Source organism: Allomuricauda sp. NFXS6 (assembly GCF_040148835.1).
Classification (GTDB): Bacteria; Bacteroidota; Bacteroidia; order Flavobacteriales; family Flavobacteriaceae; genus Flagellimonas.
The window spans coordinates 1-57,671 of record NZ_JAGEMG010000007.1 but is presented as its reverse complement, the minus strand read 5'-3'; the positions used below and the strand labels follow the sequence as shown (position 1 = coordinate 57,671).

The 57,671-nt window shown below is 41.0% G+C and carries 53 protein-coding genes (1 of these 53 running past the window's edge); 35 read left to right on the top strand and 18 right to left on the bottom strand.

Features of this window, described 5'->3' with window-relative positions; translation table 11 throughout:
- The 5 genes from J4E06_RS11460 to J4E06_RS11440 form a co-directional block, all read right to left on the bottom strand.
- Positions 1-1,409: the 5' portion of a DNA topoisomerase IV subunit B gene (locus tag J4E06_RS11460; protein ID WP_349524056.1), read on the bottom strand. The gene continues 460 nt to the left of window position 1, outside the view; 1,409 of the gene's 1,869 nt are visible here — the first part of the coding sequence; the start codon lies at positions 1,407-1,409; the stop codon falls past the left edge of the window.
- A gap of 102 nt (positions 1,410-1,511) precedes the next feature.
- Positions 1,512-2,414, bottom strand: a complete 903-nt coding sequence (locus tag J4E06_RS11455) for a DMT family transporter (protein ID WP_349524054.1) — start codon at positions 2,412-2,414, stop codon at positions 1,512-1,514.
- 67 nt (positions 2,415-2,481) lie between these two features.
- Positions 2,482-3,576 carry a redox-regulated ATPase YchF gene (ychF, locus tag J4E06_RS11450; protein WP_349524052.1) on the bottom strand — a complete coding sequence of 365 codons (1,095 nt, stop codon included), beginning with the start codon at positions 3,574-3,576 and terminating at the stop codon, positions 2,482-2,484.
- A gap of 168 nt (positions 3,577-3,744) precedes the next feature.
- Positions 3,745-3,873, bottom strand: a complete 129-nt coding sequence (locus J4E06_RS11445) for a hypothetical protein (protein WP_349524051.1) — start codon at positions 3,871-3,873, stop codon at positions 3,745-3,747.
- Between the two features lie 52 nt (positions 3,874-3,925).
- Entirely contained in the window at positions 3,926-4,279 is a 354-nt protein-coding gene (locus tag J4E06_RS11440; protein WP_349524050.1) for a 4Fe-4S dicluster domain-containing protein, read from the bottom strand.
- 85 nt (positions 4,280-4,364) lie between these two features.
- Here J4E06_RS11440 and J4E06_RS11435 point away from each other — a divergent pair, with 85 nt between their 5' ends.
- The 10 genes from J4E06_RS11435 to J4E06_RS11390 all read left to right on the top strand — a co-directional run bounded on the left by J4E06_RS11435 (position 4,365) and on the right by J4E06_RS11390 (position 13,041).
- A complete protein-coding gene (locus J4E06_RS11435; protein ID WP_349524049.1) occupies positions 4,365-5,411 on the top strand; it encodes an acyl-CoA reductase in 1,047 nt (348 codons plus the stop codon).
- Positions 5,412-5,482: 71 nt separating this feature from the next.
- Positions 5,483-6,547, top strand: coding sequence for a 3-phosphoserine/phosphohydroxythreonine transaminase (serC, locus tag J4E06_RS11430; protein ID WP_349524048.1), 1,065 nt, complete (start codon positions 5,483-5,485; stop codon positions 6,545-6,547).
- Positions 6,544-6,843 (top strand): hypothetical protein, encoded by a 300-nt coding sequence (locus J4E06_RS11425; RefSeq protein ID WP_349524047.1) that lies wholly within the window; start codon positions 6,544-6,546, stop codon positions 6,841-6,843. The genes serC and J4E06_RS11425 overlap by 4 nt, the downstream gene beginning before the upstream one ends.
- Before the next feature lie 23 nt (positions 6,844-6,866).
- On the top strand, positions 6,867-7,439 hold the full coding sequence (locus tag J4E06_RS11420) for an outer membrane beta-barrel protein (RefSeq protein ID WP_349524046.1): 573 nt from the start codon (positions 6,867-6,869) through the stop codon (positions 7,437-7,439).
- 135 nt (positions 7,440-7,574) lie between these two features.
- Entirely contained in the window at positions 7,575-8,531 is a 957-nt protein-coding gene (locus J4E06_RS11415) for a D-2-hydroxyacid dehydrogenase (protein ID WP_349524045.1), read from the top strand.
- 75 nt (positions 8,532-8,606) lie between these two features.
- Positions 8,607-9,245, top strand: coding sequence for a DUF937 domain-containing protein (locus J4E06_RS11410; protein WP_349524044.1), 639 nt, complete (start codon positions 8,607-8,609; stop codon positions 9,243-9,245).
- 69 nt (positions 9,246-9,314) lie between these two features.
- Positions 9,315-9,773 carry a DUF6146 family protein gene (locus tag J4E06_RS11405; RefSeq protein WP_349524042.1) on the top strand — a complete coding sequence of 153 codons (459 nt, stop codon included), beginning with the start codon at positions 9,315-9,317 and terminating at the stop codon, positions 9,771-9,773.
- Positions 9,774-9,805: 32 nt separating this feature from the next.
- On the top strand, positions 9,806-10,321 hold the full coding sequence (locus tag J4E06_RS11400) for a DUF6787 family protein (protein WP_349524041.1): 516 nt from the start codon (positions 9,806-9,808) through the stop codon (positions 10,319-10,321).
- 35 nt (positions 10,322-10,356) lie between these two features.
- Positions 10,357-10,713 carry a hypothetical protein gene (locus tag J4E06_RS11395; RefSeq protein ID WP_349524040.1) on the top strand — a complete coding sequence of 119 codons (357 nt, stop codon included), beginning with the start codon at positions 10,357-10,359 and terminating at the stop codon, positions 10,711-10,713.
- Between the two features lie 45 nt (positions 10,714-10,758).
- Positions 10,759-13,041, top strand: a complete 2,283-nt coding sequence (locus J4E06_RS11390; RefSeq protein WP_349524039.1) for a TonB-dependent receptor — start codon at positions 10,759-10,761, stop codon at positions 13,039-13,041.
- A gap of 33 nt (positions 13,042-13,074) precedes the next feature.
- Here J4E06_RS11390 and J4E06_RS11385 read toward each other — a convergent pair whose 3' ends face one another.
- The 3 genes from J4E06_RS11385 to msrA are packed head-to-tail and all read right to left on the bottom strand — an operon-like array spanning position 13,075 to position 14,561.
- On the bottom strand, positions 13,075-13,371 hold the full coding sequence (locus J4E06_RS11385) for a hypothetical protein (protein ID WP_349524038.1): 297 nt from the start codon (positions 13,369-13,371) through the stop codon (positions 13,075-13,077).
- A 40-nt stretch (positions 13,372-13,411) separates the two neighbouring features.
- Positions 13,412-14,011 carry a GTP cyclohydrolase I FolE gene (gene folE, locus J4E06_RS11380; RefSeq protein ID WP_349524037.1) on the bottom strand — a complete coding sequence of 200 codons (600 nt, stop codon included), beginning with the start codon at positions 14,009-14,011 and terminating at the stop codon, positions 13,412-13,414.
- The gene (msrA, locus tag J4E06_RS11375; protein WP_349524036.1) at positions 13,998-14,561 is read right to left on the bottom strand and encodes a peptide-methionine (S)-S-oxide reductase MsrA; all 564 of its coding nucleotides are present in this window, start codon (positions 14,559-14,561) and stop codon (positions 13,998-14,000) included. The genes folE and msrA overlap by 14 nt, the downstream gene beginning before the upstream one ends.
- A 301-nt stretch (positions 14,562-14,862) precedes the next feature.
- On the opposite strand from msrA, the gene J4E06_RS11370 reads away from it, so the two are divergent.
- The 5 genes from J4E06_RS11370 (at position 14,863) to J4E06_RS11350 (ending at position 18,332) form a co-directional block, all read left to right on the top strand.
- Positions 14,863-15,531, top strand: coding sequence for an ABC transporter ATP-binding protein (locus J4E06_RS11370; protein ID WP_349524034.1), 669 nt, complete (start codon positions 14,863-14,865; stop codon positions 15,529-15,531).
- 1 nt (position 15,532) lies between these two features.
- Entirely contained in the window at positions 15,533-16,297 is a 765-nt protein-coding gene (locus tag J4E06_RS11365; RefSeq protein WP_349524033.1) for a TIGR02757 family protein, read from the top strand.
- 80 nt (positions 16,298-16,377) lie between these two features.
- Positions 16,378-17,712 (top strand): ADP-ribosylglycohydrolase family protein, encoded by a 1,335-nt coding sequence (locus J4E06_RS11360; protein ID WP_349524032.1) that lies wholly within the window; start codon positions 16,378-16,380, stop codon positions 17,710-17,712.
- Positions 17,713-17,812: 100 nt separating this feature from the next.
- A complete protein-coding gene (locus J4E06_RS11355; RefSeq protein WP_349524031.1) occupies positions 17,813-18,052 on the top strand; it encodes a ribbon-helix-helix domain-containing protein in 240 nt (79 codons plus the stop codon).
- Positions 18,045-18,332, top strand: a complete 288-nt coding sequence (locus J4E06_RS11350) for a type II toxin-antitoxin system RelE/ParE family toxin (protein ID WP_349524030.1) — start codon at positions 18,045-18,047, stop codon at positions 18,330-18,332. The genes J4E06_RS11355 and J4E06_RS11350 overlap by 8 nt, the downstream gene beginning before the upstream one ends.
- A 1-nt stretch (position 18,333) precedes the next feature.
- Here J4E06_RS11350 and J4E06_RS11345 read toward each other — a convergent pair whose 3' ends face one another.
- Complete coding sequence (locus tag J4E06_RS11345; RefSeq protein WP_349524029.1) at positions 18,334-19,473, bottom strand: Gfo/Idh/MocA family protein; 1,140 nt, start codon at positions 19,471-19,473, stop codon at positions 18,334-18,336.
- A gap of 131 nt (positions 19,474-19,604) precedes the next feature.
- Here J4E06_RS11345 and J4E06_RS11340 point away from each other — a divergent pair, with 131 nt between their 5' ends.
- The 8 genes from J4E06_RS11340 to J4E06_RS11305 all read left to right on the top strand — a co-directional run bounded on the left by J4E06_RS11340 (position 19,605) and on the right by J4E06_RS11305 (position 28,312).
- Positions 19,605-21,089 carry a S10 family peptidase gene (locus J4E06_RS11340; RefSeq protein ID WP_349524028.1) on the top strand — a complete coding sequence of 495 codons (1,485 nt, stop codon included), beginning with the start codon at positions 19,605-19,607 and terminating at the stop codon, positions 21,087-21,089.
- A 387-nt stretch (positions 21,090-21,476) separates the two neighbouring features.
- Positions 21,477-22,145, top strand: coding sequence for an SGNH/GDSL hydrolase family protein (locus J4E06_RS11335; RefSeq protein WP_349524027.1), 669 nt, complete (start codon positions 21,477-21,479; stop codon positions 22,143-22,145).
- A gap of 1 nt (position 22,146) precedes the next feature.
- A complete protein-coding gene (locus J4E06_RS11330) occupies positions 22,147-22,542 on the top strand; it encodes a hypothetical protein (RefSeq protein ID WP_349524026.1) in 396 nt (131 codons plus the stop codon).
- A 32-nt stretch (positions 22,543-22,574) separates the two neighbouring features.
- Positions 22,575-23,582 carry a glycosyltransferase gene (locus J4E06_RS11325; protein WP_349524025.1) on the top strand — a complete coding sequence of 336 codons (1,008 nt, stop codon included), beginning with the start codon at positions 22,575-22,577 and terminating at the stop codon, positions 23,580-23,582.
- Between the two features lie 535 nt (positions 23,583-24,117).
- Complete coding sequence (locus tag J4E06_RS11320; protein ID WP_349524024.1) at positions 24,118-26,070, top strand: BatA domain-containing protein; 1,953 nt, start codon at positions 24,118-24,120, stop codon at positions 26,068-26,070.
- Positions 26,067-27,320: a dihydroorotase gene (locus tag J4E06_RS11315; RefSeq protein ID WP_349524023.1), complete on the top strand. Its 1,254-nt coding sequence runs from the start codon at positions 26,067-26,069 to the stop codon at positions 27,318-27,320. Before J4E06_RS11320 ends, J4E06_RS11315 begins: the two co-directional genes overlap by 4 nt.
- Entirely contained in the window at positions 27,320-27,643 is a 324-nt protein-coding gene (locus tag J4E06_RS11310) for a DUF4870 domain-containing protein (RefSeq protein ID WP_349524022.1), read from the top strand. Before J4E06_RS11315 ends, J4E06_RS11310 begins: the two co-directional genes overlap by 1 nt.
- Before the next feature lie 9 nt (positions 27,644-27,652).
- On the top strand, positions 27,653-28,312 hold the full coding sequence (locus J4E06_RS11305) for an alpha/beta hydrolase (protein WP_349524021.1): 660 nt from the start codon (positions 27,653-27,655) through the stop codon (positions 28,310-28,312).
- A 428-nt stretch (positions 28,313-28,740) separates the two neighbouring features.
- Here the strand turns inward: J4E06_RS11305 and J4E06_RS11300 are convergent, their stop codons facing one another.
- Positions 28,741-29,100 (bottom strand): hypothetical protein, encoded by a 360-nt coding sequence (locus tag J4E06_RS11300; protein WP_349524020.1) that lies wholly within the window; start codon positions 29,098-29,100, stop codon positions 28,741-28,743.
- A 39-nt stretch (positions 29,101-29,139) separates the two neighbouring features.
- Here J4E06_RS11300 and J4E06_RS11295 point away from each other — a divergent pair, with 39 nt between their 5' ends.
- Positions 29,140-30,972, top strand: a complete 1,833-nt coding sequence (locus J4E06_RS11295; protein ID WP_349524019.1) for a BspA family leucine-rich repeat surface protein — start codon at positions 29,140-29,142, stop codon at positions 30,970-30,972.
- A 593-nt stretch (positions 30,973-31,565) separates the two neighbouring features.
- Here J4E06_RS11295 and J4E06_RS11290 read toward each other — a convergent pair.
- The gene (locus J4E06_RS11290) at positions 31,566-32,063 is read right to left on the bottom strand and encodes a hydrolase (RefSeq protein ID WP_349524018.1); all 498 of its coding nucleotides are present in this window, start codon (positions 32,061-32,063) and stop codon (positions 31,566-31,568) included.
- Positions 32,064-32,203: 140 nt separating this feature from the next.
- Complete coding sequence (locus J4E06_RS11285; RefSeq protein ID WP_349524236.1) at positions 32,204-32,980, bottom strand: MBL fold metallo-hydrolase; 777 nt, start codon at positions 32,978-32,980, stop codon at positions 32,204-32,206.
- Between the two features lie 77 nt (positions 32,981-33,057).
- Between J4E06_RS11285 and J4E06_RS11280 the strand changes: the two genes are divergently transcribed.
- A complete protein-coding gene (locus J4E06_RS11280; protein ID WP_349524017.1) occupies positions 33,058-34,509 on the top strand; it encodes a TonB-dependent receptor in 1,452 nt (483 codons plus the stop codon).
- Between the two features lie 325 nt (positions 34,510-34,834).
- Here J4E06_RS11280 and bcp read toward each other — a convergent pair whose 3' ends face one another.
- Positions 34,835-35,287 (bottom strand): thioredoxin-dependent thiol peroxidase, encoded by a 453-nt coding sequence (bcp, locus tag J4E06_RS11275; protein ID WP_349524016.1) that lies wholly within the window; start codon positions 35,285-35,287, stop codon positions 34,835-34,837.
- A 55-nt stretch (positions 35,288-35,342) separates the two neighbouring features.
- Between bcp and J4E06_RS11270 the strand changes: the two genes are divergently transcribed.
- On the top strand, positions 35,343-36,005 hold the full coding sequence (locus tag J4E06_RS11270; protein ID WP_349524015.1) for an endonuclease III domain-containing protein: 663 nt from the start codon (positions 35,343-35,345) through the stop codon (positions 36,003-36,005).
- Positions 36,006-36,258: 253 nt separating this feature from the next.
- On the opposite strand, the gene J4E06_RS11265 is transcribed toward J4E06_RS11270, so the two are convergent.
- On the bottom strand, positions 36,259-36,843 hold the full coding sequence (locus J4E06_RS11265) for an RNA polymerase sigma factor (protein ID WP_349524014.1): 585 nt from the start codon (positions 36,841-36,843) through the stop codon (positions 36,259-36,261).
- A gap of 252 nt (positions 36,844-37,095) precedes the next feature.
- Between J4E06_RS11265 and uvrA the strand changes: the two genes are divergently transcribed.
- The 5 genes from uvrA (at position 37,096) to J4E06_RS11240 (ending at position 47,781) form a co-directional block, all read left to right on the top strand.
- The gene (gene uvrA / locus J4E06_RS11260) at positions 37,096-39,873 is read left to right on the top strand and encodes an excinuclease ABC subunit UvrA (protein ID WP_349524013.1); all 2,778 of its coding nucleotides are present in this window, start codon (positions 37,096-37,098) and stop codon (positions 39,871-39,873) included.
- A 316-nt stretch (positions 39,874-40,189) separates the two neighbouring features.
- On the top strand, positions 40,190-43,501 hold the full coding sequence (locus tag J4E06_RS11255) for a T9SS type B sorting domain-containing protein (RefSeq protein ID WP_502877349.1): 3,312 nt from the start codon (positions 40,190-40,192) through the stop codon (positions 43,499-43,501).
- Between the two features lie 47 nt (positions 43,502-43,548).
- On the top strand, positions 43,549-44,505 hold the full coding sequence (locus tag J4E06_RS11250) for a PorP/SprF family type IX secretion system membrane protein (RefSeq protein ID WP_349524235.1): 957 nt from the start codon (positions 43,549-43,551) through the stop codon (positions 44,503-44,505).
- A gap of 10 nt (positions 44,506-44,515) precedes the next feature.
- On the top strand, positions 44,516-46,450 hold the full coding sequence (locus J4E06_RS11245) for an OmpA family protein (protein WP_349524011.1): 1,935 nt from the start codon (positions 44,516-44,518) through the stop codon (positions 46,448-46,450).
- A gap of 116 nt (positions 46,451-46,566) precedes the next feature.
- A complete protein-coding gene (locus J4E06_RS11240) occupies positions 46,567-47,781 on the top strand; it encodes a hypothetical protein (protein WP_349524010.1) in 1,215 nt (404 codons plus the stop codon).
- 50 nt (positions 47,782-47,831) lie between these two features.
- On the opposite strand, the gene J4E06_RS11235 is transcribed toward J4E06_RS11240, so the two are convergent.
- The 4 genes from J4E06_RS11235 to J4E06_RS11220 are packed head-to-tail and all read right to left on the bottom strand — an operon-like array spanning position 47,832 to position 53,276.
- A complete protein-coding gene (locus tag J4E06_RS11235) occupies positions 47,832-49,292 on the bottom strand; it encodes a lipopolysaccharide biosynthesis protein (RefSeq protein WP_349524009.1) in 1,461 nt (486 codons plus the stop codon).
- Entirely contained in the window at positions 49,292-50,560 is a 1,269-nt protein-coding gene (locus tag J4E06_RS11230; RefSeq protein ID WP_349524234.1) for a glycosyltransferase, read from the bottom strand. The genes J4E06_RS11235 and J4E06_RS11230 overlap by 1 nt, the downstream gene beginning before the upstream one ends.
- The gene (locus tag J4E06_RS11225) at positions 50,553-52,991 is read right to left on the bottom strand and encodes a YfhO family protein (protein WP_349524008.1); all 2,439 of its coding nucleotides are present in this window, start codon (positions 52,989-52,991) and stop codon (positions 50,553-50,555) included. The genes J4E06_RS11230 and J4E06_RS11225 overlap by 8 nt, the downstream gene beginning before the upstream one ends.
- A gap of 24 nt (positions 52,992-53,015) precedes the next feature.
- Complete coding sequence (locus J4E06_RS11220; RefSeq protein WP_349524007.1) at positions 53,016-53,276, bottom strand: DUF4834 family protein; 261 nt, start codon at positions 53,274-53,276, stop codon at positions 53,016-53,018.
- Between the two features lie 87 nt (positions 53,277-53,363).
- On the opposite strand from J4E06_RS11220, the gene J4E06_RS11215 reads away from it, so the two are divergent.
- The 4 genes from J4E06_RS11215 (at position 53,364) to J4E06_RS11200 (ending at position 57,530) form a co-directional block, all read left to right on the top strand.
- Positions 53,364-54,326 (top strand): transporter, encoded by a 963-nt coding sequence (locus tag J4E06_RS11215; protein ID WP_349524006.1) that lies wholly within the window; start codon positions 53,364-53,366, stop codon positions 54,324-54,326.
- A gap of 84 nt (positions 54,327-54,410) precedes the next feature.
- Entirely contained in the window at positions 54,411-55,529 is a 1,119-nt protein-coding gene (locus J4E06_RS11210; RefSeq protein WP_349524005.1) for a GTP cyclohydrolase, read from the top strand.
- A 152-nt stretch (positions 55,530-55,681) separates the two neighbouring features.
- Positions 55,682-56,797, top strand: coding sequence for a tyrosine-type recombinase/integrase (locus J4E06_RS11205; protein WP_349524004.1), 1,116 nt, complete (start codon positions 55,682-55,684; stop codon positions 56,795-56,797).
- Positions 56,798-56,960: 163 nt separating this feature from the next.
- Positions 56,961-57,530, top strand: coding sequence for a hypothetical protein (locus J4E06_RS11200; protein WP_349524003.1), 570 nt, complete (start codon positions 56,961-56,963; stop codon positions 57,528-57,530).
- Positions 57,531-57,671: the final 141 nt, after the last annotated feature.

Below are 57,671 nucleotides of genomic sequence, written 5' to 3'. Positions count from 1 at the left end.
TCCATAGAGTCCTCGATATTGAGCGCTGCCTGCAACAAATTGAACTCTTCGTTTTCGTACACGATTTTTTTGGACATTCCGTAGGAGTTCAGCGGCTTCCCTCGAAGACTAAATACGGCTTGCGTATTCACATCCCTGGATTTGGTAATGGAACCTGATGCGGAATCTCCCTCGGTAATGAACAGGGTAGTCTCCAAACGGCGGTCTTTTTTCATATCCTGCAAGTGCACACGGCAATCCCTGAGCTTCTTGTTGTGGAGACTGGCCTTTTTGGCACGGTCCCTGGCCAATTTTCGAATTCCCGAGAGTTCTTTGCGCTCTTTCTCGGCCTGAACTATTTTCTTTTGAAGCGCTTCAGCAGTCTGCGGGTTCTTGTGCAAGTAGTTGTCCAGCTGCGTGCCGATAAAATCGTTGATGTAAGTACGTACCGTGGGTAAATCACCGCCCATATCAGTGGAACCTAACTTGGTCTTGGTCTGGCTCTCAAAAACAGGCTCCATCACTTTAATGGAAACTGCGGAAATGATGGATTTCCGAACATCCGAAGCATCATAGTTTTTTCCGTAGAAATCACGGACAGTTTTTACGATGGCTTCCCGAAAAGCAGATTGGTGTGTTCCCCCTTGTGTGGTATGCTGCCCATTTACAAAAGAATGATATTCCTCGCTGTACTGGGTTTTGCTGTGGGTCATCGCGACTTCAATATCGTCGCCTTTGAGATGGATTACCGGATATAGAAAGTCTTCTTCGTTGTTGTTGTCCTCCAACAAATCCTTTAGTCCATTATCCGAATGGAATTTTTCTCCATTGAAAACAATGGTCAGACCAGGATTTAGGTAAACGTAGTATTTGAGCATCCGCTCTACATACTCGTTCCTGTATTTGTATTTTTTAAAGATGGTTTCATCAGGTGTGAAACTCACCTTGGTCCCCTTTCTTCGGGAAGATTCTTCCAAAAGTTCTTCGTTGACCAGATTTCCTGTTTCAAACTCAGCGGATTTGGATTGGCCATCCCGGTTGGATTCAACCCTAAAATACGCGGAAAGGGCATTTACCGCTTTGGTACCCACTCCGTTCAATCCTACGGATTTTTTAAAGGCGCGGGTATCGTACTTACCTCCCGTGTTCATTTTGGAAACCACGTCCACGACTTTACCCAGTGGAATGCCACGACCGTAATCGCGCACGTGCACGGTATTTTCCTTTATTGTGATTTCGATGGTCTTCCCCGACCCCATCACAAATTCGTCAATGGAATTGTCGAGTACCTCTTTTAAAAGAATATAAATACCATCATCTGCGGAGGAACCGTCGCCCAATTTTCCAATGTACATCCCGGGACGCATACGAATATGCTCCTTCCAATCCAGCGAACGGATATTATCCTCAGTATATTGAGTGTCTGCCATTAGTTAAGGGTTAATCATTGCAATATAAAATTTAGGAGCAAAAATAAAAGGGTGTACGGTAGAAAGTAATCAACAATAGAAAACAATAATTGTTAATATATATCAGCCTTTAGCCCGCTTTTTGCCTTGGATTGACAGATATGTCACTCCAAAAATAACCACCAACATTCCAACGAGCTGCCAATACGTGAGTTTTTCGTCCAAAAACACAAAGGCGAGCAAAATAGTGGAAATGGGTCCCAAACTTCCCAAAATTGAAAAATTGGATGCGCCCAATCGTTCAATAGCTGCTGAAACCAAAAAGGAAGGAATCAATGTGGCAAAAATGGCCATGGCCAAACCGTAGGCGTATACAGGCCAAGGATAATTCGTAAAGTCCCAGTTGCCCGATACCAAATAATGTATCACAATACAGATGGTGGATACGATCATAGCGTAGCAGGTAAATCGAAGCACCCCGAATTTGGGAATCAACCAACCACTACCCACCAAATAGGAGGCATAGGTGATGGCGCTCAACAATACCAAGAATCCTCCCAATACAACCTCATTGCCCGACATGTCCAACTCATCCCAAAAGGTGATGAGCACCCCAACGTAGGTGACGAGAATGGCTATGAATTGCACTTGGGTAATCTTTTTCCTGAAAATCAACCAGGTCAGAAATACGACAATGGTAGGATACACAAAGAGTATGATTCGTTCTAATCCTGCTTTGATGTAATTCAATCCCAAAAAATCGAAATAACTGGCCAAATAGTAGCCAACGAAACCAAAAAGAAAGAGCCACGCATAATCTGTTGGGACAATTTTTGCTTTAGCGGTCTTTTTTCGAATCAAAAAGAGAATGAAGATATAGAACGGAAGGGAGAACAGCATCCGAAACAATAATAAATCGAGGGTGTCCACATCGTAACGATAAGCCAATTTCACCATAACGGCCTTGGAAGAGAATAGCACCACTCCCAAAACTCCGTATAAAATCCCTAAACCTTTACTGGACATATAGCAAAGCTATTTTATACTCGTAAACTAAAATGTAGTAAGTGGTGTTGATTACAATGCCCAGCAGCTACACGTTAAACCTAAAGTGCATCACATCACCGTCCTTAACAATGTATTCTTTGCCTTCTACACGCATTCGACCAGCCTCTTTTACCTTGGCTTCACTACCGTATTTTACGTAATCGTCGTAAGCAATGACCTCGGCACGAATAAAGCCTTTTTCAAAATCGGTATGGATAACACCTGCGGCCTGCGGAGCAGTTGCTCCAACTGGAATGGTCCAAGCGCGGACTTCTTTTTCTCCTGCGGTGAAATAAGTGTCCAATTCGAGTAATCTGTAGGCACCACGAATCAGTTTGGCGGAACCTGGTTCTGAAAGTCCGATATCTTCCAAGAACATTTGGCGCTCTTCATAAGATTCCAATTCGGTAATATCTGCCTCGGTACCTACAGCCAAAAAGATAACTTCCGCATTTTCATCGGACACAGCTTCTTTTACTTTTTCAACATATGCATTGCCATCAACGGCTGCGTCTTCGTCCACGTTGCAAACGTACATCACGGGCTTGTCCGTGATCAACTGTAGTGGTTTTACAAATTCTTCTCGGTCATCTTCACCAATTTCAATGGCTCTCACCGATTTTCCGGCTTCCAAACCTTCTTTGAGGGCGGATAGTACCGCTTCTTCTTTCTGAGCTTCTTTATTTCCAGTTTTGGCGGCGCGCTTTACTTTGTCGAGTTTTTTCTCTACGCTCTCCAAATCTTTCAGCTGTAGTTCCATATCAATGGTTTCCTTGTCCCTGATTGGGTCTACCGAACCATCGACATGAACCACATTGTCATTATCAAAACAGCGAAGTACGTGCAGAATAGCATCGGTTTCGCGGATGTTTCCCAAAAACTGGTTTCCAAGTCCCTCACCTTTGCTGGCACCTTTCACCAAACCAGCAATGTCAACAATCTCTACGGTTGCGGGGATTACACGCTCAGGATTTACCAATTCTTCCAATTTCTCCAGACGTTGGTCGGGTACATTCACCACACCAATATTGGGTTCAATGGTACAAAAAGGGAAATTGGCACTTTGTGCCTTTGCGTTGGACAAACAGTTGAAAAGTGTTGATTTTCCTACGTTTGGTAATCCTACAATGCCTGCTTTCATTGAGTAGCAATTAGATTTTAAAGTTCAGATTTTAGAAATCAGAATTCAAGTATTTAGTACTCATTCAATTTTAACAATTTTGGTTTCACCCCTCATTGTTTATTGGACATTGATAATTGAAAACTGATTTAAGGCTGCAAATATAAGTTGAAGTTTTGGTACTGGAGCTTAATAACCTTGAATCAATAGGTAAAGCCCAATAATTACCAAGGCGATGATCCCAAAAATGGCGATCAAGGACAATATACATCCTGCTTGTTTCCAAATACCGTTGTATGCTTTCTCTTTTTCTTGCATAAAAAAACCCGAACCATTTAAGATTCGGGCTAAATTAAATGTTTTTTATTGCTTAACCATCGGGGTGCATAAACTTTTGCTTGCCCAATAGTTCTTCTTCACTTTCTACGTGGTCTTCATCGGGAACACAGCAATCCACCGGACATACGGCCGCGCATTGTGGTTCTTCGTGAAACCCTTGACATTCCGTGCATTTATCGGGAACTATATAATAAAGCTCATCGCTAACAGGCTCTTGAACTTCATCGGCATTTACTTCTTTGCCATTGGGCAGTACAACGTCTCCCTTTAACGAGGTTCCATCACTATACCTCCATTCATCTGCACCTTCATAAATTGCTGTGTTAGGGCATTCTGGCTCGCAAGCACCACAATTTATGCATTCATCTGTTATAATAATTGCCATAATTTTCTTTTCCTTTTGGGCTGATTCTTATCAGCATGCTTACTTTTGACAAAAATAAACCCTAGTAATTTAGTGTACAAATTTAATGGCATCAGATACAAATACCATAGCTGCTTTTGTTAAACTTGGAAAATACCTAACGGATTTTTGTGATAATTGTTATTCCAAGACCGATGAAGTCGATTCGGAATTGAAGAAAATCGTTGCGCAAGCGCGACACCACAACGGATGGTTTACCGAGGATAACATATTGTTTGCTCTAAAGCAATGGGGGTATTTGCTTACAGAAGAAAATCTTAAGGCATGGTTGTCCAATTATACCTTTAAAAAGTATAGCGAGCCAAAAACAGTGGGCATAGTGATGGCTGGGAACATCCCGTTAGTGGGGTTTCACGACTTCTTATGCGTATTGCTGTCAGGCAACAAGGTGCTGGCCAAACTATCATCCAATGATAAGATACTGCTTCCCTATCTATCCAAATATTTGATTCAACAAGAAGCCTCACTAGCTGATAAAATTGAGTTCGTTGACGGAAAACTCGAAAATTTCGATGCCGTTATCGCCACGGGAAGTAACAACACAGGCCGCTATTTTGAATATTATTTCGGAAATAAACCCAATATCATCCGAAAAAATAGAAATTCGGTGGCCGTACTCACTGGCACTGAGACAGAAAATGAATTAAGAGCACTGGGCGAGGATATTTTTAGGTACTATGGATTGGGTTGTCGCAACGTGTCCAAAGTCTATGTGCCCAAAGATTATGATTTTGATACCTTGTTCAAAGCGCTTTATGATTACAAAGACATCATTCATCAACATAAATATGCCAATAACTACGACTACAACAAAGCCGTTTATTTGATGAGTCAATTTAAGATTATGGACAATGGATTTATGGTTTTAAAGGAAGACGAAGCGCTCACCTCCCCCATTTCCGTGTTGTATTATTCCCACTATGATGATGAATCAAGATTAAGAAAAGAATTGGAAGAACTCGGGGAACACATACAATGCGTGGTTTCCAGTGAATCACTAGCGAACGGCGTTAATTTTGGTGATACTCAAAAGCCAAGCTTGAACGACTACGCCGATGGAATCGACACTATGGAATTTCTCCTTCAACTTTAAGAAAAACCTAACCTTCGCAATCGTTTATAGATCCAACATTTTTTAAGACCTTTACCCCCTAAACCAAGGAAATGAAAAAGCACAATTTTAGCGCAGGTCCCTGTATTCTGCCCGCAGAGGTCATGCAAAAGGCATCCGAAGCCGTTATCGAACTGGATGGCATTGGACTTTCACTTATAGAAATATCCCACCGTAGCAAAGAGTTTGTGGCCATTATGGAAAAGGCCCGTACCTTGGCTCTGGAACTCTTGGGACTCGAGGGCAAGGGCTATCAAGCATTGTTCCTGCAAGGAGGAGCAAGCATGCAGTTTTTAATGACAGTTTTTAACCTCTTGGACAAAAAAGCAGGCTATGTCAATACAGGTACTTGGAGTCAAAAGGCCATAAAAGAAGCCCGTTTGTTCGGTGAAATCGTAGAAGTAGCGTCTTCCCAAAAGGATAATTTCAACCATATTCCGAAGGGGTTCGATATTCCATCCGATTTGGATTACCTGCACCTAACTTCCAACAATACCATTTACGGAACACAATTCAAGGAATTTCCTAAAACCGATGTACCGTTGGTATGCGATATGAGTTCCGATATCTTTTCCAGACAGCTCGATTTTTCTCAGTTTGACTTGATCTACGCAGGAGCACAAAAAAATATGGGACCCGCAGGAACGACTCTTGTTGTGGTAAAAGAAGATATTTTAGGAAAGGTGTCTCGTAAAATTCCATCCATGATGGATTATTCCGTTCACATTGCCAAGGACAGTATGTTCAATACCCCTCCCGTTTTTGCCGTCTACGTTTCCATGCTCACCATGCAATGGTTGAAAGATTTGGGTGGGATTGCTGCCATAGAAGAAATCAATGAGCGCAAGGCAAATTTGATCTATTCGGAAATTGAGCTCAATCCTGTATTTTCAGGAATTGCCGCCAAAGAAGACCGTTCCCATATGAACGCTACCTTCAACATCACCGATGATGAATTAAAAGATGTTTTTGATGAAATGTGCAAAGAAGCGGGAATAAACGGAATAAACGGTCACCGTTCCGTTGGGGGTTACCGGGCTTCGATGTACAATGCCCTTCCTTTGGAAAGTGTAGGTGTGTTAGTGGATATAATGAGTGAACTTGAAAAGAAAGGATGAGTAAATACCACCTGGTTTTCGTAGCATCAATTTTGACTTTGTTTTCTTGTGAAAAACAAGAAGAGAATCTCACCCATTATTATATTTATATAGCAGAAGAATGTTTGGACCGGGAACGAATTGCTATTTGTGTTGCTAAGGAAGAATTTGAACGCATTAGGCAGATTTCCATTGCAAATGAAGAAGGGGAAGATGAAAGTTGTTTGATTGTTAACATAACTGACCTGACAGGTAATACGCAGGAAGCAATTTTTAAAGGTTATGGCTTTAGCAAGGATGATTGGCAATGTGACTAATAAAACTAAAATGTGTACATAGAATGAAAAAAATTCAAATTCTAACGGTTGTTACTTTTTTAACGATTTCGGTTTCAGCTCAAGATTCAAAATTAAGTGCCACTTTGGGCTATCCATTTTCTTTAGGCGATAATTTCTTGGCAGATTTTACTGGTGTGGCCGATTTGGGAGTCCAATACCGTATAATACAAGCAGGGGTGTTGGACATAGGACTATCAGCAAATGGGAGTTATTATGTGCAAAGTACACCATTGAGTTCAGTCAACGTTAAGGAAAATGTGATCTTGGTCCAGCCTCGTGTCTTTATGGAAATCAATATGGAAACTCTCAAAGGGTTTCGGCCTTCATTTGGTCTAGGATATTCCTTTTTAAATTCCAAGGTCAAATATGAAAATGCCCAAAATCAGCCTGGAGAATTAAAGGACTATACGGAAGGACTTAATGCTAGCTTAGGGTTGGCTTATGATATAACCTCAAGGATATTTGCTTTTTTATCTTATGATTATATCAAGGTAAATCGTGACAATCCAAATCAAGACAATGACTTTTTTAGAAATGGGAGTATTCTAAAACTGGGTGCAGGATTTCGATTTTAGGCAACTAGGCCGCAGTTGTCCAAAAGGCTAGGGCTAGGTATTGAAGATGACTATGTACAACATGATAAAAAACTAAACTGTGCTAATAAAACTTATAGTTAATAACAGTTAAAAGTTCAAATAAACGATAGTTTAATGGCGAAGATTTTAGCTAACGACGGAATTGCCCAATCAGGAATAGACCTGCTTGAAAAGGAAGGTTTCGAAGTAAAAAACACCAAAGTTGCCGAAGAACAATTGGCAAACTATATCAACAAAAACAAAATTGAAGCACTTTTGGTGCGCAGCGCTACAAAGGTTGACAAAAAGCTAATTGACGACTGCCCAAGCTTAAAGTTGATTGGCCGTGGTGGTGTTGGTTTGGACAATATCGATGTAAAATATGCTGAATCCAAAGGGATTCATGTGTTCAATACGCCGGAAGCATCTTCAGAATCGGTTGCGGAACTGGTTTTTGCACACCTACTTAACGGAGTTCGGTTTCTGCACGACTCGAATCGAAATATGCCATTGGAAGGTGATAGTCAGTTTAAACAATTAAAAAAAAGCTATGCCGGAGGTGTGGAACTTCGCGGAAAAACCTTGGGGATCATTGGTTTCGGAAGAATAGGGCAAGCCACGGCGAAAATGGCCCTTGCATTGGGTATGGATGTGCTGTTTACGGACCATAGCACCAAGGAGGTTACCATTTCGGTTCCTTTTTTTGATGGACAATCCGTTGATTTCGTTTTAAAAAGCAGCGATTTAAAAGAAGTGCTGGCCAATTCGGATTTTGTGAGTCTTCACGTGCCATCTCAAGAAAAATACTTGATCGGCAAAAAAGAACTCGGGCTTATGAAGCCGGGTTCTGGAATCATAAACACCTCTAGGGGCGGTGTTTTGGATGAAGTAGCTTTGGTAGAGGCTTTGGATACCGACCATCTTGCCTTTGCAGGACTCGATGTGTTTGAGTCAGAACCCAATCCAGAAATCAAAATATTGATGAATCCCAAGATTTCCCTCAGTCCCCATGTTGGTGGCTCAACAATCGAAGCGCAACAACGTATCGGGGTGGAATTGGCCCAAAAAGTTATCAAATTGCTAAAGCAGTAGGTTTTCTAAATCTTAACAATGATTCAAAACCTACTTTTTCGTACATTGTAATTTTAACCTTAACACTAACACATAATGTCAGGATTATTAGATTTGATCAACAGCCCTATGGGCAAACAGTTGGTCAGTGGTGTCGCTGGACAAACAGGACAACCCGAAAATAAAACAGCAGAAGTTTTAAGCATGGCCATGCCTTTATTAATGGGCGCCATGAAAAAAAATGCAACAACCCCAGGGGGTGCGCAAGGGCTAATGGATGCCTTATCCTCGAAGCACGATGGTGGTATACTGGATGACTTAGGAGGCCTTTTTGGCGGTGGTGTAGACCAAAATGTAATGGACGATGGAGCAGGAATACTTAGTCATGTGCTAGGATCTAAACAGCCTCAAGTTGAAAATGCGTTAAGTTCCAAATCGGGAATCGATGCAGGTTCAATTGCTCAAATATTAAAAATTGCAGCCCCAATCCTTTTGGGCTATTTGGGAAAACAAACAAGACAACAAAACGTGAGCAGCCCAGATGGACTTAACGGTTTGTTAGGTGGGTTAATGGGCGGCAATAAAGCTGCGGCTAAACAACAATCCCTAGTTGAAAGCTTTTTGGATAGTGATGGCGATGGCAGCATTATTGATGATCTGGCCGGAATTGCATTAAATAGTGGCGGTCAGAAGAGTGGTCTTGGTGGAATGTTAGGTGGCCTTTTTGGAAAATAAAGAGTCAGCTTAACGATATTTAACAGAGCCATTTGAAAATTCAAATGGCTTTTTTTGTATTTTAAGACTATGAAAAAGAAACCGATATACCTTTCTTGGTTATGTTTGATACTTTGTATTGGCCTGATTTCTTGCAATTCACAAAAATCAACCTTGGATGTTTCCAACGAAGAAAAAGCACTATTTAATTCTGAGGATGAAGAACCTGTAGAAATTGCAAATGCCGAAACCGAATATGAAATCATCATCATAGAGCCGGGTTTTTACACTTGGTTAAATTCCATTGCAAAACCAGAGGGCTACTATTCACAGTCTTTTCTGGAAAATAGAAATGCAATCATGGTAATCAATTGGAACCAAAGGGTTTTGCAGCCACAACAATGGAATCCCAACCTTTATGAAATGCAGATTAACTATGAACCCAACATAGATTATGGTTACGAGGTCAACTATAAGCTCTATAACTACTTCATTTATTTTCAAAGAAAATATAACCAGCGGCTAGGACCTTTTCTGCCAAGAATTTAAATTGTTATTTTTGCCCTCAATTAATTGAGATAATGCAAAAAATAAAGCAGCGTTGGGAAATCCAGAAAAACTGGCAAATGCTTTTTCCCATTTTGGGCGCACTATTGGTTTTACTTACTTCTTACACCATTTCTCGGAGCCTGTTACACGCTTTTGGACTAAACAACACAATTTTTGAATGGTTTTTTACCATTGGGATTACATTGCTTTTGCATGTTATTTTGATAAAATTTTTCCTATGGTGCTTTAAAAAAGTGGAAAACAAATGGAAAGTGGATTATAAGTGGGAAATGATTTCAATTTTCATTGTTTTTGCAATTACGGGAAGTCTTTCTGGAAAATTGGCCGGTCCACTGGTCCATTGGATCGGGCTGGATAGTGAAAATGTCCACTCAGTGGTATATTGGACACTCCGGATTCTCTTGATTTTCCCCATCTATCAAATACTCCTTGTTGGCATTGGTTGGTTGTTCGGGCAATATCAATTTTTCTGGAATTTTGAAAAAAAGATGCTAAAACGTATGGGATTGGGTACTTTCCTCCCATAGTTTATGTTTTTTTTAACACCATAAGACAAGATACCTTGATTACTTTTGCATCTATGGTGATCAACCTCCAAAAAAGATTGCTCATTTTTGTTTCCCTTGTAATGGCGGTGGCTATTTTGGCTCCGTCCATCATAAAATTGGGACATACTTTATATGAGCATAATCAGGAGGTCGAATGTATCGCCTATGGCACCAATCATATACACGATGCCCACCTGGATTGTGATTTTCATGATTTCACCCTTGCCAATAAAGTACTTTTCAATTCTTCTTTTGAATATATTCCGGTCGATATACCTGAAATAAGGTATACGACTTCCATTTACACCTTCATTTATAAGCCGAAGGAAGTTTCTTTCCGGGCTTTACGGGGTCCTCCATCTGTTTCATAGCAATTGCCGATTGATTTAAGTTTTTTAAACCATTTATTATTTACAATGAAACAATTTTATATTTCAATGCTTTTGGCATTGATTCCCTTTTTAACATATTCGCAGAATACACTATCAGGTAAGATTATAGACGCTGAAAGCAGTGAACCCTTAGAGCAAGTCTCCGTATATATACCACAATTGGAAAATGGTACGGTAACCGACCAAAATGGAAACTATACACTGAAAAATCTGCCGGAAGGAAACTATAAACTAGTCATCTCCTATATTGGATTTGAAACCTACTCCACATCCATAGAAATTAGTTTAGGCGGCAATCAATTTGATTATCAAATGATTCCTTCGGCCATAGAGATGGATGAAGTGGTTCTTTCTACCCCCTTCCACAAATTACAGCGAGAGAACGTAATGAAGGTGGAACAGAAATCCATGGAAGAACTAAAACAACAAGGAGGTATTACACTTTCCGAAGGAATTACAAATATTCCAGGAGTTTCCTCGGTTTCTACAGGTGTTGGGATTGGAAAACCTGTTATCCGTGGTTTGAGCTTTAACCGCGTTTTGGTTTATACGCAAGGGGTGCGTTTGGAAAATCAGCAATATGGCGGCGAACATGGATTGGGCCTTAGCGACGCTGGTATTTCAAGTGTTGAAGTTATAAAGGGACCTGCTTCGTTATTATACGGTTCCGATGCATTGGGAGGTGTTTTGTATTTAAATCCGGAAAAATTTGAATCATCGGGCGAAACATCTGGAGATGTAAACATGAGATACTTTACCAATACCCTAGGTTATAATGCCAATGCTGGTTTTAAGACTTCTGGGGAAAAATTGAAATTCTTGGTACGTGGTGCCTATGCTTCCAATGCAGACTACGAAACCGGGGATGGTACAAGTGTCACCAATTCCAGATTCAACGAAGCCGACCTAAAAACAGGGCTAGCCTACCAAGCGTCTAAATTTAAAACGGAACTTAGATATAACTATAATGCTTCCGAGCTCGGTATTCCTGAAGAAATCGGGGTTCAAAACAACGACCGTGACCCTTTGGAGCCCTACCAAGAACTTTCTACCCATATTTTGAGTTCTAAAAACAACCTCTTTTTTAAAAAATCCAGTTTGGAGGCTACCTTTGGTTACACAATAAACAATAGAAAAGAGTTCGAAGAACATCACCACGAGGAGCATGAAGGCGAAGAGCACGCCGAAGAAGAGGAGCATGCAGAGGAAGAGCATATGGAAGAGGAAGAAGGAGCTGCCTTGGACATGCGTTTGAAAACGTTCAACTATAATATTCAGTTCAACCCACAATGGGGTAAAATGACGACCATCTTTGGAATACAGGGAATGCACCAGACCAATGAAAACTTTGGAGAAGAAGTATTGGTGCCCGATGCCATTACCAATGATTTTGGAGTTTTGGCCACCTCCCATATCCATTTTGACAAGAGTGACCTTCAAATAGGTTTGCGTTATGATTTAAGGTCTATCAATGGTGAAGAAAGTGGAATTGAAGGGGATGAAGAGTACATACCTGCTTTGAGTAAAGATTTTAACAGTTTTAATGCTGCTGTAGGGTATCGTATGGACCTTACTCCGAATATTATAGGGCGTTTAAATCTTGCTACAGGCTTCAGGGCTCCCAACTTATCCGAATTATCATCCAATGGATTGCACAGTGGTGCCAACCGAGTGGAAATTGGAAACCCTGATTTGGATAGCGAGCAAAACTTCCAGATAGATTTGGCTTTAGAGTATGGAAACAAACATATTGAAGCTTATGTCAATACCTTCTACAATATCGTAAACGACTATATTTATTTAGAGCCTACGGGAGAATTCAGGGAATTGGATCCAATTTATGACTTCCAACAGCAAAATGCGATTTTGTACGGAGGTGAATTTGGATTCCACTTACATCCCCATCCTATAGATTGGCTACATTTGGAGAGTAGTTACGACATTGTTTTTGGTGAGCTAGAGAATAATTCTAACCTACCATTGATTCCGGCAAATCGTTGGACAAATACTTTTCGTGTAGAATGGAATAAAAGAAACCAAGACTACAAATGCTATGCATTTGTAACGCTTCAAACCTTTTTTGATCAAAACAAAGTAGCCGATTTTGAAACAAAGACCCCTAGATACAACCTGTTTAACGTAGGTGTAGGTGGTGATATGAAAATTTTTAATCAAAAAGTTGGGTACTCCATTACTGGAAATAACCTTTTTGACAAGAATTATATCTCCCACTTATCCAGATTAAAAGCGGATGGCATAGCCAACATAGGAAGAAATATTTCTTTCAATTTGAGTGTGCCTTTATAAAGAAGCGAAGTTCCTTTGAGAATAAATTAAAGGTCAATCTTTTTTAGGTTGACCTTTTTTCTTACTCCAAAGATAGGTATAGATCCAAGTCAACGTAAAAGTAGGAATCACGTCCATACCGGGAACCAACTCCTCGGCAAAAGTGACCAATCCCGCAGCCTGCCCTACCCTTCCCTTGTACAAACGGGTCATGAGCCAACCGGCTACAGGAGCCCAAATCACATCGGAGAACTCGCCAATTCCAGGAATAACGAAGGAAAGCATTCCAATGGCATCAAACAACAACCCTAAAAAAAGGTTGCGATATTTATTGTCCTTTTCTACTGCCATAGGGGGAAATTAGCAATTCCCGCTTAATTGAGAAAGTGGTTTAGGACAAATCGGAGCTTACCAACTTCAAAAACTCGTTTCGAGTCTCAATTTTTTCAAATTGTCCTCGAAACCCAGAGGTTGTGGTTACAGAGTTTTGTTTTTGTACACCGCGCATCATCATGCACATATGCGAAGCTTCTATAACAACAGCAACGCCTTTGGGTTTTAAGGTGGTATTGATGCATTCCAAAATATCGTGTGTCAAGCGTTCTTGAACTTGTAATCTACGGGCAAAAACATCGACGACCCGTGGGATTTTACTCAAACCAACTATATGACCGTTGGGAATATAGGCCACATGCGCCTTGCCAAAAAAGGGAAGCATGTGGTGTTCGCAAAGCGAGTACAATTCAATGTCCTTGATAATGACCATATCGTCATAGTCTTCTTCGAACATGGCTCCTCTAAGGATTTCCTTAGCATCTTGCTTGTAGCCTTGGGTTAAAAAAAGCATGGCTTTTGCAGCACGCTCCGGGGTTTTTATTAATCCCTCTCGGTTAACATCTTCTCCAATATCACCTACAATTTTGGAGAAATGTTCCTTAACCTCATTGGTAATTTCAATATTATACTCTTCGAGGTTTCTATACGGTGCCATGCTTTAACTTTTTTGAGAAATAGTTGTTCAGTTTTTTGATCTTTGGATCAATTATGATTTGGCAATACGGTTGTTGCCTGTGATCGTTATAGTAATTGTGATGTTCCTCCTCCGCAACATAAAAGGGCTTTGATTCAGAAACGGCGGTAACAATTGGTGATTCAAAAATATTTTCTTTTTCCAAGAGTTCAATAAAATCTTTCGCCAATTGTTTTTGTTCTGGGGTAGTGTAGAAAATCTCACTACGGTATTGCGTGCCTACATCGTTGCCTTGTCGGTTCAATGTTGTAGGGTCGTGTGTAGCAAAAAAAACCTCCAATAATTCGGCATATGATATTATTGATGCATCAAAAGTGATTTTAACCCCCTCGGCATGTCCTGTTCTTCCTGTAGTAATCTCTCTATATGCCGGATTCTTAATGGTACCGCCCGTATAGCCAGAAACGACTTTTTCTACTCCATCCAATCGCTGAAAAACAGCCTCCGTACACCAAAAACAACCTCCGGCAAATATTGCGGTTTCCAATATAGAATTATTTTGTTTATTCATTTGAGTTCAAAGTTAAACATTATTTAAATGAAAATATCAATTCTAACAAATATTTATAGGTTGCTTGGTCGAATTTACTGCATCAAACTTATTTACCTTTATATATGTTGTTTTATGTCGGTTCGAGTTTTTCCTTTCGAAAAGTATCGAGAACTGGCAACCTACGCTTTAACCTTACAATTCTCGATACAATTTTGTTCGCTTAGCTCAAAAATCAATCGAATTGACCAATTTATATTCAGAAAATACAATCTTTGCGATACAACTGTAATGATTATCTTCGACCAGTGAAGTTGTTTATATGATAAAGGCCACAAACATTCAAAAAAGTTACGGAGACCTCAAGGTTTTACAAGGAGTTGATTTAGAAATAAAAAAAGGGGAAGTTGTTTCCATTGTGGGCGCCTCGGGTGCAGGCAAAACCACTTTATTGCAGATATTGGGCACTTTGGACACCCCGACCAACAAAGGTGAAAGTACCTTGGTGATCAACGATACCAACGTAAACCAACTCAATGACAAGAATTTGGCCCAGTTCCGAAACGAGCATATTGGTTTTATATTCCAGTTTCACCAGTTGCTGCCCGAGTTTACTGCGCTGGAAAACGTCTGTATTCCTGCCTTTATCAAAAAAACACCCCGTGCCCAAGCAGAAAAGCGCGCTAAGGAATTGTTGGACTTTCTAGGGTTAAAAGATCGGTACCACCATAAACCCAATACCCTGTCTGGTGGTGAACAGCAGCGTGTGGCCGTTGCCCGCTCCTTAATGAACAACCCCTCGGTAGTTTTGGCGGACGAGCCCAGCGGAAACTTGGATTCCGAAAGTGCGGACAATCTGCATAAACTGTTTTTTCAGCTACGTGATGAATTTGGGCAGACCTTCGTTTTAGTGACCCATAACCTCGAATTGGCAGATATGGCCGACCGAAAACTCACCATGGTGGATGGTTTGATCGTTTCCAAGGATTGATATGACCAAAGCGGAACTCAAAGAATTTTTGGATGCCAAAGTATTGGAGTACAACCATCCCAAATTTTTGGAAGATGACCCCTTGCAGGTTCCACACCGATTTAACCGGAAAGAAGATATTGAAATCAGTGCTTTTTTAACGGCCACTATTGCCTGGGGCAACCGAAAGAGCATTATCAACAATGCTACAAAGCTTATGGAGTTGATGGGCGACTTACCCTTTGATTTTGTAATGAATCACAAGGAGGAAAATCTCGAACAACTCTCCCCTTTTGTGCATCGAACCTTTAATGCAACTGACCTTGCTTACTTTGTACGCAGTTTGCAAAACATCTACAAAAATCACGGTGGTTTGGAAGCTGTTTTTACCCAACACCAGACCAAAGATTCCATGCAGCCTGCCATTTCCAAGTTTAAGGAACTATTTTTTGAGTTGCCCCACCCAAGCCGAACCCAAAAACACGTTTCTGACCCCAATAAAGGTTCCGCGGCCAAGCGGATTAATATGTTTTTACGTTGGATGGTCCGTGACAATACTGCTGGAGTGGATTTTGGGTTGTGGAAGGACATTGATGCTGCCAAACTCTCCTGTCCTTTGGATGTACACTCAGGAAACGTAGCTCGTAAACTAAAACTGCTCAAACGCAAACAGAACGACGCCAAGGCCTTACTTGAACTGGACAAGAATCTCCGAAAACTGGACCCCACCGACCCCGTAAAATATGATTTTGCACTATTTGGGTTGGGGGTTTTTGAGCGGTTTTAGGGCAAACCATTATCCTTTTTCATTTTTAAGGAGGAAAAAATCTGCTATCTTGTTCAACCAATAAAATTGGTGCATTACTGATGAAGATTTATCTAACACTATTTTGTCTAGTTGCCCTAACCGGTTGTAGAACCGATGCCAATAAAAAAGAAGCAAAGGAAACCTCCGACCAAGACGAAGTAACCTATATGACCCTATCTCGGGATGATTACTACAACCAATTATATGGTTTTTGGTTGGGCGAATGTATTGCCAATTGGACTGGATTGGTGACGGAAATGGATAAAATTGGGAATATCGGGGAAATTAAAACTGGAGATTTCTATACCCGCGAAGATTGGGGCCAACCCGATCAGCCCAGTATTTGGGGAGAAGGAGTGCCAAGTGATCTTTCCCCTACCATCGATTTTGTATTTAGAGATTCCACAGAGATTTGGGGTTCGGACGATGATACGGATATTGAATATATGTACCAGCACCTTCTTTTTACCAACAAGACCAGTATACTATCGTCAAAACAAATACGTGATGGATGGTTAAAATATATTAAATCTGAAGAGGAAAACTATTTGTGGGTATCCAACCAAAAAGCATTTGATTTGATGCAAGAGGGGGTTTTGCCCCCAGAAACAGGGAATCCCGAAAACAATGAGCATTTTGAAATGATCGATGCGCAACTAACCACGGAAATATTTGGCTTGTTTGCTCCTGCCAGACCGGACATAGCTTTAAAAATAGCTAGTTTACCCATCAAAACAACAGCAAGGCAGGAGTCTGAAGATATATCAAAGTTTTATGTTGCTATGCACTCTTTGGCTTCTTTGGTGGATAAGGGGAAAACTATGGACGAGAAAATCCATTGGATGGCCAACCAAGCAAGAAAGGTGCTTCCGAACGATTCCTACCCGGCCAAAATGTTTGATTATACCAAAAAATTGTACAATTCCGGTATTCCTTGGGAGCAAACACGGGATTCTATTTATGTAAGATATCAGGTGAACCAAGAGGATGGTTATGATATTACTTCGCAAGATTTATACTGCAACGGTTGTTTTGCGGCAGGTATCAATTATGCAGCAAGCTTGGTAAGCTTATTTTATGGTAAGGGAGACATCAAACAAACCATAAAAATTGGAGCGTTAACAGGCTGGGATGCTGATAACCCTGCGGCCACCTGGGGTGGTTTACTGGGTTTTATGATAGGGAAAACTGGTGTAGAGGAAGCTTTTGGAAGGAAATTTTCCAATACATACAACATCTACAGAACCAGACAAAATTTCCCAGAAGGCGGCATCGACACTTTTGAAAATATGGCCCAAAAAGGACTGACTATTATTGACCGTGTTGTTACCGAAGAAATGGGAGGAACTATTGATTTGAATAAAAATACCTGGAGAATTCCACTGAAACGTTGAATCCTGAGGTTACCCCAAAAAACCAAGTTCAAAATCCAATAAAAATTGGACTTGATTCAATTTTGGTGTATTTTTACACCACATCAAACAATCATAACTTATGGCTCGTCAAAGCATTTCCTTTACCAAACCGAATGATGAATGGCTTAAATCGCAGGTGGATAGCGAAGAATATTCCAGTAAAAGTGAGCTAGTCAATGATTTAATACGGCAAGCTAGAAAACAACAAGCTCAAATTGATTGGGTAAGAGCTAAGTTGGAAAAAGCTGAAAACAGTGGATTTACCAGTGATAGCAAAGAAGAAATTCTGGCTCAATCGAAGTCAATGCTAAATGACTAAATATAGACTGAGTAAAACAGCAAAGGAAGATTTAATTAGAATCCATCAGTATGGAGTTCAAAAATTTGGGATGGCTCAAGCTGACAAATATTTTGAAATATTTTTTGAATACTTTGACATTATTGCTCAACAGCCTTATTCTTTCGAATCCGTTGACCACATTAAAAAGGGATACAAACGTTGCGTTTGTGGTTCGGACAGTATTTATTATAAATTCAGTGATGGTTTAGTTGAAATAATGACCATCATTGGAAGTCAGGATTTAAATACTATCATTTAAGTTATCCCCCAAAACCAAAACCAGGTTCAAAATCCAAGGCAATCGTCTCTCCCCCATTCGCAATGGATTTGTAGATGGCTTCCACAATCATCATATCACGTTTGCCCATTTCACCAGGAGCTAAATTGGGCTCATTAAATAATACATGCTTTGCAAAATCGTCCATTTGTAGTTTCTGCTGGCTCTCGTGCGGGAATTTTATGGTATCCCCTCTTGAAGTTTCCCCACTCAACGGACCATAATTATTAGCGGGTTGCAATCGAAACCAGCCTGAAGACCCCGAAACATACATGGCATTTGCATTAAAATTGTGGGAGGTGGAAATGTTGCCCACGGCCCCGCTCGGGAATTCAAATTGGGCAGCAATGGTTTCGTCTGTGTCCTTAAAATAATCTGGTCGAGTGCTAAATTCCTGCGCTGCAACCGAAATTGGATTTTCGCCTGTACCATAAATCGCACTTTGGATGGCATAAACACCCATATTCATTAAAGCACCTCCACCGGAAAGCGACCTGTCCAAACGCCATTGGTCTGGGTTGCCCGTAGAGCGATAGGCTGCATCTGCGGAAACAAACAAAATATCCCCAAAGGTTTTTTCTTTTACGTATTCCTTTACTTGTTGGGTATAAGGCTCAGAATGTAATCTGTAGCCCATTCCAAGCTTAACGCCAGCTTTATCACAAGCATTGATGATAGCCGTACACTCAGCTACGCTAATGCCCATAGGTTTTTCACAAATTACATGCTTGCCCGCTTCCGTAGCGCGAATACTGAATTCGGCATGCATACTGTTGGGCAACACTACGTACACTACATCAATATCCTCGTTGTTGGCTATATCATCAAAATTTTGGTAATTGTAGATATTCTTTTCTGGGATTCCGTATTTTTCGGCCCAAATTTGTTCCTTTTCGGGTGTCCCCGTAACGATTCCAGCCAAATAGCAATGTTGGGTATCCTGCAAAGCAGGTGCCAGTTGATAGGTACTGTAGCTGCCGAGTCCAACAAGGGCTATGCCCAACTTCTTTTTATCTTTATTAGCGCCCATGACACAGGCAAATGGAACTGATGAAAACAATGCGGCTCCTCCAATTCCTTTTGCAGTGAGGTTGTTAAAATTTCTTCGGGAAATATGCTTCATGGAAACTAAATTTAATGCGTGCACTTAAAAATAAGAATAATCGCTTTAACTAAGCATTTTCAATTCTTTTAATACGGTAAGAACTTTCAAATTCCTTATTTTTATAAACTTGACTAATTCAACCAGTAAAAATGAAAAAACTCTTACTACTAGGTATGGCGTTGTGCACGTCTTTTACCTTTGCTCAAAACAGAAAATTACCTGTTGACACTACCGTGACCACACAACATTCCGTAACCATCAATGGTTCCAGCCTTGATTATACGGCGACCGTGGGAACACAACCCGTTTGGGACGAATTGGGAGAACCCATCGCTTCCCTGCACTACACGTATTACACCAAAAACGGTGTTAAAGACAGGTCTTCAAGACCCTTATTGATTTCCTTTAATGGAGGCCCAGGCTCTGGGTCAGTATGGATGCATTTGGCCTACACAGGCCCACGTATCCTTAAAATTGATGATGAAGGATACCCTGTGCAGCCTTATGGTGTTAAGGAAAATCCTTATTCCGTTTTGGATGTTACCGATATTGTGTATGTAAACCCAGTTAATACAGGGTATTCACGCACCATTCCCGAAACAGGAAAAGAAGTTGATCGTGAAAAGTTTTTTGGAATTAATGCCGACACCAAATATTTGGCCGAATGGTTGAACACCTTTGTTTCTAGAAACAACCGTTGGAATTCCCCAAAATACATTGTGGGTGAAAGTTATGGAGGTACCCGAGTGATGGGACTTTCGTTGGCACTTCAAAACCAACAATGGATGTATTTGAACGGCGTAATCATGGTTTCCCCTGCCGACTACAAAGTGTTTCGCGACAACGACCCCGTTTCCAGTGCGTTGAATCTCCCATATTTTGCGGCTGCGGCATGGCACCACAAAGCACTGCCATCAGATTTGCAAAGCAAAGATTTGTTGGAAGTACTACCGGAAGTTGAAGAATTCACGATCAATGAATTGTTGCCGGCCATTGCAAAAGGTGGTTTTATCCCAGATGCTGAACGTAAGTCCATTGCTGATAAAATGGCCCGCTATTCCGGATTGGATGCCAAAGACATCATCAATCACAATTTAGATGTACCGACCCAATTTTTCTGGAAAGCTTTGTTGCGAGAAAAAGGAGGTTATACTATTGGGCGTTTGGATAGCCGTTATTTGGGAATCGACAAAACCTTGGCAGGTACCAGACCTGATTATTCCCCTGAATTGACCTCTTGGTTGCACAGCTTTACTCCTGCCATCAATTATTACTTGCAGGAAGAGCTTGATTTTACAACGGATATCAAGTACAATATGTTCGGTCCTGTTCGTCCTTGGGATGATAGCAATGATAGTGTTAGAGACGACTTGCGCCAAGCGATGGCTCAGAACCCATACTTGAATGTTTTAGTACAGTCTGGCTACTATGATGGCGCCTGCACCTATTTTGCCGCTAAATACACGATGTCACAAGTAGATCCAAGCGGTAGAATGAAAGACCGTTTTGAATTTAAGGGCTATCGCTCTGGTCACATGATGTATTTAAGGAAAGAAGATTTAAAATCAGCGAACGAAGATATTAGAGCGTTTATTTTAAGAACCCAAGCCAAAGGGAAAAGCGCGAAATACTAATTTCAACAAATGATAATCCCATTATGTATTATGGTTAAAATTCGTCAGTTCGAGTGATTTTTTGGTGGTTGAGCCCTTCGACTATGCTCAGGATAAACTAAAGTCGAAACCAAAGAAAAATCGTATCGAGAACCAGAATCTCAAGGCCAAAAAACAATTAGCTGTGCCGAATCTTTGATTTCTCGATACAAAATCCCTCTGGAATTTCACTCGAAATGACGGTTTCTGAATCAAGAAACCCTTAAAATATATAATGGTATTGATAAATTTTAAAGCGGTATAACTCAATAGCAATCATACCGCTTTTTTATTCAAATCACTTTGATTGAAAATCCCTATTTTTAACAAAAATCGCACATAGTGAAAAAACAAACCATACTCTGTCTTATGCTTTCGTTCTTAGGATTGACGATTACTTCCAAAATTAAAGCCCAAGATTGGCCCAATTTGGAAAAATATAAAAATGCCAATGCTGAACTCCCTCCTCCTTCAGAAAGTGAAAATCGAGTCGTTTTTATGGGCAATTCCATTACCGAAATGTGGATAGGGGCTCATCCAGAGTTTTTTGCTGAAAATCCGTATATAAATAGAGGTATCGGCGGACAGACCACCCCTCAGATGCTGTTGCGTTTTCGTCAAGATGTAATCGACCTAAACCCAAAAGTGGTGGTTATTTTAGCTGGAACCAACGATATTGCCGGTAATACAGGCCCAATGACGCTGGAGCAAATACATGATAATATCCTTTCTATGGTAGAATTGGCAAAAGCAAATGGTATTAAACCGATTGTTTGCTCGGTGCTTCCGGCTTACGATTATCCATGGCGTCCAGGTTTGGAACCCAATATCAAAATTCCAAAGCTTAACAGCATGCTCAAGAATATGACAGAAGCCCAAGGAGTAATGTACTTGGATTATTTCTCCGAAATGGCAGATGATAGAAACGGACTCCCATCCGAATTGACCACAGACGAAGTACATGTGACCAAAGCTGGTTATGATATCATGGAAACAATGGTAAAAGAAGCCATTGACAAAACTCTTAAAAGTAAATAAAATGGAAAATGCTGATTTCATCCAAGCATTTGAAACAGGGAAATTTCCACCAGAGCAGTTCAATCATACAGCTCATATAAAATTGGCTTGGATTTATCTAGAACAATTCCGTGAAGAAACTGCCATTGCAAAAACTTGTGAAGCCATCAAGAATTTTGATCGATTACATGGAGATGGCACTAAATATCACACCACCTTAACTGTGGCCGCAGTAAAAGCGGTACATCATTTTAGGCAGAAATCAACTGCGACCACTTTTGAAGAATTTATAGTTGAATTTCCCAAACTGATTACCTCATTCAAAGAATTGCTGTCTCTACATTATGGTGAAGAAGTAATTTCTGACCCAAAAGCAAAAACAACCTATTTGGAGCCCGATTTGCTTCCGTTCACTTAAGATTACTTCTCATGAATTAGTTACCTTGCAGCATGCAAAACGGTAAGGTTAGCATCATAATTCCTTTTAAAAACACTGCACATTTTCTTCCCGAATGTTTGGACTCCATTGTGAATCAATCCTATTCCAACTGGGAAGTATTGGCCGTGAACGACCATTCTTCCGATGAAAGTTATGCGCTTCTTTCCTCCTACTCCCTAAAAGATGAACGTATTAAAGTCTTTCAAAATAAAAGTTCGGGAATTATTTCTGCACTTCAAACCGGTTATGCCAATAGCAATGGTGACTTTGTCACACGAATGGATTCAGACGATATCATGAAGCCAAATCGATTAGAGGTCATGATAAACTCATTAAATGAAAACGGGAAGGGGCATGTTGCCGTTGGACAAGTGAAATATTTCTCCAACCGCGGCATCAGTAACGGTTATGAACGGTATGAGCAATGGTTGAACCGATTGACGTCCTCCGGACATAATTTTGATGAAATTTATAAAGAGTGCGTAATTCCATCCCCTTGTTGGATGACACATCGTGCAGATTTTGAAAAGTGCGAAGGTTTTGAACCCCAACGCTATCCGGAAGATTACGACCTGACTTTTAGATTTTATGAGCATGGGTTTCAAATTATTCCTTGCGACCAAGTATTGCACCTATGGCGGGATTATGATACACGTACATCGCGCACCCACGAACATTATGCCCAAAATTATTTTTTGGACATCAAACTCCATTATTTTTTAAAATTGAACCACGACCAAGCCCGCCCGTTGGTGGTTTGGGGTGCTGGATTTAAGGGGAAGAAGATTGCAAAAGGGCTGAAAAAACAAGGATTGGATTTTGTTTGGCTTTGCGACAACCCAAAAAAGATAGGAAAAAGTATTTACGGCAAAGAACTCGTCCATTTTGAGGCATTGCAAGGATTGGATAATCCGCAAAGTATTATCACTGTGGCGAATGAAGATGCCCAAAAAGAAATCAGGATATATTTTTCCCGGTTGGGGCAATCGCCGATGCAGGATTATTTCTTTTTTTGTTGATTCTAAGCTGTTTCAAATTGGATTTCTCGTCCCGATAACTATCGGAAGCGTTCGAAATCATGGGTAAATATTCGAGACATTTGTGAAATTCATGTCAAAAGAGATTCTTCGCTTTGCTCAGAATGACAAGTACATGGTTCATTGCACGCGGATGCTGAGTGTAGTCGAAGCATGATATGAAAACCACCTGATATGAGACCCTGAAACAATTCCGATAATTATCAAAACAGGGTGAGGAAGAGATTCTTCACTGCGTTCAGAATGACAAATAATAATATTCGGGATACTTGCGAAATTCTGGTTAAAAAAGATTCTTCACTGCGTTCAGAATGACATTTATTATTGTTTAAACACTGTCATTCTGAGGAAGCAAAGCGACCGAAGAATCTCGATTTCTCAACTGCGCTCAGAATGCCAATAGGTTTAATGCTAATTGTTCATTGGTATTGTTCATTGATTATTTTTAATTGGTTATTGTTCATTCGTCGTTGGTCATTAACAATTGATAAATGAAGATTAAAATCAGAATGTTTTAATGCCTATCTTTGATCAAGCAATGTTGGGAATGCAGTTTAAACATCCAGAAATTCTTTGGGCACTTTTTCTTCTAGTCATACCCATATTAATTCATTTATTCCAGTTACGACGCTTTACCAAAACCCCGTTCACCAATGTGGCAATGCTGCAAAAGGTGGTTTCGGAGTCCAGAAAAAGCAATACGCTAAAAAAATGGCTGCTTCTGTTAACGCGACTTTTACTCCTAGCTGCCATCATCATTGCTTTTGCGCAACCCTTCACTTCTGCCACTACTGCGCTTATGGAAAAGGAAACTGTGGTCTATTTGGACGATTCTTTCAGTATGCAGGCCAAAAACAATGGTATTTCACTTTTGGAAAAAGCAGTGCAGGGTTTTATTAAAAATATTGACGAAGAAACAGAGTTCAGTCTCTTCACCAACGAAAAAACATACAATAATATTCGAGTAGGAGATATTCGGAATACATTGCTCTCGCTCCCCTACTCCTACAAACAACTGGATTTGAATGAAATTGGACTAAAGGCCGCAAGCCTGTTTTCCCAAAGTAACAGCAGCATAAAAAACCTGATTGTGGTTTCTGACTTTCAAGAAAGAATGGCTTCAGGCAACAGTTCGATGGATTCCACCTTAGCGGCATACTTTGTTCCGATGCAGCCCCGGGAAGTCCAAAATGTTTCCATAGATTCTGTATTTGTTGACGATGGGTTGAACGAACAGGCTATGCTCCAAGTCTTTCTATCCGGAGGTAATGAAAATGAGGTCTTGCCTATTTCATTATATAACAATGATGAATTGATTGCCAAAACGGCAGCAAAATTTAAGTCAGATGGAGGCGCAAAAGTCGAGTTTACCATTCCCGTAAATGAAGCTTTGAACGGACGATTGAGTATTATCGATAATGCTTTGGGCTATGATAACCAATTCTACTTCAACATCAATTCCAAAGAAAAAATAAAGGTGCTTGCCATCAGCGAATCAAACAGCGATTATCTAAACCGTTTGTTTCGCAGTGATGAGTTCGATTTTCAGAAGTATGCATTGAACCAACTGGATTACAGTAATTTGGACAATCAAAATGTAGTGATTTTGGATGATTTATCCACAATACCAAGCAGCCTTCAGAATATCCTGCGTACTTTTAAAAATGATGGCGGTACCCTAATTATTGTCCCTGCGATCGATAGCGATATCCAGTCCTACAATAGCTTGTTGTCCAGCTTATCTGCAGCACAACTTTTGGAAAGGATAACTTCCGATGCCCAATTGACCAATATAACGTTTGACCATCCATTGTACCGCGATGTTTTTGAGCGGGAAGTAACCAATTTTCAATATCCGTCCGTAAAAGAGTACTTTAAAATACAGACCAGTCTACCTTTGGCTTTGTCATTGGATGGAGGTGATATCTTTTTAGCTGGAGAGAATGGACTTTATATTTTTGGGGTTCCTCTGGCATTGAAAAATTCAAATTTTATCAATTCACCATTGATTGTGCCCACTTTTTACAATATGGCGCAAACTAGTTTGCAAGTACCCAAGCCTTATCAAACCCTTGGAGCCTCAAGCACGGTGGATATTTCGGTTCAAATAGGCAACGACGATATATTGGAAGTGTCCAAAGAAGGTTATGAATTTATTCCGTTGCAACAAACTTTCCCAAATAGGGTTAGGTTGTCTTTTGACCAAAACCCCACTGAAGATGGCATTTATTCTGTTCGGCAGAACGGGCAAGCTGTGCAGAACATTAGTTTTAATTACCCAAGAACGGAAAGTCAACTCAACTATTTGGATATCGAAATCTTGGCAAATGTAAATACCATTGATTCCATTCCGGAGCTTTTCGAATACCTGAAAGCGGAGAACAACATTACCGCATATTGGAAATGGTTTGTTATTTTAGCGCTGCTTCTGGTACTTATTGAGGTACTCATTCAAAAATTTGTTACATGAACATTCTGCTGAAGTCTGCAAAAATTGTATGCCCAGAGAACAAGGAACTTCACCTAAAAAAGCGTGATATCCTTATCAAGAAAGGCATCATTGAAAAGATTGCTACCTCTTTGGAAGCTGCCACCAACACCAAAGTAGTGGAAAAAGAAAACCTACACGTTTCCCTCGGTTGGTTTGATAGCAGCGTAAGTTTTGGTGAGCCCGGGTTTGAGGAACGAGAAACCATTGCCAATGGACTGTACACGGCAGGTAAAAGTGGATTTACCGATATTGTGCTGAATCCAAACACCAATCCCGTACCCGACACCAGCTCCGATGTTGTATTCTTAAAAGAACGCGGAATAGGTAAGATTACAAAAATTTATCCTTTGGGTACGTTGACCAAGAATGCCGATGGGATAGATCTTGCGGAGCTTTTTGATATGAAAAATGCTGGAGCCGTAGCTTTCTACGATTTCAAAAAACAGATTTCTAATCCCAATTTGCTAAAAATAGCATTGCTGTACGCCCAAAATTTTGATGGCTTGGTGTATTCCTTTCCACAGGATGGCGACATCAAAGGAAAAGGTGTGGCCCACGAAGGGGAGGTCTCCACCAAACTTGGACTCAAGGGAATTCCTGCACTTTCAGAAGAATTACAGATAGCCCGTGACCTCTTTATTTTGGAATATACAGGTGGTAAATTGCATATACCCACGATTTCTTCAGCTGGTTCGGTAAAATTGATTGCCGATGCCAAGAAAAAAGGATTGGATGTAAGCTGCAGCGTTGCAGTTCACAATCTTTTCTTTTCCGACGAAACACTTGAAGGTTTTGACACACATTTTAGAGTATCCCCGCCCTTGCGCACCAAATCCGATAGCAAGGCCTTGATCAAAGGAGTGAAAAACGGAACGATAGATTTTGTGACCTCTGACCATATACCCATAGACATTGAGCACAAGCGTGTGGAGTTCGACAATGCAAAAAGTGGTAGCCTTGGTCTAGAATCCGCTTTCGGAGGGCTAAATACTATTTTTGAACTTGAAGAGACCATTGGATTCTTGACCAAAGGACGCTCTCGCTTCCACATTGAATCACCCGAACTAAAAGAAGGATCGAAAGCGTGTTTAACGCTCTTTAATCCGGATGTAGAGTACACTTTTGACACAACGAATATACTTTCCACATCCACAAACAGCATGTTCTTGAGCGCTACCTTAAAGGGAAAAGTTTACGGAATAATAAACAATGATCAAAGCATTTTATAATGAGTAATTCCACACCGGGAAAAACAACTGCAATTGTGGCATATATAACGATCGTAGGTTGCTTGATCGCTATCACCATGAACATTGAACCAAAAAATGACTTTGCCCGTTTTCATACCCGGCAGGCTTTTGGTATCCATGTGCTTTTTCATGCCTTGGCTATATTGTTAACATATACTGGGTTGGCATACCTATCCATTGTTATTTACCTTTTTTACCTTATCATTTGGGTGTATGGTTTTCTACAAGCCTTGAACGAAAAGACACGACCATTGCCTGTTTTGGGCAAGTACTTTCAAAAATGGTTCACATTCATATCATAAATTATACTAATGTCCCTTAAACCCCTATCGCTAGAATATCTACTACGACCTTCATCCAAAGTTTCTGGAAAAGTCCCTGCATTGTTTATGTTTCATGGCTATGGCAGTAATGAGGAAGACCTTTTTTCGTTTGCTTCGGAATTGCCCGGTGAGTTTATGGTAATTTCAGTAAAAGCTCCCTATAGCTTGGAACCTTTTGGACATGCTTGGTATGCCATAAATTTTGATGCTGAACAAGGGAAGTGGAGCGATGATGAACAAGCCAAGGAATCGAGGGAGAAGATAGTTGCTTTTATAGATGAAGCCATTGAGGCATATGATATTGATAAAGCCAACATTACCCTTTTAGGCTTTAGTCAAGGAACCATTTTGAGTTATGCTGTTGCCTTATCCTATCCGGAAAAAGTGAAAAATGTAGTTGCACTTAGCGGATACATCAACGAAAACATTTTGGTGGATGATTATGCGCTAAAAGACCATAGCGATCTAAACTTCTATGTATCCCATGGGCAAGTGGACCAAGTAATTCCTTTGGAGTGGGCAGAAAAGTCACCAAAATTCTTAAAAAAATTAAACATCCCAACGATGTACCAAGAATTTCCTGTTGGTCATGGAGTTTCACAACAGAACTTCTTTTCTTTTAAAAAGTGGTTGGAGGAGCATGTTTGATGTTCGAGGTCAGTCGGCAGTACGCAGTTGAAGTAAGCACTTGGCAGTAACTGAATAACCGAACAACCCAATAACTTAGTCGGAAGCACAAAGTCTTGTCTCTTGTGTCTTTGTTCTTGGCTCTCTTTTCTTTACTCTTAAACTTGAACTCTATGGACTGCCTACTGCTTACTGCCTGCTGGTTTTTGGAGTTTGATGCCTGATGCTAGCTGCTCAAGGTCGGAAGTCATTTTGAAGGAACGCAGCGATTAAAGAATCTCCCTGGCATTGAGGGTATGGAGATTTTTCGTTTTCGCTCAAAATGACAACGAAGTTCATTGGTTAAAATCAGTGAAATCCACGTCGCCCACAGGTGAGATGTTCACTGCTCGAGGTCAGTTTTTGGGGCAAAGGTTAAGGGTTAAGGGTTTCTTGTCTACTGTTCATTGTTAATTATTAATTGATAATTGTCCATTGTCTCTTGCCCATTTTCTATTTTCTCCACTCTTGAACTTGAACTTTTTTGACTGCCAACTGCCTACTACTAACCGCCTACTGGAGTTTGGGATTTGTTTTTTGGTATTTACAATTGAAAGCTCGATGCCCGATACTCGAAGTCGTTTCTTGTGTCTTGGCTCTTGGTTCTTGTCTCTCTTGTCTATTTTCCCTGCTCTTGAACCTTCAACTCGCATCCTGAATCCCGCAACCCGCAACCCGAAGACCCAATCCGTCAACCCAAACCACACATCCATCAACCCGAACGGGGCATCCGTTAGATCGTGCCCAAAACTTTCGTGCGCATTCCCCATCTTGTTATGATATTTTATGTGAAATTAAACTTTTTGATTATGAAAAATGCCATGAAAAAATTAGGTATTGCACTGATGGCCACGGCCCTGCTCTGGTCCTGTGGCAAGGACGATGGGCCCACACCGCCCAAGAACACCGCCCCGGTAATCGAGGCGCAGGAGTTCACGGTGCAGGAGACCATTACCGATTCCAAGACCATAGGAACGGTGAGCGCCACCGATGAGGACGGCGATGCCCTTACCTTTACCATCAAGACCAACGACAGCAATCTCTTTGAGATCACCAAGGCGGGCGCACTGAGCCTGGCCAGTGGAAAGACGCTGGATGCGGACAGCAAGACACAGCACACCATCACGGTGGAGGTGACGGACGGGGAGGCCAAGGCAAGTGCTACCGTGACCATCAAGGTGCTCCCCGAGGACGAAGACCCGGACACCACCAACGAGGCCCCGGTGATCGAGGCACAGGAGTTCACCGTTGCCGAGGACCTGCCCGTATCCGATGTCATTGGCATGGTGACCGCCACCGATGCCGATGGGGACGAGCTCTCCTTTACCATGAAGACCAACGACAACGACCTCTTTGCCATAAGCACGGCCGGGGAACTGACCCTTGCCGAGGGCAAGAACCTGGACTTTGAGACCGCAACGGAGCACAGCATTACCGTGAGCGTTACCGATGGCACCGACAGTGCCGAGGCCACCGTTACAGTTACCGTGGAGAACGTGATCGAGAGCCTGGCCGAGGACCCCGCCTCCTTTATCACCACTTGGAAGACCGAGACCGATGGAGAGGAAATAGTTATTTATACAAATGATGCCATGAATTATAACTATACCATAGACTGGGGCGATGGCACCGTGGGAGAGCTTACCGAGGGTAGTCCCGCCCATGTCTATACCACGGCCGGCACCTATACCGTGGCCATAAAGGGAGAGTTCCCATCCATTCTCATTGGCCTGAGTGCTTACAGGGAGAAACTCGCTTCCTTGGAGCAGTGGGGGGACGTGCAGTGGCAGGGCCTTCATACAGCCTTTGCAAACTGTGGGAACATGGTCTATAATGCGACCGATGCCCCTGACCTCACCAATGTGACAAGCTTGGCCAATATGTTCAATATGAATGAATATTGGTTTAGTGGTATAGGAGAACTTGTAGGGGCTACTTTCAACGGGGATTTTAGCAATTGGGAGACCGGCAATGTGACGGACATGAACGGGATGTTCTATGGAGCCAATTCTTTTAACGGTGACATCGGCACTTGGAACACAGGCAATGTCTATGACATGAGCTCTATGTTTAAAGGAGCCGAATCATTCAACCGGGATATCGGTTCCTGGGATATAAGCAAGGTGACCGATATGAGACACATGTTCTACGATGCCACTTCCTTTAACGGGGACATCAGTGCTTGGGATGTTGGTAATGTGATCAGGATGGATTACATGTTCTATAAAGCTGAATCTTTTAATGCAGATATAAGTGCTTGGAATATTGGGCTGGTCATCGATATGGATGGAATGTTCATGTATGCCACTTCATTTAATGCTGATATAGGTGGTTGGAACACGAGCAACATAACCGATATGCAACTTATGTTCCATAATGCCAGCTCGTTTAGCCAAAACCTTGGTAATTGGGACATTTCCAATGTAACAAGTATGGCCGATATGCTCAGTTATTCGGGCATGACACCGGTTCACTATGGGGCCACCCTGCAATTGTGGGCCGCCCAATCCAATGTTCCCTCTAACATAGGCTTGAGTGCACTTGGGCTACAGATCTATTGTGACGACCAAGGCATGGTCGATGCCAGGGACTTTTTGATCAACAATAAAAATTGGAACATATCGGATACCCCTTGCCCATAAAGGGACCATAAGCACAAGGATTATTTTGAGCAAGACCGGGAGGGACACAGCGCCTTTCCGGTTTTTTTGTGCTGTCCCTTCCTAGTCTTCCTGCATACGGTAAGCTGGATGCGCGGTGCTCGAAGTCGGTTCTTGGGTTAAAAGTGAAGGGTAAAGGGTGAAGGTTTCTTGTCTATTTTCTATTGTCCATTTTCTATTGTCTCCACTCTTGGACTTGAGCTTTTTGACTGTCAACGGTCAACTGCCCACTGCTTATTGGAATTTGGTGCTTGGAATTTGGTTGTCCGATGCTAGAAGTCGATTTTTGGGGCAAGGGTTAAGGGTTTCTTGTTTTTTTGATTTTATCTGCTCCTGAACTTGAACTTGAATTTTGAACTTGAACTTTGTGGACTGCCCACTGCTTATTGGAGTTTGGTTGTCCGATACTAGAGGTCGGAAGCTTGCATGAACCCGTCATTCTGAAGGAGCGCAGCGATCGAAGAATCTTCCTGACATTGAGGGTATGGGGATTTTTCGCTTTGCTCAACATGACAACAAAGTTCATTCGGGAAAATCAGTGCGTAAGACCCGGGCCAATGCCAAAACTGTAAACACTAATAATCCTGCGGAGCGTAAAGCAAGTGTTCGGCCATCGTGAAATCTACGCTCAAATCATCTTTTAGCTCATATTTTATGATGAGGTCTCCCCAATATTTGCCATCGGAGAAATCGGCCAGAATCCATTTATGGTTGAGGACCTTGATTTTGTTGATCTTAAAATCACTTTCCATCCCTTCATAGGGTATCAAGGGATTGTCCCCCTTTTGTTCGTTGGTCTCCAATAACTTATCCTGAATGTAGAGCGAGGGATTTTCTAAATCCAAATGTTCATAATAGGCCAAAGCGTCATCATTGTTCTGCAAGGTAAAGTATTGCATATCCAACACCTTAAGATGCATGGTTTGCAAGGAATCCTCCAATTGTAAAACTTTTTCTTCAAGTTGTCCAACATCAGAAGTCAGGGCTTTTTGCATATTATTCCCCGTTACGTATTGAAACAGGGCCAACAAGGCAGCAAAAACAAATAGGTATAGAAAAATGTTGTTTTTCATAGATTTGAAAATTTTGTAAATCTTTATTTCCAATTTATCTCACATAAAGCATATTCGAGATGTTTTAGTCTATCTTTCGACTGCGCTCAAGATGACAATCCAACAATTTGGAACATGTTATCATAACGTATTAAGGACTTCTATATTTTTATTTTTAGGTTATCGTAGGCCAAATGTATGTTTTTGGGGAGATTTTTTTCCACTTCTTCATGAAAACCCAACAAAGCACTGATATGGGTGAAATAAGTTTGTTCCGCCCCTACTTTTTTGGCAAACTCCAATGCTTCCTTTAAATTAAAATGGGAATGGTGGGGTTCTATGCGTAGGGCATTTATCACCAAAACCTTGGCTCCCTTCATTTTTTTTATTTCCTCTTCCTCTACCCTTTTTACATCCGTCATGTACACAAATTCTCCAAATCGATAACCAAAAACTTGTAATCGATTATGGAAAGCTTCAATGGGAACTACGTCTATATCGCCCAAAGGGATATTTTTGTTCTTTGCAACTTCGTGGACCTGCACCGCAGGTGCTCCTGGGTAACGGTCTTCATCTGCAAAAATGTAGTCAAAACGTTTTCGCAAGGAATCAAGGACCCTGGGATGTGCATAAATAGGGATATCCCCTTGTCTAAAGAAAAAGGGGCGAATATCATCAATGCCCGCTGTATGATCGGCATGTTCGTGGGTAAACAAAATGCCATCCAATTTATCTATGGGATTGGTGAGCATTTGTTGTCTAAAATCCGGGCCGCAATCAATAACATAATTGTAGTTTTTCCAAGAAATCAATACGGATACACGGAGTCTCTTGTCCTTGGGGTCCGTGCTCAGGCAAACAGGGTGGTTACTTCCAATAACGGGAATTCCCTGTGAAGTTCCTGTGCCCAAAAAAGTAATGGTCATCGTATCATCCATTAATTTCAAAATTATAACTTATTTATTTAATAGATTGTTTGAAGAGTGTAACTTTGCTGTACATTAAAAAAATGGACATGCCGAGCATACCAAGCAAAGAAAATGCTTTTGAAAACATTCCTTCCATAAAGGCGAAAACCCTTAGGATAAATTTGAACCGTGACATTTATGGAACCTTTGCCGAAATTGGCGCAGGACAGGAAACCGCCAGACACTTTTTTAGAGCAGGCGGGGCATCTGGGACCATTGCAAAAGCAATGAGCGCTTACGATAAATCCTTTAGTGATGCCATTTACGGTATTGAGGAAGATGGGCGCTACGTGACACAGTCCCGTTTAAAAAAGATGTTGGACCACGAAATGCGCTTGGTCGAAGAGCGAATAAGCAGGGACAGTAACCCTGATTATTTGTTCTTTAGTTATGCCAACACGGTGGCGACTATCGATTTTTCCAAAAGATATAAAGGACATGGGTGGGTCGGACTTCGATTTCAATTAGACCCCGATCAAAAGGAATATGACGAAATCGTACTTCATATCCGTTTTAAACAAAATGAGGCCAGATTACAGCAAGAAACTTTAGGGATACTTGGGGTAAACTTAATTTATGGCGCATTTTTTAAGTTCCATAAGCCCAGAAAACTTTTAAAATATCTGTACGACCATATCGACCAAGATACTTTGGAAATTGATATGATCAATTTTACGGGACCTAATTTCGCGGATGTCGATAACCGTTTGATGAGTCTTCAGCTTATTAAGAACGATATGACGGATGCAGTAATGTTCGGTCCTGATGGCAACAATTTGCTTCCTGCCGCGGTACTTTATAAAAAGAGTATTTTGGCGCTTCGTGGTAGTTTTAGACCGGTTACCAAGGTAAATATGGACATGTTCCAAAAGTCCTATGATATTTTTGTTCGGGAACAGACGGTTGAATACGAGAATACCATTGTAGTTTTCGAGATAACACTGTCCAACCTCAAGGCTTCTGGCGAAATTGATGAACAAGACTTCATGGATCGTGCAGAACTACTTTGTTCCCTCGGCCATACCGTGCTTATATCAAAATTCCAAGAGTACTATAAATTGGTGGAATACTTTCACAATTACACCAAATCTAAGATTGGCTTAACCATGGGTGTCAACAACTTGGTGGATGTGTTTGATGAAAAATATTACCGTCACTTAAGTGGTGGTATTCTGGAAGCTTTCGGAAAACTGTTCTTTAAAGATTTGAAGGTTTATCTATATCCGATGAAAGATCCAGAAACCGGGCAAATCCTTACCAGTAACAACGTGAAGGTACACCCAAGGATGAAGGAGCTTTACAAATTCTTTAAGTACAATGGCAAGGTTATGGACATTATAGATTACGACCCCGATGTGCTTCATATTTTCTCCAGGGATGTACTCAAAAAAATCATCAATAAGGATGATGGATGGGAAGAAGAATTACCAGAGGGTATCGCAGAAATTATAAAAGAGAAGAACTTATTTACCAAAAAGGTTCTCGAAGAGAAAGAATAGAAAGAAAGAGGGTGTCTAAAAAGTCTTCATAACTTGATTTGTCAGGTTGAGCCTGTCGAAACCGATATTGATTATCAGTAAGTTGAAAATATTTCGACAAGCTCAATATGACATCGCCTTACTTTTTAGACACCCTTTTTTATTGTTGAATTAACTCCAATCCCGTCATTTTGATTGTAGCAGATTAAAACGTGAAATCAGATTCTTCAGTCTCTTTGCTCCTTCAGAATGACAAGATAAGTTTTAATGCGAATTGAACGAATGTTAACCAATGTCCATTATGTCATTCTGAACAAAGTGAAGAATTTATTATCTCTTTAACTTTTTAAGACAAAATCTGGGCCGCGTGATCTTTTGTTTTTACCTTTTCAATCACATTTTCCACAACACCATCTCCATCAATCACAAAAGTGGTTCGGTGAATACCATCGTATTCCCTCCCCATAAATTTCTTTGGCCCCCAAACACCAAAGGTATTGATTACCGTATGGTCTTCATCCGCCAATAACGGAAAAGGAAACTCGTATTTGTTTTTAAAATTGGATTGTTTCTTCTCCGAATCGGCACTTACGCCCAAGAGTTCAAATCCTTGGTCCTGCAATTCCTTGTAATTATCCCTTAAATTGCATGCTTCTGCCGTACAACCCGGGGTATTTGCTTTTGGATAGAAAAATACGACCAACTTTTTACCTTTGTAGTCACTAAGATTAATTGTATTGCCGTCTTGGTCTTTTGCTGAAAATTCAGGTACTTTATCTCCTACTTTTAACATATTCATTTGCGTTGCTCTTGAATTAATTGTTTAATATTTACATTATCAAAGTTAAACAAATATGACCAAACAAGAAAAGGTTGATTTTGCCATCAAAACCTTGGATGAACTCTATCCTACCATCCCGATCCCCTTAGATCATAAAGACCCTTATACGTTATTGATAGCGGTTTTGCTATCAGCCCAAAGCACCGACGTACGGGTCAACCAAATTACACCTTTGTTGTTTGAAAAAGCGGACAATCCGTATGCTATGGTAAAACTAACGGTAGAGGAAATACGAGAAATCATTAAACCTGTGGGTCTCTCCCCCATGAAGTCAAAGGGCATTTATGGCCTCTCAAAAATATTGATCGAAAAATACAATGGTAAGGTCCCCCGAGATATTGCCTTGTTGGAGGAATTACCGGCGGTGGGCCATAAAACTGCCAGTGTTGTGGTTTCCCAAGCTTTTGGAATACCCGCTTTTCCTGTTGATACGCATATTCACCGGTTGATGTACCGCTGGGGTTTTAGCAACGGTAAAAATGTAGTACAGACAGAACGCGATGCCAAACGATTATTTCCTAAAGAGATATGGAACCGTTTGCATCTTCAAATTATTTGGTACGGTAGGGAATATTCACCAGCGAGGGGCTGGGATTTGGAAAAAGATATTATCACCAAGACGATTGGAAGAAAAACCGTGATTAACGACTATTATAAAAACAAAAAGAGCCGTTAATTGCGGCTCTTTTCGTCAGTTTGATCCTTAAATTAATTCAATGTTACTTCAAACTGGTGTTTTTTGTAGTCAACTACATGAATCGATTTCGAAAAACTAAGCAAAAAATCTACTGTTTTCTGACTAGCTTTTACCGTTTTTACGGATTTTTGTTCTTCAGAGTAAATGTTTTCCATATTTCTAGCGTAAGTAATTGTTTCCATTATATAACGGCGCTAGATTGGAAATATTGCAGGCTTCGACGTAATGCCGATTAATTCGTTAAAACGATATTCTTACGCTCTACGATTTTTCTTAGATTGATCAGTGCATATCGCATTCTTCCCAAGGCTGTGTTGATACTAACATTCGTGTTTTCGGAAATTTCTTTGAAGCTCATGTCCTTGTAGATTCGCATAATCAACACTTCTCTCTGATCATCCGGTAATTCATCAATCAAGTTGGTGAGATCACTTTCAATTTGATCTTTGATGATTTGCTTCTCCGCATTCAACTTTTCGTCTTTGATAACAGAAAAGATGTTGAAGTCGTCGCTGCCCTCGAATTTGGGCATTCTTTTGTTTTTACGGAAATGATCGATCACCAAGTTGTGTGCAATTCGCATCACCCAAGGCAAAAACTTTCCTTCTTCACTATACTTTCCTTTTTTTAGGGTTTTGATCACCTTGATAAAAGTGTCTTGGAAGATGTCCTCTGCCACATCTCTGTCCAAAACTTTGCTATAAATAAAGCTGGTGATTCTTTGGTTGTGCCTGTTGATAAGAATTTCAAGAGCTTTTTCGTCTCCGTCAATATAATTCTTTACTAAAATCGAGTCTTTAATCTGTAGTTGTTCCATACAAATTACTTTTTTTGGGTTAAAATCACAGTCCTCCCTTTAAAAAGGAAAACCTTAGTTATTCAGTTTTTAATCTTTAAAAAAGTAATTATTCTGTATAGGCCTATCAGGATTTTAATTACACTTCAAATATAGATAAATAGGCAGGCGACCTAAAATCTATGTTGTGAGTTGACGATTTTTATATGTTAACTGATGCAATATACGTATTAAGTGTAGTGTATCGTATCTTTGAGACCCTAATTTTAACAAATGGCAATCGATATTAACGTAGATCCCAAGCAGAATATTATCATTAAAGGTGCCAAACTGCATAACCTTAAAAATATTGATGTGGTTATCCCAAGAAATAAATTGGTGGTAATCACAGGATTATCGGGTTCTGGGAAGTCAAGTTTGGCTTTTGATACTTTATATGCGGAGGGTCAGCGGAGATATGTTGAAAGCCTGTCCTCCTACGCGCGACAGTTTTTAGGGAAATTGGACAAACCCAAAGTGGACTATATAAAAGGTATAGCACCTGCGATTGCCATAGAACAAAAAGTAAATTCTACCAACCCGCGTTCAACTGTGGGTACCACCACCGAAATATATGATTACCTAAAGTTGTTGTATGCAAGAATCGGGAAGACCCTATCCCCTGTTTCGGGAAAAGAAGTAAAAAAGGACACCGTAACGGATGTCATTAATTATATAAAAGAACTGAACGAAAGAGATAAACTCTTGTTATTGGCCCCTATTATAATTAAGGAAGAGCGGGAACCACTAAAATCGCTGGAGCTTTTTTCCAAACAGGGATATGCCCGTATTAAATATAAGGGAGAAGTCATTCGAATAGATCAAGCTCCCGAAGATATTGGAAGGGAGTTTGAGTTGGTCGTGGACAGAATCATTGTTAAAGATGATGAAGATTTTTACAACCGCTTGGCCAATGCGGTGGACAATGCCTTTTTTGAAGGTAAAGGCCAATGCGCCATTGAAAACCTTCAAACTGGAGAAGTAAAAACTTTTAGCAACCAGTTTGAGTTGGATGGAATGAAGTTTTTGGAACCCAACGTACACCTTTTCAGCTTTAACAACCCCTACGGTGCCTGCCCCAAATGTGAAGGATACGGAGATGTTATCGGGATTGATGAAGATTTGGTAATTCCCAACACCGCTTTGTCCATTTACGAAAATGCAGTTTTTCCGTGGCGTGGAGAAAGTATGGGCTGGTATCGCGACCAGTTGGTCAACTCAGCTTATAAGTTCGATTTTCCCATTCACAAACCTTGGTTTGAGCTATCGGAAGAACAAAAACAACTTGTATGGGAAGGAAATGAGCATTTTATTGGTATCCACAAGTTTTTTGAACAACTGGAAGAAAAGAGTTATAAAATCCAGAATAGGGTGATGCTTTCGCGTTATCGTGGAAAAACCAGATGCTCCGTATGTAAAGGTAAAAGGCTTCGCAAAGAAGCCGATTATGTAAAGGTCGGCGGAAAATCCATTTCAGATTTGATTGAACTGCCCATTAAACAATTAATGCCATTTTTTGAAGAACTGCAGCTATCCGAACATGACACGACCGTTTCAAACAGATTGCTGAAGGAAATCACTACGCGTTTGGACTTTTTGGACAAGGTAGGTTTGAGCTACCTCACCCTAAATAGAAAATCCAACACGCTGTCCGGAGGGGAAAGTCAACGTATCAACCTGGCCACATCCTTGGGGAGCAGTTTGGTAGGGTCTATGTATATTTTGGATGAACCCAGCATTGGGCTGCACCCAAAAGACACTGAAAATTTAATCGTTGTGCTTAAATCACTTCGTGATTTAGGCAACACTGTTATTGTAGTGGAACATGATGAGGATATCATGAAAGCTGCTGATGAAATCATCGATATAGGTCCGGAAGCCGGGACCTTGGGCGGTAATGTAGTGGCTACCGGAAACTGGGAAGCCATTCTTAAATCTGATTCGTTAACAGCATCCTATCTTAACGGGACGATGGAAATTCCAGTTCCCAAAGAACGAAGGAATTCTAAACATTATATTCAAATTAAGGGGGCACGCGAAAACAACCTCAAAAATATTGATGTCACTTTTCCACTCAATGTGCTCACCGTGGTAACAGGGGTTTCAGGTAGTGGAAAAAGTACTTTGGTACGTAAAATTTTGTATCCTTCTATATTAAAGGAAACGGGGGGATATGGAGAAAAAGCCGGTCAGTTTTCGGCTATGGAAGGTAAGTATGCCCATATCAAACATGTGGAGTTCGTAGATCAGAATCCCATTGGTCGTTCCTCTCGTTCCAACCCAGTTACCTATATAAAGGCATACGATGATATCCGTAGCCTGTTTTCCTCCCAAAAATTGAGCAAGCTTCGCGGATACCAGGCCAAGCATTTTTCTTTTAATGTAGATGGAGGCCGATGCGAAAAATGCAAGGGCGAAGGAGAAATCACAGTTGAGATGCAATTTATGGCGGATGTTCATTTGGAATGTGATGCCTGTGATGGAAAGCGTTTCAAAAAAGAAATTTTGGAAGTTCAGTTTGAAGGCAAAAACATAGACGACATCCTTACTATGACCATTGATGATGCCATTGACCACTTTTCAACCCATAATCAGGACAAAATTGTAAACAAACTGAAACCTTTGCAAGACGTAGGCCTGGGTTACGTGGCTCTGGGTCAGTCCTCCTCTACCCTTTCCGGTGGTGAAGCACAACGAATAAAACTAGCTTCGTTCTTGGTTAAAGGACACACCAAGGAAAAAGCCTTGTTCATCTTTGATGAACCTACAACGGGTCTTCACTTCCACGATATCAAAAAGCTTTTAAAATCCTTTGATGAACTTATCGATAAAGGACACTCCGTAATTGTAATCGAGCACAATATGGAATTGGTTAAATGTGCCGATTACGTCATCGACCTTGGTCCCGAAGGCGGTTACAAGGGTGGAAATTTGGTAGTGGAAGGAACTCCCGAGGAAGTCATTGACAATATAAATTCTTATACAGCTAAATATTTAAAAGCAAGTCTTTAACGAGGTCTCCCTAGTTATACTGTTAAGGGTATCCCTTTGGATTGGCAAATTATTTTAGATGTAAAAACTTATATACATTATATTTTTATTCCTACAATTACTTCTTTATCAAGGAGTATTCTTTTTAATTCCATCAGATCATATAAGGCATTCATCAATTGAAAGGGGGCATTCAATAAGTCTTGGCCTATTAAACTTTTATCATAGTTGATATTTGCAGCCGAATCATCTTAAGCTTTCTGTTTGTATTGAGTTACCTCCAGAATTTTTTTACGCCTAACAAATTTGATACTATCGATAATATAATACTCCTGTCATGCTCTTTACCCTTAATTCAATCAGAAAAATAAAATTCTTAGTTCTCACTTTGGCCCTATCATTCTTCAGCTTTTCCAATACCCTCGCTTTTACTATTAGAAATAATGTTTCCTTCGGCTCAGAACTCGGTTCGCATCCCAAGTATATATCAACAATAGATTTTTTTGTTCCAAGAATTTCACTTATCAAAACTGGGGTCACTGTGGACGCCACTGGTTCTCCAGGAAATGGCTGCGACTCTATACTGTTTACCTATGAGGTAACCAACGAAAGTGATTCTGGCGAGATCCTTGAAAATGTTGTTCTAACAGATCCACTGTTAGGGGGAATCATTGCAGGCCCTCTTTCCGGGGATGATAACAACAATACCTTTATAGATCCTGGGGAAACATGGATTTATGAGGCTGGCTACATCATTACACAAGCAGATATAGATGCTGGATTCGTGGATGGGCAAGCCAATGTCGATGCCGATGTACAAGGTCAACCCGGTGTTACAGTCCAGGATATTTCGGACAATGATAGCCCAAACGAGGATGATGATACCATAATTAGCTTGGTACATTGCCAACCAAATATAGCGGTAATCAAAACAGGTACCCCAATGGATGCGACAGGCGGGCCCGGTTGCGATTTTATACAATATACTTTTGAAGTTACCAATGAGAGTATATTGTCCGTACTCGAAAATGTAGTCCTAAATGATGAATTATTAGGTGGAAATATTCCCGGGCCAGATTCTGGTGATCTTAACAATGATACCTTTCTAGACCCCGATGAAACGTGGATATACACCGCCCAATATATTATTATGCCAGATGATATCAATAACGGACAAGTGGACAACCAAGCAACAGTTACAGCCGATGTTCAAGGACAGGGCACAACAGTTGAAGATGATTCCGATGATGATAGCATCTTGGAAAATGACCTCACAGTAGTCAGTTTGGCAATATGTGCCAATCCAGATATTGCAATGATCAAAGAAGGCTCTCAATATGATGCAGATGCTGACGGATGTATTGACAGTATCCTTTATACCTTCACTGTAACCAATACAGGTGATGTAGATTTGGTGGAGATATTGGTTGAGGACCCTTTGTTCAATGGAGAAATACCAGGCCCTGTGGACGGTAGCGATAATGGTGAGGACGGCATCTTGTCTGTAGGTGAGACCTGGACCTATCAAGGCATATATGGCATCACACAACAGGACATCGATAACGAAGCAATAGTCAATCAGGCTACCGTTACTGCTCTTACCTTATCGGATGTACCGGTATCCGACCTATCAGATGATGACAGTCTTTTGGAAGATGACCCCACAAGAACAGCCGTACCGGACGACGCCTGTACCGAAGGTTCGGCAAGTATAGGCTTGATAAAGGAGGGCGTAGTCGTAGATATAGATGGAAACGGTTGTCTGGACAATATCCTCTACACTTTTACCCTGACCAATACCGGGGACGTGGACATCGATAAGATAACATTGGAGGATGAACTTCTCGAAGGTGAGGTGTCCGGCCCTGTGAACGGTAGCGATACCGGTAATGACGGAATCCTATCAGTAGGTGAAACATGGACTTATGAAGCCCTTTACGAAATCACCCAACAGGACATTGACAACGCGGCAGTGGCCAACCAGGCCACAGTAAACGGGGAGATTGTAGGCACCGACGTCCCGGTATCCGACCTATCGGACGATGACAGCCTGTTCGAGGACGAGCCAACCAGAACGGCCGTGCCGGACGATGCCTGCACCGAAGGTTCGGCAAGTATAGGTTTGATAAAGGAGGGAATAGTCGTAGATATAGATGGAGACGGTTGTATGGACAGTATCCTCTACACCTTCACCCTCACCAACACTGGGGATGTGGATATTGACGAGATAATCTTGGAAGATGAACTTCTCGGTGGTGAGGTGCCCGGCCCACTGGACGGCAGCGATGACGGTGATGATGGCATCCTATCAGTAGGTGAAACATGGACTTACGAAGCCCTTTACGAAATCACCCAACAGGACATTGACAACGCGGCAGTGGCCAACCAGGCCACAGTAAACGGGGAGATTGTAGGTACCGACGTACCGCTATCCGACCTATCGGACGATGACAGCCCGTTCGAGGACGAGCCAACCAGAACGGCCGTGCCGGACGATGCCTGTACCGAAGGTTCGGCAAGTATAGGTTTGATAAAGGAGGGAATAGTCGTAGATACAGATGGAGACGGTTGTATGGACAGTATCCTCTACACTTTTACCCTGACCAATACAGGGGACGTGGACATCGATGAGATAACATTGGAGGATGAACTTCTCGATGGTGAGGTGCCCGGCCCTGTGAACGGTAGCGATGACGGTGATGACAACATCCTGTCCGTTGGGGAGACCTGGATCTATGAAGCCCTTTACGCAATCACCCAAGAAGACATCGATAATGCTGTAGTGGTCAACCAAGCAACGGTGAACGGGGAGGTCGTGGGAACCGATGTACCAGTATCCGACCTGTCCGACAACACTAGTCTTGATGGAAATGCTCCTACCAGGACTATTGTTCCCGATGATGCCTGTGCCGAAAGTAGTGGCGAAGCAAGAATCGGAATGATAAAAACAGGCATCCTTTCCGATAATAATGGGGACCTGTGCGATGACATCATTCGATATATCTTCACCGTTACCAATATAGGGGACGTAGATTTAGATAATGTTATCATAGAGGATGAGCTTGTGAATAATAATATTCAAGGGCCATTGAATGATACTGATATAAATGATGACGGAGTGCTGTCAGTTGGTGAATCCTGGGACTACGAAGCCATTTATATCATCCAACAAACCGATATTGATGAAGGTTTTGTGGAGAATCAAGCAAATGTGGTTGCAAACCTATCTGGCTTTAATATACAGATAATGGACCTGTCTGACCACACAGATTTGGCAGAAGATAATCCCACCACTACCGTTGTTCCCAACAATACCTGCACAGACGGTGGCTCGCCAGCAAGTTTCGAAATCTTCAATGGAATAACACCCAATGGCGATGGCCTTAACGATTTCTTCCGAATAAAAGGTATAGAGAACTACCCGGATAACAACGTTAAAATATTCAATCGTTGGGGAGTTCAAGTCTATGAAATCAATAGTTATGGACAGGGCAATAATCTTTTCTACGGTATTTCCGAAGGCAGGGCTACAATACAGAAGGAACGGGAACTCCCTAGTGGCACCTATTTCTACATATTAACCTTCACAGGAGCAGACAATCCTGGCGAAGAAAGTTACTCAGGATATCTCTATATAAATAGAGACTAATGGAGCCAAACAATAAACAAATCAAGAACCAAGAACTTATAACCAAGATGACACATCTTAAAACATATAGAAACTGTTGCTTATTGGCATTAGTGTTTCTTTCCGTCATGTCCACGGCAACAGCTCAACAAGATCCTCAGTACACGCAATACATGTACAATACCCAAGTAGTAAACCCAGCCTACGCAGGTAACAGAGAAGTATTGAGTTTTGGTCTTTTGGGCAGAACCCAATGGGCAAGCCTGAAAGGTTCACCGGAAACAGGCACTTTCACCGTAAATTCACCAATTGGATTATACGATAACATGGGGCTTGGCCTATCCATCGTTTATGACAGAATTGGTCCCGCCATGGAATCCAATGTGGTTGTAGATTATTCGTATTCCTTAAACCTATCGTATGACACTAAACTTTCCTTTGGCTTAAAAGCTGGTTTGGACATGTTGGATGTTGATTATAGCAAATTAAACATTTTTGATCCTAATGACCCCCATTTTCAAACCAATGTCGACAATGAACTGCAACCGCAAATCGGGGCAGGACTTTACCTAAACACTGATAGATTTTATGCCGGATTATCCGTTCCCAACTTTTTGAATACCCGACATTTTGATGAAAGTTCCTTGGAAAATGGCAATACCGATGATATCGCTATTGAAAGATTGCACTATTTCTTTATTACCGGATATGTGTTCGATCTAAACGAGAACTTGAAATTTAAGCCTGCCACGTTGTTCAAATACGTGAGTGGTTCCCCATTGCAGTGGGACATGTCGGCCAATTTCCTGATCAATGAAAAGTTCACCCTGGGAGCTTCCTACCGGTGGAGTGCTTCTGTAAGTGCATTGGCAGGATTTCAAATATCACCCGGTTTCTTTGCGGGGGTTGCCTACGATTATCAATCCACCGATATTGAACAATATAGTGATGGCTCCTACGAAGTATTTCTTCGTTTCGACATATTCAACAAATCGGACAGGATAGTCACCCCTAGATTCTTTTAAAACAATCATGATGAAAAAAAGAATAATCATAAGCGTGTGTTCCGTCCTTTTATTGGTCGGTAACATCTTTGCCCAAGAGAATAAAATCAAAAAAGCAAACGAAGAGTTTGAAAGCTACGACTATATCGACGCTCGAAAAATATATTTGAATGTAGTCAGAGATGGTTACGAATCTGCTCAAATATTTGAAAAATTAGGGGACACCTACTATTTTAATAGCGAATATACCGAAGCCAATAAATGGTACCAAAAATTAGTGAGCAACTACCCTAATGAGGTAAAGCCAGAATATTATTTCCGAGTAGCACAAACCCTTAAAAGTGTTGGTGATTACGAAAAATCCAAAGCCATGATGGAAAAATTCACTCAATCTTCCGAAGGCTCTGCTTTGGCACAAGAACAAATGAACAATTGGCAAGCCTTTGAGGAACTGGCCAACTCCGAAAACAAAAAATTCAAAGTCACCAATGTCACAATGGATTTAACAGGATCAGATTTTGGTCCCTCCTTTTACGGGGATAAAATTGTATTTGCTTCCTCATCCATCAATACAGAGGGGAATAAAATTCACGACTGGAACGGCCTCCCCTATTTAGACCTATTTGAAGCAGAGATCGGTGAAGATGGAAAGTTCAAGAATGTGAAGCAATTAGAGGGAGACCTTAAATCACCTTACCACGAATCTTCCGCCGTTTTTACCAAAGATGGACAAACCGTTTACTTTACCCGCAACAACTACATAGATGGAAAAAAGAAGCGTGGCAAAAAACGATTGGTCAGTTTAAAAATATACAAAGCCACCAAAAATGATGACGGAACATGGAGCAATGTACAAGAGCTGCCTTTTAACGACGATTCCTATTCTGTGGCGCACCCTGCCTTGAACCAAGAGGAAACCCGTTTGTATTTTTCATCCAACATGGACGGTACTTTGGGTGAATCGGATATTTGGTACGTGGACATTCTGGAAAACGGTAATTACGGTAAACCTGTAAACCTTGGTCCTGCAATTAATACCGAGGAGCGAGAAACCTTTCCTTTTATAAGTGATAAAAATAGACTCTTCTTCTCAAGTAATGGCCACGTAGGGCTCGGAGGTCTGGATGTTTTCAGAGCTTCCCATAATGATACACAAGGGTTCTATGAGGTTAAAAACCTCGAACAGCCCATTAATTCAAATCAAGATGATTTCGGATTTATTGTAAAAGAAGAAGAAAAAATAGGATACCTTTCCTCAAATAGAGAAGGTGAAGGTGGAAGTAGTTCAGATGATATCTACCTCATTACCGAAAACTGTAAACCAGTGATTTATGGTGCCATTACAGATGCCAAAACTGGAGAGCCGTTGGATGGTTCCCTCGTTTACCTTATTGATAATGATAACCAAATGGTGTCCCAGCAAGTCACGAAAGCCAATGGTAATTATGAGTTTGAGGATAATATTAATTGTGAAAACCAATATATAATAAGGGCATCCAACGACGAAAAGGAATATCAACCCCTTGAAAAAGTTGTAACGACTCCCGAAGGGTCCATGATGCTTCAAGTGGACTTGGCCCTTACCCCACCCGATTGCCCAGTTAACGATTTGGGATGCCGATTGGATCTGCAACCCATCTATTTTGATTTTGACAAACATAACATACGTTCAGATGCCGAAGTGGAATTGGCCAAAATATTGGAAGCAATGAAGGAATATCCTCAATTGAACATCCATATAGAATCCCATACCGATTCCAGAGGAGATGATGCCTACAACATGCAATTGTCCGAAAGAAGGGCTAAATCCACTCTTGAATGGTTGGTCGACAAGGGAATTGATCGAGACAGACTATCCTCAAAAGGGTATGGTGAATCACAATTGGTTAATAACTGCTCCAATGGCGCAAACTGCACCGAAGAAGCACATCAATTGAATAGAAGATCGATGTTCATCATCAAATAAGTACTTCTTTTTAGTTTTTTTATATTGATAATCAGCGTGTTATAATTTTTGGCACGCTGATTGTATGTTTTAAGGTGGATGTAAATAGTTGCATCTAGAACTTAAAACCTTGTAGTATGAAAAAGTTAGTACTCATTATAGCAGCGGTTCTTTTTGGAATACCAAGTATCCAAGCGGAAACCACCAACACAGTGGCCACTGCCACCAATTACCGATATGGAAATTCTTTCATTTTTGTGGAAGATGGTGTAACCTTCTCGGTGTATCCAGATGGTGAGTTCGATTTCTACATAGACAACAGGGTAAATGTGGGCGTTGGCGCGCAAATCGGAAACGTTGGAATCACCTTTAACTCAGGATATAATTACAATCCATTTGTTCAGTACGATGCTTATGGTGCTGTGATTCAAGTAGAGAACACTCCTATTTATTATGATTACTACGGACGTGTTTCACAAATTGGAAACGTGGATATCTGGTATAATAATGGTAGGGTTCGTCGAGTAGGTGGATTGAACATATTCTACAATGGAGGTGTTTTCAGTCACTACACAGGATATATCAATATTTACAATAGAAGATATGTGTACAGACCGTTCCATAGATATTTTGCAAGACCCGCAGTTGGATTCTGTAATGTATATGCAAGACCATATAGAAGGTATTATAGACCTGTAAGATACACTTACTATGCCCCCTATCGAAACAATGCAAGACGTGCTTATGCCCGTGTAGGCAATGTTTATAGAAATAACAATAAGCATAGAAGAGATAATATCTATAGAAATGACAGAAGAGTTTCTGTACGCAATAATGCGAGCAGAAGAGCTGATTACGGTAGAAGCAATGCCACGGTATCAAAAAATTCTTCAAGAAGAGGAAACACAGCGGTAAACCGTTCCAGCAATACTGTTAAAAGACAGCAAGTAGCTTCAAGAGACTCTAGAAGCAATACTTATAGAAAGTCTAATAATGTAAATAGATCTGGAAGAATAACGGCTTCCAACAACAAGGGAAACCGTGCGGTTACCAGTAGAAGCACAAGTTCCAGAAAAGTAGCCCCAAGTACAAACAATAGAACCGTAAAACGTTCTGCTCAAAGTACATACAGAAAACCACAGACCACAGCGAGAACATCAAGCAGGTCTACGGTGAGCAGGGGAAACTCTTCATCAAGGAAAGCCGTTTCCAGAAGCACTAGACCTAGTGTTAGAAAAAGTTCTGTAAGCAGAAAAACTACTTCTAGGCCAAGTGTGAGCAGAAGCTCTGGCAACAGAAAAAGTAGTGCTAGAACAAGTAGCTCCAGAGGTGCGTCCAGAAGAAATAATTAGATAGTTTTTTTAGGTTGGTTAGTTGTTTACCCCGTAGTTGAATTTATTCGCTACGGGGTATTTTTTTTGAGCCATTTGGATAAGAAGCCCGTAACATCTTCCGAAATATTGAAGCGGTACAAAATACCCACATACATCACTACAATAAGCAATGACTTTAAACCAATATTGATAATAGGATGAAACTGAAATTGCAACAAATCAAACAATACGGCCAAAAGGACCAAGGTTGCAAACACTTTAAACGTGGCCGACGTAAAAGGCAAAATCCCAAATTTTAGCTTTACGAAAATCAGCTTCACCAGATTAAAGATTAAAATAGAAACAAAGCTTGCCAACGCAGCCCCCTCCAACCCCATTTCCGGTATCAATAAATAATTGAGTAGAATCGTCAGCGCAGCCAAGCAAACTCCGAAAACCAAAACCGTTTTATAATATTTGGAGTTGTACAAAATGGAATTGATGTTCCCCAACAAGGAATCCATCACCTTGGCCAACCCGATTAAGAATACAATAGCAAAACCATTTCTATAATTTTCGGGAAGCATCAAATACAAATCGTTCAAGTTGAGGATGATCAGTACAAACAATATCCCCGAGGCAATAAATAGCGTTAAAGAAGTTTTCTTGTACAGTTTATCCAAACCAACATCATTACGGGTGTTCAACAGTTCGGCCGTTAACGGATAGGTAATCTGGTGCATCGCGCGGGACGGCACAATAATTACCGTGGCAATATAGACCGAAACCCCATAATACGCCACATTTTCAATGCTGATAAACTGATTCAACATCACCTTATCTATTTCCAATAAAATAAGGGCTGCCGAGCCTCCCAAAATAATCAAAAACGAATAGGATAGAATTTCTCTGGTGTAGGGTGGAAACTTAAAGTCCAACTTGGGCACCCTTAAGCTGAATGCATAAAGTTTGATAACAACAGTCCGCAAAAGATACAGTCCCACCAAACATTTAAAGAAACTGTCCAAGGTAATCACATCAAAATAAAAAAGTATTAAAAGAATGGAAACCCCTATCCTAGCGAAAACTTCCTTCATAAAATTTCCAAAAACTGACTTTAAATGAACTTTTGCCCAGGAATAGAATACCTCAAAATAACCCATCGCCAAGCCCACGAAAAACACATACCAGAGGTAATCCTTCACCATAGGGTTCACTTGGGATACCCAATCGCCAATGGGTTCGTACCAAATAAAGACTACCAAGGCCAAAGGCACTATTCCCAACAAAGGAATCAACAGCATTAGGGTAAAAAAACCATCCTTTTCCACTTCCTGATGATTGCTGTAATATTTCACCATCGTATTATGTATTCCAAAAGCCATCAAGGGCATCAGAATAGCGCCCGAAGCCAAAATAAAGGTAACCAGACCGTAATAGGCATCAGGGAGAATCTTGACGTAGAGAAACAACGTATTAATGGCCCCAAAAAGGAACCCTAAATACGTTACCGCCGTATTTTGTATGGATTGTTTAAGAACAACGCCCATTAGATAAATTTAGCCAAAGATTCCGTTAATGCCTTTCTATGGTACCGCTCCACTCCTTCGGAATGGCAAACCAAAGTACCTTTTTGGTAGTGGTGGAACGCATCCAAAAGTACATTTTTTAAGGTTGCAACATCGGTGTGTAGGCACATATTCCCTGCTTTGTGCTGTGCTACCATTGCGCCAGCCTCCCACCCCTTGGGACCAATGGCCAAAATGGGTCGCTTTGCGTTGAAATATTCAAATAATTTGCCGGGGATAATGCCTTTGGTTTCGTCGGAATCAATCTCCAACAACAAAAGCAATTGCGATTTTTGTTGGGTTTCCAAAACTTTGTCGTGGGACAGATAGCCTAACTGCTTAACATAATCGGTAAGTCCATGGTCTTTGATGGATTGCAAAACCTCTTCCCCCACTACCCCAGCAAGTTGTACCCGTAAAGCATTTTTGAAAGTTTCATTTTCGGAAATCAATTCCCGTAAAGCCTGCCATAACCCTAAAGGGTTTCTACCTGTGAGTAAAGAACCGATGTGGGAAATTGTAAACTTCGAATCCAATTCCACTGGCTTCAATTCATCATCAAAACCATTGGTAATCACCTTTATCGGTTTTGGGGTGATGGCCCCAAACTCTGTTTTGGTGATTTTACTGGTAACGATAATTTTATCCGCCTTCACCAATACCGACTTTTCCAGCGCTTCGTGTTTAAGACGGGATGATTCGGTCAATCGTAATTTTTTATGATACCCAATGGAGGTCCAAGGATCGCGAAAATCGGCAATCCACTGGATGTTGTATTTCTTTTTAAGTCCCAATCCAATCAAATGCAAACTATGTGGTGGCCCTGTGGTAACTATGGTTTGAATGCCTTCATCTGCAATCACTTTGGCCAAATAGGAAATGGATGGTTTCACCCACAGTTTTCGAGCATCGGGAATAAAAAAATTACCGCGAATCCACAACAACACCTTTTCTATAAATGATGGGTTTTTCTCCTTAATGATTCCAGAGCTAATGGTTTTGGTCTTCTTTTTTGAGAGCAGTGAAGCCCAGCCATAGGGTTCCTTTATAGGCTGTTTTAGTATTTTGATGGAATCCGGTACTTCCGCAACCAATTTTTCGTCCACAATGGGATAACTCGGATTTTCAGGGACATAAACAATAGGTTCAACACCAAATTCGGGTAGGTATTTTACAAACTTGAGCCAACGTTGTACCCCTGGTCCCCCCGCTGGAGGCCAATAGTACGCTATGACCAAGATTTTACGCATGGGGTTCTTTCTTTTTTCCACGGAACAAGGTAAAGCCCAATCCCCCAAAAATCATCAACCCCAATAGAATATTGGCCGCCAAGGTAATTTGGCTTCCCGTTTCCACTACTTCGGGCTCAAACCTGAACTCAATTTTGTGCTGACCTGCCGGGACCTTCATACCGCGAAGTGCATAATCCACCCGATAATGTTCTTGGGGCTTTCCATCGATAAACGCATGCCAACCCGAAGGATAATGCATCTCGGAAAAGACCGCAAAACCATCGTTTGGATTTTTGGTTGTGTAGGTGATGCTGTTGGGACGGTAATCCGTCAGATCAATACGGGCCAAAGAATCCACCGAATACCGTAATTTGGTCAATTCGGGGTATTCCTGTGTATTTACCACGGCCTGTGTTTTCGAATTAAAGTCTTTTAATTTTAGAATCTCCTCATTGGCCGAAGAAACCGGCACCAACTGATTCACAAACCAAGCGCTGCCATTAGCATCTGGATTTACAGCAGGAAAACTGTTCCCTTCCTCATCTTGTTGAATAATGTATTTGACGTTCAACATGTTCAACACTTGAAGGTTATTCTGATACAAATGAAATTCGAACAAATTTTGAAGCGCTCGTGGCTTTGCCGCGTGATAACCACCAATGGATTTATGAAAATACGAAGTCCGTGCCCCGTTGATACCTTCTTGAGGATCAAATACCCGATAGATGGAATCGTCCTGTTGAATCATTTGATCAATTTGATTGGCTTGGAAGGGTTGGTTTACCTGACGTTGGCGTACAAAATCGTCCTCGTTCACATAACGGAGGTCCACGCCTACTAAATCAAACAGGATAAGCGCACCCAATGCAAAGACCAAAATATTCTTATTGATTTTATCTTTGATAAAGAACCACAACGCAGCAGCGGCCAAGACCACATAAATCAACGAACGGAAGGTATCGCTAATATAAACCGCTTCACGATCACGTTGGATCATCGTCATCAATTCATCTCCAAAATACCCGCGATAGGTTTCGTCTCGCAGTCCTTCAAAATCAAAGAACCCTTTCAGTAAGAAAATAAAGATGCCCAGTCCTACGGAAACAAAGAAACTTAGCTTTAGTGCTTTGAGCTTTTCTTTTTGGTCGACCGATGATTTAAACAATTCCCGTATTCCCAAAATTCCGAGTACAGGCAAACAAAGTTCCAATACTACTTGAATTGATGATACCGCCCTGAACTTGTTGTAGAGTGGGAAGTAATCGATCATAAAATTGGTGAGCAGGGGAAAATTTCTGCCCCACGAAAGCAGCAAGGATAAAATAGCACCTGACAACAACCACCATTTCTTTTTGCCATCCACCAGAAATACGCCCAACAGAAACAAAAAGAAAACTATGGCTCCCACGTAGGCTGGGGCCGCCACAATCGGTTGGTCGCCCCAATACAGGGGCAAACTACTGGAAAATTCAACGGCTTTGGTGGGTGATAATCCTTGGTTGGTCAAATACTCATAAGCTTTGGAATCCTTGCCCAGATCTTCGCTGCCCGAACCTCCGAACAAACGGGGCGCAAACAGATTGAGTGACTCTGCAATTCCGTAGCTGTATTGTGTGATGTAATCGTAGTCCAAGCCAGTGGAAACCGGTTTTTCGCTCCCATCCGGATTTATCGTCAGTTCCGATGTCCCTCGGGTGCTCCAATCGGCATACTCCTTGGTGGCCATTAGGCTTGTGGCATTGGTAAAAATGGACAGCACCACGGCCAAAACCAAAATACCTACGGAAGCAAAAAAGTGTTTAAGTTCTTTTTCCTTGATGGCATAAATGAGATAAACCAGACCCATCACCAACACCAAGAGCATAAAATAATACGTCATTTGGTAGTGATTGGCGCTAATCTCGAGTGCCATCGCCAATGCGGTCAGTATAAAGCCTAAAATGTATTTTTTTCGAAAAACGAGCACTATCCCACCCAAAACCATCGGGATATAGCCCAAAGCGTGTGCTTTTGCATTGTGCCCCACGCCGAGAATAATAATCAGATAGGTGGAAAAACCAAAGGCGAGCGCGCCCAAAGCAGCCAGCCTAAAATCGACCTTGAGACATAGCAATAGTATGTAAAACCCTATCAAATAGAGAAAAAGATAATCCGCAGGTCTGGGCAAAAACCGAATCAAACGGTCCAATTCCTTTACGTAATTATGCGGATAATTGGCTCCCAATTGATAGGTGGGCATTCCGCCAAAAGCACTATTGGTCCAATAGGATTCCTCTCCAGTAACCTCTTTGTATGCGTCACGTTCTTGGGCCATGCCCTTGTACTGGGCAATGTCCGACTGATAAATGGCTTTTCCCTGCAATGTTGGATAAAAATAGACCAGCGATGCAAGAATAAATAAACCGATTACACAAATGTGGGTGATAATGGCTTTTGGAGAAAGATTCATGGATAGGTTTTGATTCGGCAAATATTAATCAATTTCCTCAAAATCTATGTATTCTCCAACTTTTTTTGAGGGATTGGATCTACGGGGCGGTTTTTTGGAAACAACGGTCTCCCCTTCCTTAGTTTGCGAGTTATCAAAATCTTGCGGGTTTCCGAACTGTTGCCCAAAACGTTCGCTCGTCTTCTTAACGGCATAGTTCAGAAGCTTCGGAGCCAGCCACTTCAAAAGTAATTTGAGTCCGTAGTATACTAATATGACGATTAAAATCGTTTGTAATAAAACCATATAACCTTAGTTATTGTATCAAATTTACACTGTTAGTCCGGTAAACCCATCAAACGTATCTTAAAATAGTATTAAAAACCCAGTTATATGGACATTTCCATGATCAAAAAGTCATTGTTTCTTTTCGTTCTAACCCCAACTTTTATTTTCGCCCAATATACCGATGTCATCAATTCCAACAGACCTGGAAGGGCCGCAAGTGCCTATGCCGTTGGTAAAAATGTGGTTCAGGCCGAAGTGGGAATGTTGTACGAGCAACAGGATAATGTCGATTTAAATTCGGACTCCAACATTTTTGGGGCGGACTACGCCTTTAGGTACGGTCTGCTTTTTGAAGAACTGGAGGTCATTGCCGAGGGGTCTTTCATATCTCAAAACATCACCTATCCCGATTTGGGCATCGAGGGCAATCTGACCAATTTTTCCCGAAACCGAGTGGGTTTAAAATACTTGGTTTTTGATCCCTTTAAAGACCCGGAACGAAGCAAGCCCAATTTATATAGTTGGAGGGCAAACAATGTGTTTCAATGGAAGAACTTGATTCCTGCCGTATCCGTTTACGGTGGAGCCAATTTTGTATTGGGCGACAATCCGTTTTATCCTGGGGAACCCACCGTCTCCTACCGTGGCGGCATCCAAACACAGAGCAGGCTCTCACCAAGGTTTGTATTAATTTCCAACATTGCCTACGACCGTATTACCACCGATGCTCCCGAATGGCGCTACGCCCTATCGTTGACCCACGCTTTTCGTGATCCTAGATGGAGCGTTTTCTTTGAAGGGCAAGGCATTTCTGGCGACCGCTATTCCGATATTATTTTAAGAACGGGTGTGGCCCGCCTGATCAACCGTAATTTTCAAGCAGATTTTCATTTGGGCTCCAATTTTAAAAATGACCCTTCCCGCATTTTTGTGGTGCTTGGATTCTCCTACCGTTTGGATTTCCATAAAGATGAAATGATACCCATCAATGAACAACAATCGGGTATGAACGGAAAAATCAAAAAGAACGCCAACAAAAAATCAAGAAAGCGCAATAAAAAGAACTAGACCATCTTAGTTTTTTGCGTTTTCCGCGAACTTCATTTTTCTACTGCAAGTAATATTGCTAATATTGGGCATTAATTTGCAACTATGGTAACCGTTAAGCAGGTTCAGTCCAAATCGGACTTAAAGCGTTTCGTAAAATTTCCTTTTTCGCTCTACAAAGATTCTCCGTATTGGGTACCCCCTATCATCAAAGATGAAATGGCATCTTTTGACAAGGAGGTTAACCCTGTTTTTAAATCGGCAGAGGCACAATTCTTTTTGGCCTACAAAAACAACAAGATCGTTGGGCGCGTAGCGGCCATTATCAATTGGTTGGAAGTTAAGGAACAAGGCTTGAAGAAAATGCGTTTTGGTTGGTTCGATTTTGAGGACGACCCGGAGGTATCCAAAGCCTTGCTGGACAAAGTCCGGGAAATCGGCAAAGCAAACGAATTGGAGTATATGGAAGGCCCTGTGGGCTTTTCCAATTTGGACAAAGTGGGCGTACTCACCGAGGGCTTTGACCATATTGGTACCATGGTGACCTGGTACAACCATCCGTACTACCAATCGCATTACGAAAAACACGGATTTACCAAGGAAAAGGAATACCGAGAAAGCAAGTTTCCGGCGGCCAATGCCGACCCAAAACTGTTTGCCAAGGCCAATGTTCTGATCAAAAAGCGCTATGGCCTCAGGGAATTGAATTTTGACAAAAGTGCGGACATTATGCCTTGGGTGGACAAGATGTTCGACCTTTTTAACGAGACCTACGCCAAGCTATCTTCCTTTGTAAAGATTACGGATATCCAAAAGGAGTATTTCAAGAAGAAATATATCAGTTTCATTAATCCGGAGTACATTAAGTTTGTAGTGGATGCGGACGATAATCTGGTGGCCTTTGCCATTGTGATGCCCTCTTTTTCGGAAGCCTTGCAAAAAGCCAAGGGGAAATTGTTCCCTTTCGGGATTTTCCATTTGCTCCATGCCAGAAAACATAGTAAAGATGCTATCTTCTACTTAATAGGTATTCACCCCAAGTACCAGAACAAGGGAGTGACCTCCATTATTTTTAATGAGTTCCACCACACCTTTAAAAAACGTGGGGTGGTCAACTGTATACGAACCCCTGAACTAGAGGATAATCTTGCCATACAGCAAATGTGGAAACATTTTGACCCCAAGGTGATCAAGCGCAGATGCACCTATGTAAAGAATTTGTAGCACAATCTTTTTATTGTTTTTATCAAAAATGAGCATTTCCCCATTTTTGATTTGGATACATATGCCCTTGATTTTGTAATTTGGTTCCACTGATCGATTCAATTCGGCAGTCCTCTGGCGCAGCATCCCCAAAGCACCTAAAACAAATAAGGATGAAAACCATAAAATTGATTCCGGGGAAATACAACAGTGAGGAAATTATTGTTATCAAGTTTAAAGCGGACAAAACAATAGAAAAACACCTTATTGGCTTACATGGGTTACAACGCAACCATGGGGATGGCACCTTCTATTTAAAAAATTCGTCCAAAAACTTAAATCTTGTATTCAACCATATGCGCAAGATAAAATGCTATGTTGACTACAGCGAATTAAAGCAAAAGCGAATTGATATACCTAAAAAGGGAGAAAAGCTTTGTTTACCGCCCATTGACTCCCTTAATAAACAAGATTTAGAGAGGTTTAGGAGGTGGTTGAGGGAAAAAAGATTGAGTCCGAACACTGTGGACACCTATGTTGAGGTTACTGGTTTTTTTCTTAGGTATGCTATATTGAGAAATTCAAAAAGCTACTCAAAAAGGTTGGTGGAATCCTTCAATTATGAATTCATCGTTAAGGAAGGAAAATCTATCTCCTATCAAAATCAATGCATCAACGGCATAAAGAAGTATTTTTTGTTCAAAGAAATCGATATTGGCGCACTACATTTAAGTAGACCAAAGAAAGAGAAAAAACTTCCTGTTGTGCTAAGCAAGGAAGAAGTAAGGTCTATTATTGAGGTAACCCATAACCTTAAACACAAAACGCTATTGTCCCTTATCTATTCTGGAGGGTTAAGAATAGGTGAAGCTATTAATCTTAAAATCGATGATATTGACAGTAGAAGAATGTTGATACATATTAAGGGTGCAAAAGGAAAAAAAGATAGATACACCTTGCTTTCTGCGAGTTTTTTGGGGATTCTTAGGGAATATTATAAACAGTTTAGGCCGAAAGAGTACCTTTTTGAAGGTCAAAATGTACCAAAATATAGTACCAGCAGTGCGCAAAGTGTTTTAAAGAAAGCTGTTCTGGCGTCGGGAATACGGAAAAAGGTCACTCTTCATACGCTAAGGCACAGCTTTGCGACCCATTTATTGGAAAGTGGAACCGATATACGCTATATCCAAGAACTTTTGGGGCATAATAGTCCTAAGACCACCATGATCTATACCCATGTGACGGAGAATAGTATCAAAAACATCAACAACCCATTTGATGACCTATAATTATCTTTATATTGCGTAGAAAGTAAATAAAACGTTGAAAACTATACTGAACCATAAATGACAAAACCTGGGCATAGCCAACCAAATTGGCGGTATATACCCAACAAAGTTCAGCATATAATCAAGTTGTGCACAAGCTAAAAGAACGGCACCAAGGAACTATATGACGACAGAAAAACGATACGAGATTCTTGATTCACTTCCGACCTATGGACCAATGTATGTTCCAATAAGTGAAAGTGGAGAGCCTTTTTACTCTGAAGGTGTAGTAGTTCGTTTTTTTAGAAATGACGGTACCGATTGGGTAGCGAACTTTCAACCAGGTTGGACAGACCTTAAAGAAGTAATTGAACTTGAAGAGTCAAATGACCTGCTGATTATTGCCAACGGGACTTGCTATTTAATGAATCCAAGTAGCGAAAAGCAAGTAGATGTTTTTGGAGTTGGTTATTCAAATGTTTTTAAGGTCAATAATGGAGACCTTGTACTGCAAGATCAAACAAACTTGACAATAATTAAACAAAATGGAACTCACTGGGATTCGGAAAGAATTTCTTGGGATGGTCTTAAAGAGATTCAAATTGAAGAAAGTATAGTAAAGGGACTTTCGTATGACCCAATGTATGATGCGGATGAATGGGTTGAATTTTCATATGACCTTAATTCAAAAACTTTGGAAGGTGGAAGCTACCACAGATATGATAATAAAAAACCTTGGTGGAAATTTTGGTAATTAAAAATAAAAAGTGTAGACTTCCCTTAGATAGAACTGCTTATTTTTCTAAAACTTCATCAAAGTTATCGTTTTCAATTCCTTGTGCGGTACCGCACAAGGAATTGAGTTCCAGATATTGTTTAGGGGACACATATCCCA

What these genes read in the sequence shown, in the direction of transcription:
- J4E06_RS11220 (WP_349524007.1), bottom strand. Translation starts at nt 53,276, where the DNA reads ATGGTTTTATTACAAACGATTTTAATCGTCATATTAGTATACTACGGA.
- J4E06_RS11390 (WP_349524039.1), top strand. Translation starts at nt 10,759, where the DNA reads ATGAAACAATTTTATATTTCAATGCTTTTGGCATTGATTCCCTTTTTA.
- J4E06_RS11365 (WP_349524033.1), top strand. Translation starts at nt 15,533, where the DNA reads ATGACCAAAGCGGAACTCAAAGAATTTTTGGATGCCAAAGTATTGGAG.
- J4E06_RS11205 (WP_349524004.1), top strand. Translation starts at nt 55,682, where the DNA reads ATGAAAACCATAAAATTGATTCCGGGGAAATACAACAGTGAGGAAATT.
- J4E06_RS11370 (WP_349524034.1), top strand. Translation starts at nt 14,863, where the DNA reads ATGATAAAGGCCACAAACATTCAAAAAAGTTACGGAGACCTCAAGGTT.
- msrA (WP_349524036.1), bottom strand. Translation starts at nt 14,561, where the DNA reads ATGAATAAACAAAATAATTCTATATTGGAAACCGCAATATTTGCCGGA.
- J4E06_RS11230 (WP_349524234.1), bottom strand. Translation starts at nt 50,560, where the DNA reads ATGCGTAAAATCTTGGTCATAGCGTACTATTGGCCTCCAGCGGGGGGA.
- J4E06_RS11310 (WP_349524022.1), top strand. Translation starts at nt 27,320, where the DNA reads ATGAGTAATTCCACACCGGGAAAAACAACTGCAATTGTGGCATATATA.
- J4E06_RS11305 (WP_349524021.1), top strand. Translation starts at nt 27,653, where the DNA reads ATGTCCCTTAAACCCCTATCGCTAGAATATCTACTACGACCTTCATCC.
- J4E06_RS11405 (WP_349524042.1), top strand. Translation starts at nt 9,315, where the DNA reads ATGAAAAAGAAACCGATATACCTTTCTTGGTTATGTTTGATACTTTGT.
- J4E06_RS11325 (WP_349524025.1), top strand. Translation starts at nt 22,575, where the DNA reads ATGCAAAACGGTAAGGTTAGCATCATAATTCCTTTTAAAAACACTGCA.
- J4E06_RS11295 (WP_349524019.1), top strand. Translation starts at nt 29,140, where the DNA reads ATGAAAAATGCCATGAAAAAATTAGGTATTGCACTGATGGCCACGGCC.
- J4E06_RS11415 (WP_349524045.1), top strand. Translation starts at nt 7,575, where the DNA reads ATGGCGAAGATTTTAGCTAACGACGGAATTGCCCAATCAGGAATAGAC.
- J4E06_RS11265 (WP_349524014.1), bottom strand. Translation starts at nt 36,843, where the DNA reads ATGGAACAACTACAGATTAAAGACTCGATTTTAGTAAAGAATTATATT.
- bcp (WP_349524016.1), bottom strand. Translation starts at nt 35,287, where the DNA reads ATGAATATGTTAAAAGTAGGAGATAAAGTACCTGAATTTTCAGCAAAA.
- J4E06_RS11320 (WP_349524024.1), top strand. Translation starts at nt 24,118, where the DNA reads ATGCCTATCTTTGATCAAGCAATGTTGGGAATGCAGTTTAAACATCCA.
- J4E06_RS11300 (WP_349524020.1), bottom strand. Translation starts at nt 29,100, where the DNA reads ATGGGGAATGCGCACGAAAGTTTTGGGCACGATCTAACGGATGCCCCG.
- J4E06_RS11240 (WP_349524010.1), top strand. Translation starts at nt 46,567, where the DNA reads ATGAAAAAGTTAGTACTCATTATAGCAGCGGTTCTTTTTGGAATACCA.
- J4E06_RS11455 (WP_349524054.1), bottom strand. Translation starts at nt 2,414, where the DNA reads ATGTCCAGTAAAGGTTTAGGGATTTTATACGGAGTTTTGGGAGTGGTG.
- J4E06_RS11285 (WP_349524236.1), bottom strand. Translation starts at nt 32,980, where the DNA reads ATGGATGATACGATGACCATTACTTTTTTGGGCACAGGAACTTCACAG.
- J4E06_RS11335 (WP_349524027.1), top strand. Translation starts at nt 21,477, where the DNA reads ATGCTTTCGTTCTTAGGATTGACGATTACTTCCAAAATTAAAGCCCAA.
- J4E06_RS11435 (WP_349524049.1), top strand. Translation starts at nt 4,365, where the DNA reads ATGGCATCAGATACAAATACCATAGCTGCTTTTGTTAAACTTGGAAAA.
- J4E06_RS11425 (WP_349524047.1), top strand. Translation starts at nt 6,544, where the DNA reads ATGAGTAAATACCACCTGGTTTTCGTAGCATCAATTTTGACTTTGTTT.
- J4E06_RS11385 (WP_349524038.1), bottom strand. Translation starts at nt 13,371, where the DNA reads ATGGCAGTAGAAAAGGACAATAAATATCGCAACCTTTTTTTAGGGTTG.
- J4E06_RS11215 (WP_349524006.1), top strand. Translation starts at nt 53,364, where the DNA reads ATGGACATTTCCATGATCAAAAAGTCATTGTTTCTTTTCGTTCTAACC.
- J4E06_RS11280 (WP_349524017.1), top strand. Translation starts at nt 33,058, where the DNA reads ATGCCGAGCATACCAAGCAAAGAAAATGCTTTTGAAAACATTCCTTCC.
- J4E06_RS11350 (WP_349524030.1), top strand. Translation starts at nt 18,045, where the DNA reads ATGACTAAATATAGACTGAGTAAAACAGCAAAGGAAGATTTAATTAGA.
- J4E06_RS11340 (WP_349524028.1), top strand. Translation starts at nt 19,605, where the DNA reads ATGAAAAAACTCTTACTACTAGGTATGGCGTTGTGCACGTCTTTTACC.
- J4E06_RS11255 (WP_502877349.1), top strand. Translation starts at nt 40,190, where the DNA reads ATGCTCTTTACCCTTAATTCAATCAGAAAAATAAAATTCTTAGTTCTC.
- J4E06_RS11315 (WP_349524023.1), top strand. Translation starts at nt 26,067, where the DNA reads ATGAACATTCTGCTGAAGTCTGCAAAAATTGTATGCCCAGAGAACAAG.
- uvrA (WP_349524013.1), top strand. Translation starts at nt 37,096, where the DNA reads ATGGCAATCGATATTAACGTAGATCCCAAGCAGAATATTATCATTAAA.
- J4E06_RS11235 (WP_349524009.1), bottom strand. Translation starts at nt 49,292, where the DNA reads ATGGGCGTTGTTCTTAAACAATCCATACAAAATACGGCGGTAACGTAT.
- J4E06_RS11210 (WP_349524005.1), top strand. Translation starts at nt 54,411, where the DNA reads ATGGTAACCGTTAAGCAGGTTCAGTCCAAATCGGACTTAAAGCGTTTC.
- J4E06_RS11355 (WP_349524031.1), top strand. Translation starts at nt 17,813, where the DNA reads ATGGCTCGTCAAAGCATTTCCTTTACCAAACCGAATGATGAATGGCTT.
- J4E06_RS11270 (WP_349524015.1), top strand. Translation starts at nt 35,343, where the DNA reads ATGACCAAACAAGAAAAGGTTGATTTTGCCATCAAAACCTTGGATGAA.
- serC (WP_349524048.1), top strand. Translation starts at nt 5,483, where the DNA reads ATGAAAAAGCACAATTTTAGCGCAGGTCCCTGTATTCTGCCCGCAGAG.
- J4E06_RS11420 (WP_349524046.1), top strand. Translation starts at nt 6,867, where the DNA reads ATGAAAAAAATTCAAATTCTAACGGTTGTTACTTTTTTAACGATTTCG.
- J4E06_RS11225 (WP_349524008.1), bottom strand. Translation starts at nt 52,991, where the DNA reads ATGAATCTTTCTCCAAAAGCCATTATCACCCACATTTGTGTAATCGGT.
- J4E06_RS11360 (WP_349524032.1), top strand. Translation starts at nt 16,378, where the DNA reads ATGAAGATTTATCTAACACTATTTTGTCTAGTTGCCCTAACCGGTTGT.
- J4E06_RS11330 (WP_349524026.1), top strand. Translation starts at nt 22,147, where the DNA reads ATGGAAAATGCTGATTTCATCCAAGCATTTGAAACAGGGAAATTTCCA.
- J4E06_RS11245 (WP_349524011.1), top strand. Translation starts at nt 44,516, where the DNA reads ATGAAAAAAAGAATAATCATAAGCGTGTGTTCCGTCCTTTTATTGGTC.
- J4E06_RS11400 (WP_349524041.1), top strand. Translation starts at nt 9,806, where the DNA reads ATGCAAAAAATAAAGCAGCGTTGGGAAATCCAGAAAAACTGGCAAATG.
- J4E06_RS11410 (WP_349524044.1), top strand. Translation starts at nt 8,607, where the DNA reads ATGTCAGGATTATTAGATTTGATCAACAGCCCTATGGGCAAACAGTTG.
- folE (WP_349524037.1), bottom strand. Translation starts at nt 14,011, where the DNA reads ATGGCACCGTATAGAAACCTCGAAGAGTATAATATTGAAATTACCAAT.
- J4E06_RS11200 (WP_349524003.1), top strand. Translation starts at nt 56,961, where the DNA reads ATGACGACAGAAAAACGATACGAGATTCTTGATTCACTTCCGACCTAT.
- ychF (WP_349524052.1), bottom strand. Translation starts at nt 3,576, where the DNA reads ATGAAAGCAGGCATTGTAGGATTACCAAACGTAGGAAAATCAACACTT.
- J4E06_RS11290 (WP_349524018.1), bottom strand. Translation starts at nt 32,063, where the DNA reads ATGAAAAACAACATTTTTCTATACCTATTTGTTTTTGCTGCCTTGTTG.
- J4E06_RS11445 (WP_349524051.1), bottom strand. Translation starts at nt 3,873, where the DNA reads ATGCAAGAAAAAGAGAAAGCATACAACGGTATTTGGAAACAAGCAGGA.
- J4E06_RS11250 (WP_349524235.1), top strand. Translation starts at nt 43,549, where the DNA reads ATGACACATCTTAAAACATATAGAAACTGTTGCTTATTGGCATTAGTG.
- J4E06_RS11345 (WP_349524029.1), bottom strand. Translation starts at nt 19,473, where the DNA reads ATGAAGCATATTTCCCGAAGAAATTTTAACAACCTCACTGCAAAAGGA.
- J4E06_RS11440 (WP_349524050.1), bottom strand. Translation starts at nt 4,279, where the DNA reads ATGGCAATTATTATAACAGATGAATGCATAAATTGTGGTGCTTGCGAG.